This is a genomic window from Undibacterium sp. Ji50W (assembly GCF_049340445.1).
Taxonomy (GTDB): domain Bacteria; phylum Pseudomonadota; class Gammaproteobacteria; order Burkholderiales; family Burkholderiaceae_D; genus Undibacterium.
Window position 1 is genome coordinate 172,311 of record NZ_JBMPOX010000002.1, and the last position, 57,671, is coordinate 229,981.

The window sequence follows — 57,671 nt, forward strand, 5'->3', positions numbered from 1 at the left end:
ATCTGAATTCACCCAAACAACTGGGCGAAATTTTCTTTGGCAAACTGGGCTTGCCCGTCGTCAAAAAAACCCCGTCCGGCGCACCCTCAACCGATGAAGAAGTCCTGCAAAAATTGGCCGAGGATTATCCCCTGCCCAAAGTCTTGCTGGAATACCGTGGCCTGGCCAAACTTAAATCTACCTACACCGACAAATTGCCCAGGATGGTCAACGTCAGTACAGGCCGCGTCCACACCAATTATGCGCAGGCCGTGGCCGTGACCGGCCGCCTGGCATCGAACGACCCCAACCTGCAAAACATCCCCGTACGCACGGCAGAAGGCCGCCGCATACGCGAAGCCTTTGTGGCTGCGCCCGGCAATGTCATCATCTCTGCCGATTATTCGCAGATCGAATTGCGCATCATGGCCCACATCTCTGGCGACGCCAGTCTGTTGGCTGCATTCGCCAACGGTGAGGACATTCATCGCGCCACTGCTGCTGAAATTTTTGCCGTACCGCTGACAGAAGTGAGCAGCGAACAACGCCGCTACGCCAAGGTCATCAACTTCGGCCTCATCTATGGCATGAGCGCCTTTGGTCTGGCAGGCAATCTGGGTATAGAACGTTCCGCCGCACAAAGCTACATCGACAAGTACTTCCAGCGTTACCCCGGCGTCGCCCAGTACATGGCCGACACCCGCACCAAGGCCAAGGCCCACGGCTATGTAGAAACCGTGTTTGGCCGCCGCCTGTGGCTGGCCGAAATCAATTCCCCCAACGGCCCCCGCCGCGCTGGCGCCGAACGCGCCGCCATCAACGCCCCCATGCAAGGCACTGCTGCCGACCTCATCAAACTCGCCATGATCGCCGTACAGGGCTGGCTGGAAACTGACAAACTGCAATCAAAAATGATTATGCAGGTACACGATGAACTGGTACTTGAAGTACCACAAGCCGAGCTGGAACTGGTCAAACAAAAATTGCCTGAGCTGATGGCGAATGTGGCGACACTGGATGTGCCGCTATTGGCGGAAGTGGGTGTGGGGGGGAATTGGGAAGAGGCGCATTGATATTAGGGCAATCGTCTTTACCGATAGTTAGCGAATCTCGCTGGCTCACTGCTTAGCAACCAGCATATTGAGCAGGTGCGATTCGGTCCTGGCTATTTAATTCTTTTACGTAAACTATGGCCAACCAAAAAAATTGCAAAGCCCAAATTTGTTATGGTAATCCAGTTACCGAAGAATGGGATCTGGTAGATATATTCGACGTCGTGCCATCGATTACGCCTGATGTTGCGGGTATGACGATTGAGGAAATTTATAAATGGCAAAGGGGAGAATGGCGTAAATTCAATCTTCCAAACGGAGAGGTAATTGAGGTGCAACTAGTCCACAATATGGAAGAGTGTACTTTCATTTTGAATGTAAGACAGGGTTCAGAATCATTGATGCAGATAATTTGCGATACTTTGACGAGCGTTATTTTTCACACGCTGAGTCGGGCAGTCATTCAAATTGGCTATGGCGCTCACCAAGACTAAGCCGGGTAGGTTGGGCTACGCTTCACCAGCCCAACACTTAGCCTGTGATCGACAAGACAAACCATGCAAAACCGAGAAAATAAATGCGTAATTTTACAGCAGTAGGAGCCGTTCAAGCGCCCAGTGTTGGGCTGATGAAGCGTAGCCCAACCTACAAAACTGGATAATCGTAACCGTCGTTCCCTGCATCAGGGTTTTACAGCACATCAAACCGCACCAGCGTATGATCCATGTCAAACAGTTCTTCATCGATGATGGACGCAATACTTTCCCAGTCGCCGCCAGCGAGACCAGCGCCTATTAGTGGATAGCCTATGCGCAAACCGGGAAATTCATCGCGTATCTTGGCAAAGACATTGCGTATAGCAACATAGTCGGCTTTCAAGCCCTTTCCGCGCCAGTCAAATTGTGTATAGGCATTGATAATGACGAACTCCTTGTTGCTGCGTTGTATGCATGCCTTGCTGTATGTGCCCAGCTTGGTGAGATCGGCGGGAAGGGTGGTCTTGTCAACGGCAAAAGCCTCGGGAAATTGTGTTTTGATGGTCTTGGCAATACCTGCGCCCATGTTGCAAAAACAGTTGCAGCCATGGACGATGACATCAAATTCGCCCTGCATGGCAAGATCCAGTAAATCACCTTTGAGTTCTTTCATATGGGCCTATCTAAGGTTGTAACTTTTCTGCTACCAAAGCGCTGATACAATTCCCGCGCCATACGCAATATCTCATCACGCATAGCCAGACGCTCTAGCCACGTTGCGGGTATGCCATCTACACCGTAATAGGCACCTGCGATCTGGCCAGTGATAGCTGCCGTTGTATCTGCATCGTCCCCCAGATTGGTAGCGGTGAGGATGGCATCTTTAAAATTGTCGGTATGTATGAAACACCACAGCGAAGCTTCGAGCGATTCGACGGAATAGCCGCTACCGCGTATTTCTGCACTGCTTTTTTTTAAGAAATCACCTTGGCTGATCGAAATGATTTTTGCTTCGGTTGGCTTGAATGAAAGGGCAGAAAATAAATTAGCTTTGGTACAGCCAGCAAATAGCCGACACAGTATTGCCGCCAGTAGCTGGCAGCTTTGTATCGCTTCTGGTGCTGCATGGGTAGTGCGTGAACTTTCGCCTGCGTAATGGATGGCCGCTTGCTCATCGGGATAAGCAAACATTACGACCGGGGCAAGTCGCATCAGTGAACCATTGCCGGCAGTGTCGGGGTGTTCTGCGCCACAAAAGGGTTCGCCGCTGCTTGCATAACGAGACAAAGCTGCGCGTACAGTATTACCGATGTCAAAGCAGATGCCAGTGGAACTCAGGTAACCCCATTTCCACCAGTTCAGATAACGTCCCATCTGGTCTTTTGCATCAAACCCATCTTTCGTCAGCAGGCTTTCTGCCAGGCAGAGTGCCATGGAAGTATCGTCCGTCCATTCACCTGGCAGTAAACCAAAGGGGCCACGACCGACCATATCAGTCACAGGCGTGAAGCTGCCTCTGGCAGAAAATTCTACCGTGGTACCAACTGCATCGCCGCATGCCAGGCCAGCCAGTGCACCCAGATAGCGTTGTTCTAGAGTGATGTTCATAGAAATTTTTCCGGTATAGGACCAATATGCCCTTCATCGGAATATTGTAATTGGCATAGAATAACGCACTTAGTTATAATTATCAACTATCTTAGTTTAATTTTAAAACTAAGTATTGGTCTTATCTGTGTAAATTAAAAATTGTTCAAAGTTTTCAAGGTAAGCTCTTGAAATATGGCATTCTATACATTTATACATCTCGCCAATTTTCCACTCTATTTATGTACCCTAAACAATTTTTTATCGAACAATTTTCCGAAGTCGACTCTGATGCGTTGCTGGTTAAACTTTCCAGCGATGACCTGGTGGATAATGCGAAAGAGGGGATCAGAGATATATTGGCTGCACGTGGCATGTCCGTGACCGACATTGGACGGCTAAGCAAAGAAGCGCATAAGGCGCAATACAGGGTCACAAAGGGAACCATAGAATGCGATTATTGTGGCAAATCTGCACGGCACAAACCGGTGCTGGATGAAGGTCAGCGGTTTTGTTCCAAAACGTGTTTGCACCATGCGCGGGTCAGTGAGGCGGCAGTTGATATTACCGAATCGATGATATTGCTGGAGGCAGGAAAAATTCGTTCTGGTGCTTGCCCGGTTTGCGACAAGATGAACACGCCTGTTGAGATTCGCTATGCCTACACAGCGACGTCATTCATTGTCGTCAGTTATCAGGAGACCAAGACTCGTCTGTGCTGTGTTCAATGTGGTCGCAGGGAAAACCTTGAGTCCATGCTGGTCTGTTTTATTGTTGGCTGGTGGGGCATCCCATGGGGTCCTATTTTTACGATTGCAGCTTTGTTTGGCAACCTGAAGGCAATGTTCGAAATGACGGCAATAGAAGAGCCTTCGGAAGAGTTACTCAAAGCAGCCAAGTATCAACTGGCGATTAATGCCCTGGAAAAGAATGTACAAGCCAATCGGCTTGGTGGTGAGTTGGCACAAAGTTGATGACGTAATGCTTCGGGCGAGTCAGGCTTTTTGCACAGCACGGATGATTTTAAATAGACAACAAAGGATTGCACCATCAATCCCAAAATATTTCTCTATAATCCCTATTCTGCCCAAATTTCAAAAATAGGACGTCTGGCATGCTCAACTGGCTTAAGCAATTCTTTACTTCGGTGGAAAAGCCTGAAGCACAAGTCCTGCAGGTACCGTCACATCCGGTCTATGTCGCGCCGCCAGTTATGCAAAACAGTGCCGGGTTGAAGATGCAGGGGGACGATCATCTTACCAGGGGCGATATGACGTCGGCCGCAACTTGCTATCGCAAGGCGATAGGGATGGATCCGGATTTTGCCAAGGCGCATAGCAATCTCGGTTTTGTACTGATGCAGCAAGGTAAGGCGGATGAGGCAGAAAGAAGTTTGAAGCAGGCGCTGGCGCTGGATCCAAAAAATGCAGATACCTGTTTCATGCTGGGTACTCTGGCCATCCTGTCGCGTAGCGATCTGGAGTCTGGCTGCCAGTATCTCCAGAAGGCCGTTGAGCTGATGCCAGACTTTGATGTCGCGTATCTTGACTGGCGTCGTTACATGAGTTTGCAAGGCAAGCTGGAACAGGTAAAGCAGTTCCTGATTGCTGGTATTGTCAGCGATCCCAGTCGTTGTGATTTCCAGAATTACCTGGGTAATATTTACCAGGATGAACAGCAATTTGAACTGGCGATGGCGTGTTTTCAGCAAGCACTGACGATACGCCCGGATGATGTTGATGTGCTTGAAAACCTGGGCTTTGTCTTGTTCAAACAAAACCAGGTGTCGCAGGCAAACACTGCGTACGACAGGGCGCTTGCTTTGCGGCAGCAGGCAATTGTTGCCGCATCAGATGATCTGGACTTGCATTACGAGTTGGCGACCTTGTTACTGGTGTTGAACAGACATCAGGAAGCAATTTCCAGTTTCAACCAAATTTTGAGTTTGAATCCTGGCTATGTTGAGGCCCGCCTGGGACGTGGATTGACCTCTCTTCTCATCGGTGAATTTGAATCTGGCTGGAAAGATACCAAGGACCTGGCCAGCTACGCAGCAATCGGCTATCCGGAATTCAAGCAGCCATTGTGGCTCAATGATTGTGACATTAGCGGCAAATCCATCTTGCTGTTTGCCGACCAGGGCTTGGGCGACACCATACAGTTTGTGCGCTATTTAGAGCAAATCAAAAACCTGGGTGCAAGGGTCTATGTGCAGGCGCATAGTTCACTTAAGTCTTTACTCAGTACACTGGCCCATGTGGATGGTGTTTTTGGTGAAGAAGACATCTTGCCTTTGTTTGACTATTGCTGCCCCTTGTCGAATGTGGCCCTGGCATTTGACACTAGTCTGGAAACCATACCTGCCAGCGTGCCTTATCTCCAGGCTGCAAAAGACAGAGTAACCTATTGGGAAACGCAGTTGCGTGGTTCTCAGGTGCCGCGCATAGGTGTGGTCTGGTCGGGCAATCCCTTGTTCCGCAATGACAAGAACCGGTCTGTGCATCTGCAAAGATTGTCTGCCTTACTGATGGATGGAAGCCGGCATTTCTTTTTATTGCAAAAAGAAGTGAGGGCACTGGATGCACCGTTCATGGCCGGTCTGAAGAATGTGACTGACCTGGGGCCGCAGTTAAACGACTTTGCCGAAACAGCCGCAGTCATTACCAATCTTGATCTGGTCATTACCGTTGATACTTCGGTTGCCCACCTGGCGGGTGCTTTGGGAAAACCGGTTTGGATACTGCTGCCTTTCGCCCCGGATTTCCGCTGGCTGCTGGACAGAAATGACAGCCCCTGGTATCCGACGGCGCGCCTGTTCAGGCAGCCGACAATAGCCAATTGGGATAGCGTGATTGACGCTATCAAGCATGAACTGGATGTGGAATTTCCCAAACAACAATCGTCAACATGAATCCTGGTTGGTGGCATGATCCGTGGCAATCGGATCATGTCAGCCCACCGCCCACCGGACTGGTTCGATTGCTATGGTCGAAAAGCAGTCTAAGCCGGAAATTCCTGATCCAGTGCACGTTTCACGTCTTCAATCACGCTGTCCCAATCACCTATTGCAGGCTGCCTGAACAGGCGAGCCGTCGGATACCAGGGACTGTCATTCCTGTCCAGCAGCCAGCGAAAATCAGGGGAAAAGGGTAGCATGATCCATACGGGCTTGCCCAGGGCACCCGCCAGATGAGCGACTGAGGTATCGACCGTAATCACCAGATCCAGATTGGCAATGACCGCAGCTGTTTCAGAAAAATCCACCAGTTGTGGTCCAAGATCAGTGACGTTGTTCAAATTGGATGAAAACGGCGCATCTATGGAGCGTATTTCTTTTTGCAGTAAAAAGAAATGATGATCTCCCGTGATCAGTAATTCAGACAGGCGTTGAAGATGGATGGAGCGGTGTTTATCGTTTCTTAATAACGGATTGCCGGACCAGACTAGGCCGATTTTTGCGGTGGCAACGCCAGCTAGCTGATCTCTCCAATAGACGGTGCGATCGGCAGATGCCTCTAAATAAGGTACTGTTGCCGGGATTGATGCAAGTGCAGTGTTGAAAGCCAAAGGGATATTCGACAGTGAACATTGGTAGTCGAATGAGGGTAGGATTTCCTCGTCACCAAATACACGGGTGACGCCAGGCAGGGTCATCAGCAAGGATTTCAGCGAGGCTTGCGCCCGAAGATAAACCGTGGCACCCAACGCACTCACCTGTTCTGCATACCGGGCAAAATGAATCGTATCGCCCAGTCCCTGGTCTGCGTGCAGTAAAATGGTTTTCCCATGAATATCGGCATCGTTGAGCCAGGCAGGTTCTGGCATTTCAGCCGGTGGCAATGCTGCATACTTCACGCTATCTTTGATATCTTTCCAGCCGGGTTCAAGTTGACCGGTGATCAGCAAGGCCATTCCACGCCCCAAGCGTGCTTCGCCATACTCAGGGTTAAGTGCCAACACATGCTCATAGCTATCAATTGCTTCTTTAAAGCGATTTTGAGTAGTCAGAAAATTAGCCAATTTGAAATGGGTATCGGCATTGTCCGACGCGGTGATGCTTGCCTTTTTCAAGCAAGAAAACGCTTGTTCATAGGCGGCAAGCGCCTGGCTTGGTTGCCCTTGTTTGTATAAGGAAAACCCCAGGTTCGCTAACGCATCTGCATCATCCGGGTGTAAGGATAATGCTGTTTGGAAGCAGTTGCCAGCTAATGCAAACTGTTGTTCGTCCTGATAAATATTACCCAGATGCCTATGATAGTCAGGGCGTGACGGGTATTTTTCTATGCCACTTATCAGAAACTGCTTTACTTGTTCCAACTTGCCCTGGAATTTCATGTACCGGCACCAATCCAGATAGGCAATCTCAAGATCTGCGGACAACTCCACTGCTTTTTGAAGATACTCGCAAGCTTGTTTCAAATTGCCATGTGCCAGTGCGGCCAGATTACCCAGCATGAAATAAGTATCGGCATTCGTACTGTCAATAGCCAGTGCGCGCTTCAGACTTTTTTCTGCTTCTGTCGTTGCGCCCTGTTGCATAAAAACGAAACCCAGATTGCTATGTGCCTTGGCGTAATTCGGGTCAATCACAATCGCCTGGTGATAGCAGTCGGCCGCAGTTGCCAGATTACCCTGAGCAAGATAAACATCGCCCTGTTCTTTGAGTGTAATGCTATTTCCCGGAGACGGTACTGGTGTTGCCTGAGGTGGCAAAGGTTTGCCCTGAAGTGGTGATTTGTCTGGAACCAGATTTGTGGTTTTCTCAGCTAAGGAAAAGATTCGTTTCAACCAGTTAAGCATCCTTGGTAACCTTCAGAGATAGGGATATGAGTGTGGATTATAGCAATTAAAGGATAGGCAATCGCTGAGTAGTCATTGAGATACAGGCGAGTCATTTAGCAACTTTCCTGTGGAATGCCTGGTTAATCAATTGTAGTGAATCCGCTACCAGACAAATTAATGCTTAAAGACCCAGGCAACATCTTTGTAATTCATCTGATTGGTACTTATTTCATTCAGTGCAATGCTATAATGGTAATTAATTCCATGAATGAAATATTCTCTCTCGTTTGGCTTATTTTTTCAGGAGCACAGTGTCCTATCAAGCTTGAACAAAACTGCTTTTACCAAACTGCTTTTACCAAACTTCAATTTGCAAGCGACCCGGCTTCGCTTGGCTAACAGATATAAACTCAACTCAGTGATCCACGATGAAACTTCAACGTTTTTTTACGCCTTTACTTTGCCTGACGACAGCAACCATGTTATCCGCTTGTGGCGGTGGCGGTAGTTCGACACCTGCCAATTCTGCCAATCCTGGCAATGGCGGTACAACAGGGGTGCCTGCTACCAGCAGCGTCGCCTTGTTTGTTGGCAGTATGGGTGGCCCTGGCAATATTGATGGCACTGGGGTGAATGCACGGTTTTATTCCCTCAGTGGTATCGCCCTTGATGCGACGGGCACGCTGTATGTCAGTGATGTTAATCGCTTGCGAAAAATTAGCCAGGCAGGTGTGGTCACCACTTTTGCTGGAGGAGAAGCCGGCAACGTAGACGGTGTCGGCAGTACGGTCCGGTTCAATGGCTTGCAAAATCCAGTGGTCGATGCGGCTGGCAATATGTATGCACTCGATGCATCCAACTACACCATACGTAAACTGAGCCCCGCCGGCGTGTCATCGACGCTGGCTGGCAAGCCGGGTGTTGCCGCCCGTACGGATGGTCTGGGCGCAGCCGCCGGTTTTACCTCACTCAATGGTTTGACTATTGATACTGCAGGCAATCTGTATGTGGCAGATGATCAGACCATACGCAAGATCACAGCTGCTGGTCAGGTGACCACCATCGCTGGCCAGTTCAGTGTCACTGGTGCGGATGATGGTCCTGGCATCAGCGCGCGCTTTAACCGTCCCATGGGTTTGGCGGCAGACAACGCTGGCAATGTCTATGTGGCAGATAGAAACAACTATGCAATTCGTAAAATTACTCCTGCAGGTGTGGTCAGCACGATTGCCGGCCGGGCAGGCAGTTTCGGCAGCACTGATGATGCGGGTTCGGCCGCACGTTTCAATTGCCCACAAGGTCTTGCGGTAGATGCCGCTGCAAATATTTACGTAGCTGACCCTTGCAATGCCACCATACGCAAAGTAACACCGTTTGGTGTGGTCAGCACCGTCGCAGGTAGTGCGGGGCAGCAAGGCATTGTGGATGGCGCTGGTAGTTCTGCGCGATTTTCCTGGCCACTGGCAATCGCCAGTGATGGCGCAGGAAATCTGTATGTAGCAGATTCTAACAATAGCAATGTGCGTAAAATTACTTCTGGCGGTGTGGTCACCACATTGGCTGGGTCTGGCGGGATAGCCGGACCCGTAGACGGCATTGGTAGCTCGGCCAATTTCTGGGTGCCTGGCAATCTGACTGCTGATAGTAGCGGTAATCTGTATGTTGCTGATCGTGTGCCGGGTGCTGCTACCTTACGCAAGGTGAACCCGGCAATGGCGGTTACTACCGTCTTCGACGTCAAAGCAGGTTTTGGTACGATAGGGGGGCTGACCACAGATACGACTGGCAATGTTTATGTCGCCGACAACCTGGGCACTGTCAGCAAAATCACACCGGCAGGCAGTATTTCGCAATTGGCAGGTATGCCGTATCAATTTGGCTTGGTCAATGATACGGGCACCAATGCCAGATTCAACTCACCGAACGGTATTGTGACTGCCAGCAATGGCGATATACTGATTGCCGACATAGCCAATCAAGTCATACGTAAAATGACAGCCAATGGAGTGGTCAGCACATTTGCAGCAGTGCCATTGAGCCCGGCATTTTATCCCATGGATTCCATTCCACCCCGTCAGTTTCCACGGCTATCCAACGGCATGGCAATCGATGCCAGTGGTAACGTGTATGTGGCGGATGGCGGCAATCACGTCATTTTCAAAATTTCAAGTGCAGGAGTAAGCAGTATTTTCGCCGGTGCAACTGGTCAGAAGGGAAGTGCAGACGGCAGCGGTGCCGCCGCACGTTTCAATGGTCCGCAAGGCATCACGATAGACACCAAAGGTAATCTGTATGTTGCTGATACAGATAATCACACTGTACGCAAGATTACACCGGCGGGCCTGGTGAGTACATTGATGGGTGTCGCTGGTCAAGAGGGTTTTGTGGCTGGTACATTGCCAGGTTTCTTGTCAAAACCGCAGGCTGTCGTGTTTAGTGGTGATGCGCTGTATGTCACCACTTACCATGGCGTGGTAGTGGCACGGAATTTCTAGAATTGACTCAATGCAGGTGTCACTGTTTCGCTATCGGTGGCACCCGTCGATTGGGTCAGCGCGCCCTAAATAAGTATCACACCCCTGTAATTGCTTGATGTCAGCAAAACCCACTTCAGCCTCACTTCCGTTTACACTGCTGTTCTCTCATCGATTTTCGCGGTACTTCTATGTTCAAACCTGTTTTCACTGCTGTTCTTATTGCAAGCCACCTGTTGTTGTCTGCAAATACACTTGCGCAAGTCAAGACAGATGCAGGAATAGAAGCTTTCAGACAGGGCAATTATGTGCAGGCGCAGAGCGAATGGACAGCTTTGGCCGAAGCCGGTGATGCCAACGCCCAGTTCAATCTGGGTATCTTGCTGCTGTCTGACAAGGCCGGTTTGAAGGATGAGAAAGCGGCCATGGAATGGTTTGCCAAAGCTGCGGCTTCGGGTCTGGCCAAAGCCCAGTTCAATCTTGCCGAGGGTTATAGGCGTGCTGTCGGCCTGGAAAAAGACATGGCCCAGGCCGTAGTCTGGTACACCAAGGCGGCAGAATCGAAATTTGCAACAGCTCAATATACGCTGGGCATACTGTACGAAACCGGCGATGGTGTACCCAAAGATTATGCATTGGCCATCAAATGGCTGCAACTGGCGACGGACCAGCAATATGCCGAAGCGAATTTCGCCCTGGCACGCATATATGCGCTGGGCGAGGGAACCGAAGTGAACATGCGTCTGGCAGGTATCTATGCCGGTTATGCTGCACAGCAGGGCTATGCGCCGGCGCAGACATATCTGGCCACGCTGTATCTGTCTGGCCAGGGCGTATCCAGGGATAGTAATCAGGCAGTATCCTGGCTGATGAAGGCGGCGCAGCAGGGCCATGCCCGTGCCTATGCCTGGCTGGGCAACATCTGCCGAGATGGCGATGGCATGCCTGTCGATTTGACACGTGCCTATGCGTATTACACCCTTGCCGAAAAACTGGATGTGGACAAGGAATTGCAGGGCAGCGCCAGCCGCTTCAAGTTCGGGCTGGCCTTACGCATGAAACCGGAAGACCTGCAAAAAGCGACACAAATCGCCAATGACTGGGTCATTGGTACCCAGCCACCGCTATACGTTCCTGTCGATATCATCAAGAACCCCTCGCCTCAAGCAGCGAAACCGCCGGTTCGGTAATACCCTTCCCACTGCAGAATGTTATATTGACGTTCTGCCAGATGGATCACGGTCGCTTGCCCACACAGCTTCCTGTCCATGCTGTCACCCATCTTATTACCGGTGTTATTACTCACGTTATTGCCGACGTTATTACCTATGTTGCGCGAAAAAAATTGGTCTTCTTATACCGCTTCTTTTACCGCGACAGGTGGTCGCACACTAGTGGGCAGTAACAGTAGAAAACAGAGTGCCTTCCGCTTGCGCGACGACCATGGCTGCGTTGCAAATGCTCGCGATAGTTCACTATCGCTGTGCTTTGCGCCTTGCCCTGATCGCCGGGCAAGCGTCTTTCACTTCTGTTTCAACTGTTACAGTCCAATTGCACCAGCCTGGTATCGCTTGAGTGTACTCATCTGCAGCCTGCTAATGCTGCTGGTGGCAAACCTCAGCCATGCGCAGGTGCCAGACAGTGCACCAGCCAGCGTGATCAATGATGGTCCGTACGCGTTTTACCAAAAGGAACAGGCCGGGCTGGATGTATCCTGGGTGTGCAATGATCAGGTACAAAAGCAGGTCTTTGCCAAGGCAGACAATGTGACACTGCCGGCACCTTGCGGTTATCCGCATGCATTGACGATACGTGCCGTGACTTCCGGTTTTCCGCTGGCCGTGAAATTCAAGGCTGACAAAGTAGCCGCCTTCAGTGATATCCATGGCCAGTTTGATCTCATGCGCAAGCTCTTGCAGGCCAATGGCGTCATTAACCAGGATTGGCGATGGACCTTTGGCAAAGGCCACCTGGTGATTGCCGGAGACGTGTTTGATCGTGGCCCGAACACCACCGAAGCCCTGTGGTTATTGTATGAACTGGAAGCGCAGGCGCAGGCAGCAGGCGGTGCGGTTCACCTGTTGCTGGGTAACCATGAAGCCATATCGTTTGCCGGTGATCTGCGTTATCTGAACAAAAAATACACCAACGTAGCGCGCCAGCTCAATCTCAGTTACCTGCAGATGTTTGACAACAACAGCGTGCTGGGGCGCTGGTTGCGCAGCAAGCCGGTGATCATACAGATCAACGACATGCTGTTCATGCATGGCGGTCTGCATCCCGATTACCAGAACCTGAACATGAGTATTGCACAAGTCAACGAACAGTTTCGCAACTCACTGGGTACAAGCAAGGTACAACTGAAGGATAAGGGGGATGATGTATTGTCCTTCCTGTATGGCAGCCTGGGGCCACTCTGGTATCGCGGGTATTTCAATGCACCCAAACTCAGCAATACCGACCTTGATCAGCTTTTGCAGCAGATGCAATTACGTCGCATCGTGGTCGGTCATACCACCATGGATGGGGTGTACGCCCATTATCAGGGAAAGATCATTTCCATCGATTCCGGCATCAAGGGCGGCGTCAAAGGGGAAATATTTTTCTGGGAAAAAGGGCGACTCAGCAAGGCCGGGCTGGATGGCGTGCGTGTTGCCATACCGGATGCGCCAGAGAAGGTTCGTACCGAATAAATAATGCGCCGATGTTACGCCTATGTCGCGCTTACGACAACTGCCTGCTGACCTGGCGTGGCCATGAGAAATGGAACACAGCACCGCGTGGATGATTGCCATCCAGGCGTATGCTGCCACCGAGTGATTCTATAGTTTTCTTGATGATGGCCAGACCCATCCCACTGCCTTCTACCTCATCACGTGGGCGCAGGGTCTGGAACATGGTAAACACCCGTTCCCGGTGTTCTTCGGCGATGCCGGGGCCATCGTCTGCCACGGCGAATTCAAAAAAATGCTCAGTGTGGCTGGCACGGATGTGGATTTTTCCCGATGCCTGGTCATGGTGCTTGAGCGCATTACTGATCAGGTTGCGAAACACCAGTTCCAGTGGTACCTTGTGTGTTGGACAGATAGGGAAATTGCCATCCAGCTCCAGGTTGAATGGCCGTTCGGCACAGCATAGCTCGAAGACATCCCGCACCAATGCTGCGAAATCCACATGCTCTATGGTGCCGCCCAGTTGCCCGGCACGAAAGTACAGCAGCAGGTCATCCAGCAGCCTTTCCATGCGTTTTATGCGAATGCGCATCAGCCGCAGGTGTTCATCCGTATCGGCATCTATTTTACCGACCAGGTCTTCGCTGAGCCAGGTGGCCAACTGATCGACGCCACGCAGGGGCGACTTCAGGTCATGCGAAGCGACGTAGGCGAAATTATTCAATTCCTGGTTACGTCTTGATAGTTCATCGGTAAAGCGTTTTCGTTCAGAAATATCGACAATCGCCGACAGCACCTTGATGCCTTCTGCCGTATGTATCGGGTTCAGACCAATTTCCACCTGGAATTCGCTGCCATCCTTGCGCAGACCAAACAGATCACGGCCACCGCCCATCGCACGCGTGCTGGGTGTTGCAAAATAGCTGCTACGCAAACCTGGATGCTGTGGGCGAAAACGTTCAGGTATCAGTATTTCCATGGGCTTGCCCAGCAATTCTTCCCTGGCATAACCAAACAGTTGCTCGGTCTGGGCATTCACCATTTCCATGTAGCCGCGGCTGTCTATCATCACCATGGCATTCGGCGCTGCTTCCACTACCAGACGGAAACGTTCTTCCTGGCGCTTGCGTTCAGAAATATCCACAATCGCCGACAACACCTTGATGCCATCTGTCGTTTCTATCGGGTTCAGCCCAATTTCAACCGGGAATTCACTGCCATCCTTGCGCAGGCCATACAGGTCGCGTCCACTGCCCATGGCGCGTGTGGTGGGAACCGCAAAATAATCCTGGCGCAAGCCAGGATGATGTTTTCGAAAACGTTCGGGTATCAACAGCTCCATGGTTTTGCCCAGCAACTCTGTCCTGTTGTAACCAAAAATGATTTCGGTCTGGGTATTCACCATTTCTATACAGCCGCGCCCATCTATCATCACCATCGCATTCGGTGCGGCATCAACCACCTGGCGGAAATGCCTTTCACTTTGCGTCAGCCGGGTTGCAATACGATAGCCTTCGCTAAAATCGCGCACGATCATGGACAAACCCCTGAGGATATCCTGATGATCGCAGACGGGTGAAATGGTTAGTAGGGTGGGCAGTTCATTGCCTCCTAGGCAGCGGCGTATGGTTTCAAACTGGCCGATTGGCGTGCCCTGTTGTAAAAGTTTGACCAGTGTCGCCAGGTCGGGTAACTGTCCTTCCGGGAAAAGCAAGGCAAATGGCTGATCCAGCACGTCGGCAAGGGGGTAGCCAAAGATACGGCTGGCGGCCCGGTTCCAACTGATGATCTTGCCTTCCAGATTGCTGGCAATAATGGCGTCGTCAGAACTGTTCACGATGGATGCCAGCAAACTGCTGGTATCTGCTGTCACATCATCGTGCCTGTCCGGGGGCGTAGCATCATTGCTGTTCGTCGGCACCATGGCGATATGTCCCGCTTAAAAAGTTGATTTCAAATTGCTCTGCCGATATAGGGCGAGAATAGTAATAACCTTGTAAAAGTTCACAGCCACGGTCGGTACAGAACCTGGCCTGTTCGGCGGTTTCCACACCTTCAGCCACCAGGGTCAGTTCCAGCGTCTTGGCGAAGGCAATCATCGCAGCCAGCAGACGTTCCTGCGAAGCACCGCGTCCTATGCCAGCCACAAAGCTCTGGTCTATTTTAAGGATGTGGATGGGGAAGAGTTTCAGATGGCCGAAGGACGAATAGCCGGTACCAAAATCATCCAGTGACAGTTTCAGTTTGCGCGCTGCCAGTTTCAGCAAGATGCTGGCCACATGCTCCGGGTCGCGTATCAGGGCATTTTCTGTGATTTCCAGTTCCAGGCATCGCGGGTCCAGGCCACTGGTGGCCAGTGCTTCATCCACCGTGGACAGCAGGTTATCCCCCTGCAACTGTATGGCAGAGACATTCACCGCGACCGACAGATGTTGTACATTCAGGTGCGGCGTGCTGCGCCACTGCTGTAACTGCGCACACGCCGTGCGCATGACCCACTGGTCGATTTCAAACATCAAGCCCAGTTCTTCTGCCATGGGCAGAAAAGTGCCGGGGGCCAATACCCCTTCCTGAGGATGGTGCCAGCGCAGCAATGCTTCCATGCCACCCAGCCTGCCATCCAGAGCATGGACTTTTGCCTGGTAATAGACTTTCAACTGATCATTCTTGAGTGCATGTCGCAAGTCACGTTCCAGATACATGCGATGGCGCACTGCCTGATGCAATTGGTCAGAATAAAAATGACTCTGGTTGCGGCCTTCCTGCTTGGCGCGATACATGGCAATATCGGCGCATTTCATCAGTTCGGTAGCGTCGTTGGCGCAGGAACCAAAGACGGCGATACCTATGCTCATCGTCACATCCCATTCCAGACCTTCCAGCAGTATGGGTTTTTTGAAGGCTTCGACAATGCGGGTGGCCAGTAAGATGGCATGATCCACTCTGTCCATATCCTGCACCAGCACCACGAATTCATCGCCCCCCAGCCTTGCCAGCAAGTCACTGCCGCGGGTAGTGGTACCCAGCCGGCGTGCCACCTTGATCAGTAACTGATCACCAACGGCATGCCCATACGTGTCATTCACATTTTTGAAACGATCAAGATCAAGCAGCAGCACCGCCAGCTTGCCGTGCAGGTTTTCCCGCTTGGCGCGGCAGACGGCAAATTCCAGTGCGCGTTCAAAATCATAGCGGTTCGCCAGGCCGGTCAGCGCATCGTGTTCGGCCAGATCACGCAACTGGTCATAACTGCGATTGAGTTCAGTTTCCAGCTTGTGACGGTGGCGTGCCTGGTGTACGGCGCGCAGCAGGCGGCGGGCGTTGACTTCTTCTTTCAGCAAAAAATCTTGTGCCCCTGCCTCTATCGCCTGCTCTGCCAGGGTAACGTCTTCCTGATGGGTCAGCATGATAATCGCAGCATGGTGTATCTTGTCCAGGCGCAGGCTTTTCAATACTTCAATACCGTCGCGGTCAGGCAGGCGGTAATCGAGCAGGATGACGTCAAATGCGGTTGCCTTGGCTTTCAACAAGCCGTCCAGTGCATTGCTGGCTTCGACAATATTCACGCTGACCGGCACCTGCTTCATTGCCCGTATGACAGAGCGGCGATCCAGTTCATCATCATCGATAATCAGGATGTCCAATGTGGATGTTTGTACAGGTAGATTCAGCATAAAAACTCGCGCTGGCAGGTAAGCGTGGCATGTGCAGGCAGGTACGCACCTCTGCCCAAGTTGATTTTTCTTGCATACTGGATCTGCATAAAATCTCCCTCAGGCAATCGGCAGTTCGACCAGACGCCAGTACCTGTCCAGCATCTCGATGACATTCATGAAACCGTCGCCTACATGCTGTTTGACGATGTAACCGGCAACGTGTTGGGAATATGCCAAAACTTTGTCCTGATCATCTTGCGAAGTGGTCAGCACAAACACCACGGCAGACGACAAGCTCTTGTCCAGCCGCAGTTCTGCCAGCATTTCCTGGCCGTTCATGCGTGGCATATTAATGTCGAGCAAAATCAGGTAGGGGCGGGCGATGCCATTTGGCTGGCGCAGGATTTGCAGCGCTTCTATTCCATCATGCGCACGGAGGATGGGGTTGACGATTTTCAGTTTTTTTAGTGCGCGTTCTATGCCCAGCACGTCGACATCGTCGTCATCAACGATGAGTATCGTGACTGGTTTGGTTTGCGGGATGCTGTCTATCATTGGGCACCTTTCACCGACATGCGCTGCTAAATAATACTTTGCGGCAATATTATTGCAATGTAATTTCTATAATGCGACATAAAAACAGCTCGCTGCAAAAGCTTGAAATGAGCGAATTAACATTCATATTATTCAAATATCAAAAATAGTGCAATATTGTTATTATGCATTGCAGTTTTTCGATAGCCTATGGCAAGGCTGGCCCGGCACAAGCTATGAAGGATGGAGGGGGATGGATGCTGAAAGACGATTAAAGGGGGCTAATTAATGCAGTTCAAGGATGTCAGCCACAGCTTCCTGCAATTGAGTGACCAGTTCGGGGTCCATATACTTGTAGTCATCCGGAATATCCAGCACATGGATGACTTTGCCGTTCAGCACTTGCGGGTGCTCGGCAAGCAGGCGTGACTTGTGTTTTTCTTCCATGACGAAAATGACATCAGCCCATAGGATGTCATTCATGGAAACCCTGTGCCTGGCATTGGGACTGGTGCCGCCCGAGCGGGCTTCTACCATGGGATGGCGGCGCCAGACCTGCTCTGCAGTCGGACTGCGCCACTGATTTCGACTGCAGACGAATAGAATATGGATGAGATTATTCATCAGTTCAGTGCTTCACGCATAGAGATCAGCTTTCAGGCAGTGATCACCGCTGCAGTCATGGGCGAGCACAAGGCCCAGCCCAGCGCTGTGTAGAGCGCCAACCCCTCTTCGGTCGCTACCAGTACGCCAGTTTCAGCCTGCCTGGCGAACGCATGGTTATTTAATATCTGCATCAGCAATTTGCCCAGGCCTTTACGTCGGTGCGAGGGCTCCGTCACGATCTGGTCAAAAACCGCATGGCGCGCAGTCAGCGCCATTCTGCCGGTGGCTGCAATCTGTCCATCCCGGCCAAGGGCCTTGATGCTGACCGCCTGTTCGCCGCCGCCCAGCTGTATGGTATAGCTGGGCGGTATATCGACATCAATGTGGGCAGTGATGGCTTTGCACATCAGGTATTCGGCTGGTTTGAGCGTCCAGCGCGGCGGTAGCAAAGCGCTAATTTCGCTTACCGGTGCACAAACCTTGATCCAGGTATCAGGCGCACTCAGTTCATGTGCCAACAATTGTATGGCAGACAGGGCATGACCCTGCAAGACATAGCGTTCCAGATGACCGGGCAGGCCGACATGGATCTTGTAGCCGTGTCCCGCCAATGCAAATGCGGCCTCGGTACCACGAGAAATCGTCCAGCCATGGACCCAGGCACTGAGCAGGTCATTCTTTTGCTTTTCACTGAACTGGTCTGTAGTGGTCATGGCGACTCATTGATGTGGGACGGTGGCACAGGTGACAACCACTTCGGGATGACAGAAGATGGAATTAAAAGGCGGGTATTTTTTTTAAGGTAGCACGTTCTACGGCACCGTAGCGCTCCTTGTCACTCTTGTTCCGGAATTTTGTCTCATATTCAAGGACATCATCATGGAAGGAAAAATCTTCCCTGATGTCGTAGTCGACGTCCGACCATCTGGCGACCCAATACCCTTTGTTGCCCTTGATCCTGATTTCCTTGAGCACGGCTTTTTCCTTGACGATTTTACCATCCAGCATGGTCGCTTCCATCAGCATGCTTGAATCGGTATTGAAGCTCATATCGATGCTCTTGATGCCGATGTTCGCCAGTGACAGCACATTTCCATTGGCCATGGTCACGGCATATTTTTCGTAACGGTATTTGCCGGCAATCAGCGCAATATCATTGGCGAAGCTGCTGGTGGTCAGCGCGGAAAAAAGTAAGGCAATCACATATTTCATGGTCTGGTATCCGTTTGCATAAAAGTCATAGGGAATGTTGGCCTGTAAATGATAGCACTACCCCGTTGCCTTAACAGTAACCGGGTAGGGAAGCGTCAATTCCTGCTGTGCGACATCTATTTACCGGCTTCCTGCGCCAGCTTGCGCATGGTTTCCAGCGTGGCACCAGGAGTGATCAAATTGCCGTCATAACGCAATTCTATCAATGCAGGCAAATTGTACTGGCGGCTATGTGTGAGTGCACGTTCCAGTGCCGGTGCGAATTCTGCCGTGGTGTTGACCACTTCCCCACTGGCACCAAAGGCCCGTGCCAGCGCTGCAAAATCAGGATTGTGCAATTCGGTGCCTGATACGCGGGCAGGGAATTCCTTTTCCTGATGCATGCGTATGGTGCCATACATGCCATTGTTAAAGACGATGATGATGACACCAGCTTTGTATTGGACGGCGGTGGCCAGTTCCTGACCGTTCATCAGGTATTCACCATCGCCGGCGAAAGTGACAACGGTACGCTGCGGATCGATGATTTTTGCGGCAACACCTGCTGGTACGCTATAGCCCATGGCACCGGAAGTCGGTGCCAGTTGCGTACGGAAACCACCATACCGGAAATACCGGTGGGCCCAGGTGGCATAGTTGCCGGCCCCATTGGTGATGATGGTATCTGCCGGTGCCAGTTGCATCAGGTCCTGCACGATCTGCCACAGGTTCAGGGGGGCGTTTTCTGTGGCGAAAATGGCTGGTTCGGTTTGCCATGCCTGCAAATCTGCCCTGGCTTCACCAACGCTTGCATGCCACTTGCTGGCAGCATCCAGGCTGGCCATTTCTGCCAGGGCTTCGGCAATTTCTTTCATGCCGCTGTTGATCATCAGATCAGCCTGATAGACACGGCCCAGTTCCAGTGCATCGCTGTGGATATGGATCAGCTTTTGTTTGGGCAGCGGTGCTTCCAGCACGGTATAACCGCCGGTTGTCATTTCACCCAGACGTGGGCCGATGGCCAGGATCAGGTCGGCGTCCTTGATTCTTTGCGCCAATTTGGGGTTGATACCTATGCCTACGTCGCCGATGTAATGCGGGTGCGCATTGTCCATCAGGTCCTGAAAGCGGAAGGTACAGGCTACCGGCAGGTGATTGCTGACCGCAAATTCACTGATGTGCTGGCAGGATGCAGCATCCCAGCCGGTACCGCCCAGCAAGACCAGCGGCCGTTGCGATACCGTCAGCATATTGCGCAGTTGCGCCAGTTGTTGCGGCGAGGCCGATGCCTGTACCGGTGTGTAACGACGGGTGTCTGCCACGGTGGCGACCTGTGCCAGCATGTCTTCTGGCAGGGCCAGCACAACCGGGCCGGGGCGGCCGCTGGTCGCTACCTGAAAGGCGCGGGCAAGGTATTCCGGCACGCGGTCTGCCCGGTCAATTTGTGCTACCCATTTCGCCATCTGGCCAAACATGCGGCGATAGTCAATTTCCTGAAAGGCTTCACGTTCGACAAAATCATTGCCAACCTGGCCTATGAACAAAATCATCGGCGTCGAATCCTGATAGGCAGTATGCACACCTATCGATGCATTGGTAGCACCTGGTCCGCGTGTGACGAAGCAGATGCCGGGTTTGCCTGTCATTTTGCCGTAGGCATCTGCCATGAAGGCCGCACCGCCTTCCTGCCGGTTGATGATGAAACGTATCGGGCTGTCATGCAGCGCATCCAGCACTGGCAGGTAACTTTCGCCAGGTACGCCGAATACGGTATCGACACCGTGAATTTGCAGTGCATCCACAATCAATTGACCGCCCGAACGAGATTTCAGCATGATAGAAAATGGTAAAAGAAAAAACACTACGCTACCAGAAAGCCTGCTTAATTTGCATTGTAATTCCGGCTTTTAGACTGAATTATCACCGAGTAGGATACAATGAGGCGTGAAGCAGGCCAGACAATCGCTGGTTGCCATGATTTATCATGGTGACGGGAGGAAGGTCCGGACTCCATAGAGCAGGGTGACGGCTAACGGCCGTACGTTGAAAGCCAGGGTGCAAGCCAGGGTATAAGACGAGGAATAGGGCCACAGAGACGAGCGTATTAAGTTACGGTGAAACGCGGTAACCTCCACCCGGAGCAATTTCAAATAGGCACGCGTTGATGTGGCTCGCGGAGCGTGCGGGTAGAAAGCTTGAGCGGCGGAGCAATCCGTCGCCTAGAGGAATGATTGTCATAGCAGAAGGCAGCAATGTCTGATGCCGTAACAGAATCCGGCCTACCGGCCTGCTTTATTTTTTGTTTGTCGCAGCACAGTGTTTCTTCAGGCTGTCGCTATATCGGTTCCAGGTCCATTTTCAATCGATTATTCTTCGTTATTTCCCCGTTATTTCCCCGTTCCCCCCGCTTTTTCCGTTTTACTTCAAACCCTATGGGCGGTTCGGTACATAAGCGTTGTCTGATGACTCGCAGCTTAGTATCCGACTGTTGACTGTCTCCACCAAACATCATTTCTTGCAAGCAAGTCATTGTTCTTAAAATACCGGTGGTACACTGAGTGCACAGAACAAACCAACGCATTTCAAACTAAACTATTGCATACGCATGGAGACTGGCGGCATTCGAAAAGAGCGTGACGCGCCCATACTGGCTATTGCGCTTTGCATCTGCCTGATCGCTGCTGCGATCATCGGGCAGAGCTGGTGGTCAATGGCGCAAGACAAGTCGCTAACCATCAGCGCTGCCCAGGAACATAATTTCCTGGCAGTCCGTATTCTCGAAGAGCATGCCAGTGAAGTCCTGAACGATGCCCGCCAGGTCGCCAACGTGGTCAGCGACGAAGTGATGACCGAAACCAGGCTGCTCCCGGATGATGAAGCCCTGATACGCAGGATGTTGCAGAGGCAGCGCCAGGAATCCGAGTTTATCAGCAGCATTTCCCTGATCAATCTGGGAGGCAAACGCTGGGTCTCCAGTGAGAAGGGCGAGCCACCAGCGGAAGCGCAGCATAGCCTTGGCCATCTCACCTACCTTCTCGACCATCCTGCCGATACCAAGGCCGTACTTGGCAAACCCTTCCGGCTGGCAAAAAACGGGCATTGGGTACTACCCATCGCAAAAAGTTTTTTTGACTTGAAGGGGCAGCGGCTAGGCCTGATACAGATCGATGTCGATCTGGCTTATTTTCAGGATTTTTATGAACGTATCGCCCAGGGGAGCGGGGCCAGGATTGCCTTGCTTGATGAAGCCGGTCATACCTTGACCGGAACGGCCGATGTGACCAAATCCTACAATGCAGGGGAAGGCTTTCCGGCATCAGTCGTCGAGCAGATACGACAGAATAAATCGAGCGAAGGAATGCTCAGGGACGATAGTCCTGAAGGACTTGATTTGCTGACCAGCTATCGCAAGATCAGCGAATTCCCGCTTACCCTGCTGTATTCCAGAGAGATGAAGACTATCCTGGCCGATTGGGACGCCAGGGTCACACAAAAGATCATCGTGACCTCGGTGACAGCGGGGTTCATCTTTGGCCTGGCATTGCTGCTGCTGTGGCAGATCAGGCATTTGCGCGACTCCAGAAGTCGGCTGCTGGCCAGCGAAAGCCGTTATCGCCACCTGTTTCAGGGGGCGCAGGATGCCATTTTACTGATAGGGCGCGACTATATCTACGTAGATTGCAATCCGGCGGCGGTCAGCATGTTTGGACTGAGCAGCATGAGCGACTTGGTCGGGCAAAAGGTAGGCCGTTTTTCAACCACTGCCCAGCAGGTCAGTGGTCTGGATAGCCGTGACCGGGATATTCTGATCGTGACCCTGATTGACCGTGCCTTCAAGGGGGAGTCACCGCGCTTCGAATGGTCAACCATACGCAATGAACAAATTCAATACAATGAAGTTTCCCTGACCCGGGTTGAGGTCAATGGTGAGGCACTGATATTTTGCGTGGTCAGGGATATCAATGCGCGCAAATACACCGAGTTGCTGATAGAGGGGCAAAATCAGTTGCTGCAACTGATGGGGGGTGATGAAGACTTACCCTTCATACTGGAAGCCATCAGTCAGTTCGTTGAAAAGCTCTGCCCGCACTGGCGTTGCGGCATACAGTTGCTGTCAGAAGACAGGCGCAGCTTTGCTCAGGCAACTGGCAGCCGTTTTCCTGGTGTCCTGCTGAAGCAGATTCCGGGTATGACCGTTACCCATGGCAGCGGGATCTGGTCCGAGGTGGTGCTGACCACAAAACTTACCTATCTGCCTGATTTTTTGCATGCCCCTACCATGCAGTTTGTCAATGATGTAGAAACCCTGTCTGAGTTCGGTTCTTGTGCTGCGTCACCGATTTTTGGTAAGAATGGCCAGTTATTGGGAAGTTTTACCCTGTTTTCTTATAGTAAGCAGGCCTTGTGTGAAAAAGATCTGGGCCTGATACGCATCACCGTTGATATTGCCGGTATTGCCATCGAAGGACGGCGCTCGGAAAAGAAAATCCTGCAATTGGCCCATTATGATGAATTGACCGGCCTGCCCAACCGCTTCCTGTACAACCAGCATCTGTCACGTTCACTGGCCATTGCCGAACGTAACCGCAGTCAACTGGCGGTGCTGTTCCTGGACCTGGATCGCTTTAAAAATATCAACGACACCTTTGGGCATGACGAAGGTGACCAGGTCTTGCGCACGGTTGCCAGCAGTTTCCGTTTGTGCCTGCGTGAATCGGACATCATTGCCAGGATAGGTGGCGATGAATTTATCCTGCTGATAGACCAGTTCAACGAAACCAGAGACTTGGGGGATGTTGCCGACAAGTTGCTGTTTGAGGCCGCCCAGCCGTTTGAAATCAATGGTCAGGAATGTCAGTTAAGTGCCAGTATCGGCATCGCCACTTTCCCGGCAGATGGCAAGGACGCCCAGACCCTGTTGAAAAATGCCGACATCGCCATGTACCGGGCAAAAAACAAAGGCAAAGACAATTACCAGTTCTATGCCTCGGAAATGAATACCCATACCGTGGAAAGACTGGCATTTGAAGCAAGATTGCGCAAGGCGCTGGAAAGACGCGAATTCGTGGTTTACTACCAGCCCAAGCTCGATGTCGTCAGTGGCCGCATAGTCGGGGCAGAAGCGCTGGTGCGCTGGAATCATCCTGAACGGGGATTGTTGTCACCGGTAGACTTTATTGCCCTGGCAGAGGAGGCTGGACTGGTGGCCCGTCTGGGCATGCTGGTACTGGACATTGCCTGCCGCGATATTCTGAGTTTCAGGACCGTGGACAAGGATTTTGGGCGGGTTGCCGTCAATTTATCCGGTGCCCAGTTCAATGATGCCCATATGCTAGATGAAGTCAAAAGTGTCGTCGATTTTTGGCGCGTACCATCGAATTCCATCGAATTCGAGATTACCGAAAGCATGGTCATGCACAACCGCGAACAGGCAATAGCGCTGATGGATGGCCTCAAGGATGCCGGCTTTACCCTGTCGATTGATGATTTTGGTACCGGCTATTCTTCGCTGGCCTACCTGAAGCGCTTCCCGGTTGACAGTGTCAAGGTGGACCGGTCCTTCATCAAGGATATCCCGGACGATCCGAATGACACGGCGATTGTCATGGCTATCGTCGCCATGGCGCATACACTGGGTATCAAGGTCATTGCCGAGGGAGTGGATTCAGCCACGCAACTTGCCACTTTGCGCGAATGCAAGTGCGATGAATATCAGGGCTTCTACTTCAGCAAAGCGGTGACCGACAAGGAATTCCTGCAGCTATTGCAGCGTCAGGCCAGGCTGGGCATGCCAGGCAACTAGCCTAGGCATGCCCATCCTGGCTGGCGACCATTTCGTGCGTGCCTGGGCAGCGTCGCTGGCCTGTCGGCAAGAAAATATCCATCCCGCATTAACCTCGATACCAGCATCCCTGCGTATGTGATCATTTTCGCAAAATACCGGCTCTTGCTGGCAGGATCGTGTACTTTGTATGATAATGCCGGGCGTTTTGGTTTTTGGTCCCGTTTCGGCAGTAGAAAGTTTCACGTCAGATAAGTTTCCTTTCTTTGCAGCATTTTCACTTGCCTCATACCCGTTTCATTATGGTATCAGCAGGCAAACACATGGTTATATGTGAGATGCTACCTTCACTATATTTCGTAAGTCTCTAATTTATCAGGATAAATTAGAAACGCACTACCTCAAGTAGTTGCGCTAAGTCATTGACTTCATTAGAGAATTTCCAAATTTACCTCTGAAATGTGCTTGACCACGCTCAAGTCATCCTCTAAAGTGGGCAATAGTGTGAAAAAGTGTAATTTTGTGGAATAAATATCCGAAATTCGCTTACATTCCAGACTTCATTTCCAAATTGAGTTTTTAAGATTAATCGGTACGACAGGTTTTCAGGGTAAAGGTAGACAGCGTGTTTCAGGGGGCGTCCTCACTCAATCTCGATGCAAAAGGCAGAATGTCCATTCCTGCCCGGCATCGTGACGCGCTCAATGTGCAATGCGAAGGCCGTATCACCCTGACCCGCCACCCGGATGGATGTCTGCTGCTGTTTCCGCGTCCTACCTGGGAATCCCACCGTGAGCAAATCGCTGCCTGGCCTATACAGGCGCGTGACTGGAAACGTATTTTTCTTGGTAACGCCTTTGATGTGGAAATGGATGGTGCCGGCCGGATTCTGGTCGCGCCTGAATTGCGCAATGCTGTTGGCATGCAGCGCGATGTCATGCTGTTGGGCATGGGCAGTCATTTCGAGATATGGGATGCCGGCAAGCTCGCAGAAAACGAAGCGAAGGCCATTGCTGGCGGCGCTCCTGATGTATTAAACAATTTTTCTTTCTGATCGCGGGCAATGAGTATTCAGCAGGCGGCAGATTTTACGCACCAGACCGTGTTGTTGCATGAGGCTGTAGACGCCCTCGGCATCACGGATCAACGTGCCAGTGGAATATATGTAGACGGCACCTTTGGCCGTGGCGGGCATAGTCGCCTGATCCTGTCGCAACTGGCCGCCAATGGCCGCCTGATTGCCTTTGACAAGGATACCCAGGCGATTGCCAGCGCGGCAGAAATTCGGGATACGCGTTTCCATATAGTGCATGACAGTTTTGCCACCATAGGCCAGGCCTTGCCGGACTGTGGTGTTGGCAAGGTCGACGGCATTTTGATGGATTTGGGCATTTCATCTCCCCAGGTGGATGACGCTACCAGGGGTTTCAGCTTCCGGTCAGACGGTCCGCTGGACATGCGCATGGATACCACGCGGGGCATCTCGGCAGCCGAATGGCTGGCGACTGCTGAAGAACAGCATATTACGGAGGTTATAAAAGATTATGGGGAAGAACGGTTTGCTTTTCAGATTGCAAAGGCGATTGTTGCTCGCCGGCAAGCAGAGCCCATTCGTGGGACACGACAGCTCGCAGAAATCGTCGCACACGCCGTCAAAACTCGCGAGAAGGGTAAAGACCCGGCAACTCGCACCTTTCAGGCTATACGGATTTTCATCAATCAGGAACTTGAAGATCTCGAAATAGGCCTGGCGGCAGCGTATGCGGCATTGGCACCGTATGGACGGATGTCGGTGATCAGTTTTCATTCACTGGAAGACAGGATAGTGAAGCAGTTCTTCGCATCCAAAGTGAAAATGGAACAGCCTGACCGCCGTTTGCCGATCCGTCATGTAGATTTGCCGCAGCCACAAATGCGCCTGTTGAACCGCATCAAGCCGTCCGAGGCGGAAGTGAATGCCAATCCGCGTGCCAGGTCAGCCATCCTGCGGGTTGCCGAGCGTTTGCCGGAGGCTGCATGAGTACCCGCCTCAACATTATGTTGGCGATAGCACTGATTGCCTGTGCGCTGTCGCTGATCAATTCACAATATCAGGCGCGTCGCCTGTTTATCGAATTGGAAAGAGAACAAAGTCTTACCAAGCAATATGAATTGCAATGGACGCAACTGAAACTTGATCAGTCCACCTATGGCAAGCATTCCCGCATCGAGGCGACTGCGGTACGTGAGCTGGATATGGTGGCAGTAACGCCAGACCGCACGCAATACCTGAAAGCGGTGGAGGAAAAATGAGTCGCACTGCCAACGTCCCACGTACCGCTGCTGCACGCGGTGTAGCCTTCTCATCCAGCCCGGTGCTGGATGTCAAGCTGCCGACCTGGCGTTCCCGTTTCATCCTGTTTCTGTTGTTTGCCGCCTTTATTGCCTTGATGCTCAAAGCCCTGTATCTGCAGGGTTTTACCAACGACTTCCTGAAACAGCAGGGCGCTAACCGCTATGCCCGTACGCTGGAATTGCCAGCCACCCGTGGCAAGATTACTGACCGTAATGGCCAGGTGCTGGCTTCGTCGGTACCGGTCAAGGCCATCTGGGCCATTCCGGACGATGTGCTGGAAGCGCCAAAAGAAAAGATACAGCAGCTTGCCCAGTTGCTGGATATGACAGAAGCTGAACTGCGCAAGAAGCTCGATTCTGACCGTCAGTTCGTGTACCTGAAACGTCAGGTGGAAACAGAAATATCCGACAAGGTAGTGGCCCTGGGCATACCCGGCATAGAAACCCGCAAGGAATACAAGCGTTTCTATCCGGAAGGCGAAGTCATGGCCCATGTGGTCGGCTTTACCAATGTGGAAGACATCGGACAGGAAGGCATAGAACTGGCCTCCGAAAAAAATCTGGCTGGCAAAACCGGTAGCCGTCGTGTCATCAAAGACCGGCTGGGGCATATCGTTGAAGACATACAGGCAATCCGCGAACCGCATGACGGCAAGGACCTGACCCTGTCGATAGACAGTAAGATCCAGTACATCGCCTTTACCCATCTGAAAGAAGCGGTAGAAAAACACAAGGCAAAAGCCGGTGGTGCCGTGGTGCTGGATGTGCAAACAGGTGAAGTGCTGGCACTGGTCAATCTGCCGACCTATAACCCGAATGATAGGTCGGTACTGACTGGTGCCCAATTGCGCAACCGCGTGATGACCGATACTTTTGAACCCGGTTCCACCATGAAGCCGATAACAGTTTCATTGGCACTGGAAACCGGCAGAGTTACTCCTGACACAGTGTTCCAGACAGCCCCTGGTGTGATGTTCATAGGCCCGACACCGATACATGATGCGCACAAGCAGGGGTCGCTGACAGTGGCACAAGTCATACAAAAATCTTCGAATATTGGCACCGTGAAGATGGCCTTGCAAATGCCACCTCAGGAAATGTGGGAAATGTTTACCAAGGTTGGTTTTGGTCAGCAACCCAAATTTGGTTTCCCGGGGGCAGTCGCTGGTCGTCTGCGCAGCTACAAAAACTGGCGCCCGATTGAGCAAGCCACCATGAGCTATGGCCACGGTATTTCGGTATCGCTGATACAGATGGCCAGGGCCTATATGATTTTTGCCAGGGATGGCGACATGATACCGCTGACCTTCCAGAAATCTGCTGAGACCCCGACCGGGTCTCGTGTCATTTCCGAAAAGACGGCAAGACAATTGCGCGCGATGATGGAATCCGTCACCGAACCAGGTGGCACTGCTACCCAGGCACGTATTGCTGGCTACCGCGTCGCCGGCAAGACCGGCACTGCCCACAAGCTGGAAGGTGGGCGTTATGTGAATAAATACATCGGTGACTTTGTCGGCTTTGCGCCGGTATCCAATCCGCGCGTGATTGTAGCCGTCATGATCGATGAACCGAGTGTTGGTGGTTATTACGGCGGCACGGTCGCCGCCCCGGTTTTTGCGGCAATCACAGCCAATATTTTGCGGTCGATGAACGTGCCGCCAGATTCATCAGTCGTCAATATTATTCCTGACAACAGCGTACAGGAAAGCATGTGATGGCTAACAAAAATATAACCATGAATGAATTGCTGGACTGGCTGAAACAAATTGCGCCTGAGGCGCAATTGAGCTCAGACTCGCGCAACATAAACAAAGGCGATATATTTTTTGCCCTGCGTACCCACATCAATGACGGGCGGCAGCATATCGCCCATGCGGTGGCTAATGGCGCCGCAGCCGTCGTGCATGAAGCCGATAATTTCACCTGGGATGCAAGCATTGCTGTCCCCCACCTTGCTGTAGAAAACCTGCTGACATTGGCCGGACCGGTGGCGCATGCCTGGTATGGCCAGGCTGACAGTGACTGGTTCAATGTTGCCGTCACCGGCACCAACGGAAAAACCTCGTGCTCACAATGGATAGCCCGCGCATTGTCTCTGAATGGCATGCCATCCGCTGTTATTGGCACCTTGGGCACGGGTATCTACAATAATGGCACGGCAGGGCAATTGGTAGAGACCGGTTATACCACGCCGGACGCCATCGGCCTGCAACAGAAAATTGCTGAACTCAAGCAGGACGGCGCACAGGCGCTGGCCATTGAAGCATCTTCCATCGGCCTGCATCAGGGGCGGCTGAACGGCTTGCATTTTGATGTCGCGGTGTTGACGAACCTGACGCGCGATCATCTTGATTACCATGGTGACATGGCGGCGTATGCTGAATCAAAAGCAAGTCTTTTTGACTGGCCAGGCTTGGGCATGGCAGTGCTTAATCTGGATGATGCTTTTGGTTTGCAACTGGTGCAGCGTGTACAAGCTGGCCATACCGCTACCCCTGCTGCCCCAGCTACGCGTATCATAGGTTATAGCCTGGAAAAGAATACTGTTCCCGGCATCGAGGTGCTGACAGCCAGTAACCTGAAAACCAATTATGCCGGTACCAGCTTTCATCTCGAATCACCTTATGGGTCTGGCCTGGTCAAGACCCAACTCATAGGCAAATTCAATGTCAGCAATATCCTGGCAGTGATGGCAGTATTGCTGGGCAAAGGCGTGGCCTGGAACAAGGCCGTGTCCATCATAGAAAAACTGAATCCGGTACCTGGCCGCATGCAATTGCTGGGCACGGCGGGGCATGTCATGGTGGTCATCGATTATGCCCATACGCCTGATGCACTGGAAAAAACCCTGGAAGCATTGCAAAATGTCGCCCAGGAAAGAGACGGCAAATTGTGGTGCGTCTTTGGCTGCGGTGGTGACCGTGATCCCGGCAAGCGTCCACAGATGGGCAAGATAGCCGAAAGCGCCAGCCAGGTGGTAGTGACCAGTGATAATCCGCGCAGCGAAGATCCGTCTGCGATTATCCAGGACATCCTCAAAGGCATGAGCGGCACCCCGCAAGTCATCGAAGACCGGGCAAATGCCATCCTGTATGCGATTAAGCATGCAGATAATCACGATGTCGTTTTGCTGGCCGGTAAAGGGCATGAAACCTATCAGGACATCAATGGCAAGAAATGGCCATTTTCTGATGAAGAACATGCGGCTCTGGCCCTGGCGACAGTTGCCACCAGCGGCAATATGAAGAGGGGGAGCTGATGCAATTTTCCCTGCATGATCTGTTGCCGGCGATAAAAGGTGCAAGCCTGCAAGGCGATGCCACCAAGATCACCAATGTCATCATTACTGGCCTGGCCACAGATAGCCGCAAGATACGCGCTGGCGATGTATTCGTTGCCTTGCGTGGCGAAAATTTTGATGCGCATGATTTCTTGCCCCAGGTCGCAGCGGCTGGTGCGGCAGCAGTCATTGCCGAAGCCCTGCCTGCGGGATTTACCTTGCCTGCGCTGGTGGTGCCTGATACCAAACTGGCGCTGGCCGAAGTGGCCCGTTTCTGGCGCCAGCAATTTACCCTGCCTGTCATCGGTGTGACCGGCAGCAATGGCAAGACCACCGTCAAGGAAATGATTGCCTCTATCCTGGCCGCAGCCTTTGGGCCGGATTGCAGACTGGCGACCAGCGGTAATTTGAACAATGAAATCGGTGTGCCGCTGACAGTCATGCAATTGCATGCCAGTCATCAGGCCGCCGTGATAGAAATGGGCATGAACCACCCAGGTGAGATTGCCTTGCTGGCCTTTGCCGCCATGCCTACCGTGGCACTGGTCAACAATGCCCAGCGTGAACATCAGGAATTCATGCAGACGGTAGAAGCCGTAGCCAGAGAAAACGGTGTCGCCATCCAGTCTTTGCCCGATGCAGGTGTGGCCGTATTTCCTGCCGGTGATGAATACAGCGACTTGTGGCAATCCTTTGCGTCTGAACGTGGTCAGCGTAAAACCCTGAGTTTTGGTTTGACTACCGATGCCGATGTGCAGGCTACGTATACGCCCAGCGTATTCGGCAGCGATCTGCAAATGCTGGTGGCAGGGCAAGCGCTGTCAGTCAGGCTGAATGCCGCCGGCAAACACAATGTGTTGAATGCACTGGCAGCGGCAGCATGCTGCCATGCGATAGGTGTCAGCAATGCCGCCATCGCCGCCGGGCTGGAAAGTTTTGCGCCGGTGAATGGTCGCCTGCAACGCAAGCAGGCTGCGTGCGGCGCGACGGTCATCGATGATAGTTATAACGCCAACCCGGATTCGGTCCGCGCTGCGATTGATGTGCTGGCACAGATTGTCGGCCCGACCATACTGGTACTTGGTGACATGGGTGAAGTCGGCGAGAACGGCGCGCAATTCCATCAAGAAATTGGTGACTATGCCCGCCAGCGTGGCATACCGCGCTTGCTGTTATTGGGCGAATTGGTGGCACATACTGCCAGCGCCTATGGTACCGACGCCCAGCATTTTGCCAGCATGGAAGCCTTATGCAAGGCGCTGGATGAACAACTGGCGGCAGATGCCACCGTGCTGGTGAAGGGCTCGCGTTTCATGAAAATGGAAAGAGCCGTTGCGCATCTGCTGACAGCGAACGAAAACAAATACGAAACAAATACATTACAACAAAAAACAATGGGGAATCACTAGCATGTTGCTCTGGTTGGCTGAACTTTTCAAGCAGGATATAGGCTGGCTGCGCGTCTTCGGGTTTATTACCTTTCGCGCCGTATTTGCCACGATGACGGCCATCTCGATAGGTATTTTTGCCGGTCCTGCAGTCATACGCATGCTGACCCGCATGAAGGTCGGTCAGGCTGTACGCAGCTATGGCATGGAAACACATCTGGTCAAATCTGGCACCCCGACCATGGGTGGGGTACTGGTCCTGATTTCCATCGGTATTTCCACCCTGCTGTGGGGGGATTTGAGTAACCGCTTTATCTGGGTTGTGATGATCGTTACGCTGGGTTATGGGGCAGTCGGCTGGGTCGATGACTATCGCAAGGTGGTCTATAAAGACCCGGAAGGCATGCGCTCGCGTGACAAATTTTTCTGGCAATCCCTGATTGGCCTGGTTGCTGCTTTTTACCTGGCGTTTTCGGTATCGGCTCCCAGCAATTCAAAGGTGATGGAATTGTTTATTGCCTGGATACAGTCCGGTTTCAATATGGACTTGCCGCCGAAAGCAGATTTGATCGTGCCTTTCTTTAAATCTGTCAGTTATCCACTCGGTGTCTGGGGTTTCATTGCGCTGACGTATTGCGTAATTGTCGGCACCAGCAATGCCGTCAACTTTACTGACGGTCTGGATGGCCTGGCCATCATGCCGACCATCATGGTGGGTTCAGCCCTGGGGCTGTTTGCGTATCTGACCGGGAATGTCGGCTACGCCAAATACTTGCTGATACCCCATATTCCGGGTGCTGGCGAATTGTTGATTTTCTGTGGTGCGATGGCGGGGGCTGGCTTGGCTTTCCTTTGGTTCAATGCCCATCCGGCCCAGGTATTCATGGGTGACGTTGGGGCACTGGCACTCGGCGGTGCACTGGGTACGGTGGCTGTCATCGTCAGGCAGGAAATTGTCTTGTTCATCATGGGCGGCATTTTTGTTGCCGAGACACTGTCAGTCATGTTGCAGGTATCGTATTTTAAATACACCAAGAAGAAATATGGTGAAGGCCGTCGCCTGTTTTTGATGGCACCGCTGCATCACCATTTTGAAAAGAAGGGCTGGAAGGAAACCCAGGTGGTCGTACGTTTCTGGATCATCACCATGCTGCTGGTATTGCTGGGCTTGTCTTCACTGAAATTACGTTGAGTTGTAGTGTCGTGTGCTAATTCTGCGCACAGAGTGTCAGCAGTTTGTTGTTTGTTTTGATTGATAGAAATAGTGGTTATGGATTTTTCGGGAAAACATGTCTTGGTTCTGGGCCTGGGTGAAACCGGGCTGGCAATGGCGCAATGGCTGCTGCGCGCCGGCGCGCGCCTGCGTGTGGCCGATACCCGCGAAGCCCCGGACAGGTTGGCCCAGTTACAAAAACTTCAGGCACTTTCTGAGCAGATAGAATTTATAGGCGCCGCCTTCAGCACGGCGATGCTGGACGATATTGATGTCGTGGCCGTCAGTCCTGGTTTGTCGCCATTGCGCGAACTGCAAGACTTGCTGCCTGCTGCGAATGAAAAATCCATCCCGGTCTGGGGTGAAATCGAATTGTTTGCCCAGGCCCTGCTGGCATTGAAGGCTGAGCGAGACTATCAACCCAAAGTCATCGCCATCACCGGTACCAACGGCAAAACCACCGTGACCAGCCTGGTCGGCTTGCTGGTCGAACGTGCTGGCCTGACCGTCAAAGTGGCTGGCAATATCAGTCCAGCGGTACTTGACGTATTAAGAGTATGCCTGGAACAGGATGCCTTGCCCCAGGTCTGGGTACTGGAACTGTCAAGCTTCCAGTTGCATACGACGCATAGCCTGCAAGCCGATGTCGCTACCGTATTGAATATCACCCAGGATCACCTGGACTGGCATGGCAGCCTGCAGGCTTACTGCGCCGACAAGGCACGCATTTTTGGCGAACAGACTTTGCAGGTATTGAACCGTGATGATGCGCTCGTCATGTCCATGGCCAAATCACATGCGAATGCGGTCAGCTTTGGTGTGGATGCACCCAGGCACCTGGCGGATATGGGGATGCTGAACGAACACGGCATGGGGTGGCTGGCTGTCGCCAGTGCCGCTGAAGATGCGCCAGTGGTGACGAATAGCCGTCGCAAGAAAAAAGAAGTGGAAGAAATTCCCATCATGGTCACCCGCCTGATGCCGACAGATGCCTTGCAAATCCGTGGTCAGCATAATGCCGCAAATGCCCTGGCGGCGCTGGCCCTGTGCCGTGGCATAGGCTTGTCGTTCGCGCCCTTGCTGCACGCTTTGCGTGATTATAAAGGCGAACCGCATCGTGTCGAGCAGGTTGCCCATGTTGCCGGTGTTGATTACATTGATGATAGCAAAGGCACGAATGTCGGTGCCACCGTGGCCGCCCTGAAAGGTTTGGGACAACAATCCGATGCCTTGCACAAGCGCATCATCCTGATTGCTGGTGGCGAAGGCAAGGGACAGGATTTCTCTCCTCTGGCAGACCCGGTGGAACGGTATACCAAGGCGGTTATCCTGATCGGCAAGGCCAAAGAAGAATTGCAGCAGGCGCTGGCGGTTACCAACGTTGTCTTGCATGCTGTCGCCAGCCTGGAAATGGCAGTCCAGGCAGCCGCTGAAATCGCCGCAGATGGCGATATTGTTTTACTGTCGCCTGCTTGCGCCAGCCTCGACATGTTCCGCAATTATGCGCACCGCGCTCAGGTATTTGTAGATGCAGTGCGTGAAATTGCACTGGCACGGGGAGAGGTGTGCTGATGAAACAGCTCCTATTGCCCCTGCAAAAATGGTCGTCAAAGTGGTCACCCTTCGGCAGTCCCCCGGTGACTACCAACCTGGCCAGCCGCTCCAAGATGATGGACTATGACCAGCCCCTGGTCTGGGTCACCGTCATCCTCATGCTGTTTGGCATGGTGATGGTGTATTCGGCTTCGATCGCATTGCCTGATTCACCCAAGTATGCAAATTATAAAAACGCGCACTTCCTGATCCGCCAGGCGCTTTTTGTAGTCATCGCCTTGATTGCCAGTGCAGTGGTTTTCCGCATTCCCATGGCGATCTGGCAAAAATATGCGCCTTACCTGTTTGTCGGTACGCTGGTGTTGCTGGTTGCGGTGCTGATACCTGGACTGGGCAAGGGCGTGAATGGTGCCAAGCGCTGGCTGTCGTTCAAGGTGTTGAATCTGCAGCCATCCGAATTGATGAAGCTGTTCATGGTCTTGTATGCCGCCGACTATACCGTGCGCAAGCAGGAATACATGCACAAACTGACCAAGGGTTTTGTTCCCATGCTGGCGGCGGTGGCTGTGGTGGGCTTGCTCCTGCTGCTGGAGCCTGATCTGGGTGCTTTCGGCGTCATCGTTTGTATCGCCATGGGCATCTTGTTTTTGGGCGGTATCAATGGCGTCTGGTTTGGTGGTATTGCAGCAACCCTGGTGGGTATTTTCACTTCGGTGATTTTGCTGTCACCCTGGCGGCGTGAGCGTATTTTTGCCTACCTTAGTCCGTTTGAAGAAGATCATGCACTGGGCAAGGCGTATCAGCTCACGCATTCCCTGATTGCATTTGGCCGTGGTGAATTATTCGGCGTCGGTTTGGGGGCCAGTGTGCAAAAGCTGCATTATCTGCCGGAAGCACATACTGATTTTCTGCTGGCTGTCATCGGAGAAGAACTGGGATTCGTTGGTGTCATGGCGGTGGTGCTATTGTTTTACTGGCTGCTCAAGCACGCTTTTGAAATCGGCCGTCAGGCCATTGCCCTGGACCAGACTTTTGCCGGGCTGACCGCCAAGGGCATAGGTATATGGATAGGTGTGCAGGCTTTTATCAATATGGGTGTCAACCTGGGTTTGTTGCCAACCAAGGGCTTGACCTTGCCCTTGATGAGTTATGGTGGATCAGGTGTCATGATTAATTGTGTGGGGCTGGCGATACTGTTGCGCGTGGATTATGAAAACCGCGTCCTGATGCGAGGGGGCCGCGCATGAGCCAGTTAATCCAAAAAATGCCAAAGAAATTGCTGATCATGGCAGCTGGCACCGGCGGACATATTTTCCCTGGCCTGGCGATTGCCGACATCATGCGCGAACGTGGCTGGCAAGTCAGTTGGCTGGGCACGCAAATCGGCATGGAAGGCCAGATTGTGCCCAAACACAATATCGCCATGGACAATATTGACTTTTCGGGCCTGCGCGGCAAGGGCTGGCAACATACTGTCAACGGTGCTTTCAAACTGCTCAAGAGTTTCTTTAGCTGCTTCAGTATCATAGGTCGCCGCCAGCCTGACGTGGTATTGGGTATGGGTGGTTATGTCACGGTACCTGGCGGCATGATGGCGGCCTTGCGCGGCAAACCTGTGGTTCTGATGAATGCCGATGCTGCCTTGTTGTTGTCCAACAAGGCTTTGCGACCTTTCGCCAGCAAGCTATTGTTTGGTCTGCCATCTGCAACCGTGCATGCCGACCAGAAAACTGAAGTGATCGGCAACCCCATACGCAAAGAAATTTGCGAATTACCAGCACCGGCGCTGCGCTATGCAGAGCGCAGCGGTTCCTTGCGCATATTGGTGGTTGGTGGCAGCCTGGGTGCCAAAGTATTGAATGATGCCATGCCCCAGGCAGTGGCCTTGTTGCCAGAAGCGCAGCGTCCGCGTATTACGCATCAGTCAGGCAAACAGCATATAGACGCACTGCGCCAGAGTTATGCGCAGGCGGGTGTGCAAGCCGAAGTGCTGGATTTTATCGATGACATGCCACGCCGTTATGCGGAAGCAGATCTGGTGATATGCCGTGCCGGTGCGATTACCGTATCTGAATTAACTGCGGCCGGTGTGGCCAGCATACTCGTGCCTTTCATGGCGTCGAGTACCTCACACCAAAAAGAAAACGCTATCTGGATGGCAGGGCAGCATGCCGCCATCCATTTGCCACAAAGCGAATTAAACCCAGCCTTGCTGGCAGAAAAATTAAAAGTACTGGACCGAGCGCAATGCCTGACGATGGCTGAAACGGCCTATGCCCTGGGGCAGCGCGAAGCCAGTGCAAACATCGCCCACATTCTGGAAGCATTAGCATGAAACACAAAGTCAAACACATCCATTTTGTCGGCATAGGCGGCTCAGGTATGAGCGGTATCGCTGAAGTCTTGCTGAATCTTGGCTATACCATTTCCGGTTCTGACCTGGGTAGCAATGCTGCATCAAAACGCCTGGCGCAATTGGGCGCAAAAGTGATGCTGGGGCATACCGCAGAAAATATAGATGGTGCGGATGCCGTGGTTACCTCGACAGCGGTCAAGGGCGACAACCCTGAAGTCATCGCCGCCCGTGCCAAACATATCCCCATCGTGCCACGCGCGATGATGCTGGCCGAGCTCATGCGTTTGAAAAGTGGTATCGCCATCGCCGGTACCCATGGCAAAACCACCACCACCAGCCTGGTTGCCAGCGTATTGGCACAGGGCGGGCTTGATCCCACTTTCGTGATTGGCGGCTTGCTTAATAGTGCCGGTGCCAATGCCAAACTGGGCAGTGGTGATTTCATCGTTGCAGAAGCAGATGAATCCGATGCCTCTTTCCTGAACCTGCTGCCGGTGATTGAAGTCATCACCAATATCGATGCCGACCATATGGAAACCTATGGTCATGACTTTGCCCGTCTGAAGCAGGCTTTCATCGAATTTACCCAACGCCTGCCATTTTATGGCGTGGCTGTTTTGTGTCTGGATGACGCAAATGTGCGTGAAATCATGCCTTTCGTGTCGAAACCCATTGTCACCTACGGTTTTCATGAAGATGCCGATGTACGCGCCGTGGATGCCACCGCATCGGGTGGCAAGATGCATTTCACAGTGGTGCAAGATGGCTATGAGAATATGCAGGTCAGCCTGAACCAGCCCGGCATGCACAACGTACAGAATGCCTGCGCCGCGATAGCGATTGCGCGTGAAGTTGGTGTCAGCGATGAAGCGACACAAAAAGCCCTGAGTGACTTCAACGGTGTTGGCCGCCGCTTTACCCGTTATGGCGAAATTGCATTGGCAAATGGCGGCACGTTTGCCCTGGTAGATGATTATGGTCACCATCCGGTGGAAATGGCCGCAACGCTGGCAGCAGCGCGTGGTGCCTATCCGGGTCGCAGATTGGTGCTGGCTTTCCAGCCGCATCGCTATACCCGTACCCGCGACCTGTTTGAAGATTTTGTGCGTGTGATTTCCAGCGCCGATGCAGTGGTGTTAGCAGAAGTGTATGCAGCAGGTGAAGCACCAATACTGGCGGCTGATGGCCGTTCCCTGTCCCGTGCCCTGCGTGTCATGGGCAAGGTAGAGCCAGTATTTGTCGAAGATATGCAAGAAATGCCTGACAGTATTTTGCGGGTATTGAAGGACGGCGATGTGGTCATCGTCATGGGTGCGGGTTCCATAAACGCTGTGCCAGCAAAACTGGCACAGCCGGTATGAAAAACTAAATGATCAAAATATCATGAGCGAATTGAATTTGAAATCACTGGGAAAAGTAGGCGTGCTGTTTGGTGGCCGTTCGGCTGAGCGCGAAATTTCCATCATGTCCGGTACCGGTGTATTGCAGGCGCTGCGCAGTAAAGGTATCGATGCGCATCCGTTTGATACGGCTGAACGTAGCATTGCTGAACTGGCGGCAGAGAAATTTGATCGCGTATTCATCGCCCTGCATGGCCGTTACGGCGAAGATGGCAGCCTGCAAGGCGTGCTGGAACAATTGAACATCCCCTATACCGGCAGTGGCGTGATGGCATCGGCTATCGCTATGGACAAGATATTTACCAAGCGTATCTGGCAAACCCATGGTCTGGCCACACCGGCTTATGCGGTACTGACACCAGAAACAGAATTGCGCCGCGTTCCTGATGAACTGGGCCTGCCATTATTCATCAAGCCGCCACATGAAGGCTCTACCCTTGGCATTACCAAGGTCAAAGGCTATTCCGACATGCAGGAAGCCTATGCGCTGGCAGCGCAGTTTGATGAAGTGGTGCTGGCAGAAGAATTTGTCGAAGGTCGCGAATTAACCGTGGCGATATTGGGCAAGGGCAAGCAGGCGTATGCGCTGCCGATTACCGAAATCGTGGCACCAGAAGGCAATTACGATTATCAGAACAAGTATTTTACTGATGGCACCAAGTACTTCTGCCCGGCACAACTGGACCAGGCACTGACGGATGAGATACGCAAGATGGCGGTGGATGCCTATCTGTCACTGGACTGTGAAGGCTGGGCGCGGGTCGACGTGTTATTGCGCAAGTCGGATAACAAGCCTTTCCTGCTGGAGATCAATACTTCGCCAGGCATGACCGGTCATTCGCTGGTGCCGATGGCAGCAAAGGCAATAGGGATGAGTTACGAAGATTTATGTGTAGAGATTTTGAAAACGGCAAGCCTGAAGATCAGATCTGAAGTAAAAAAATAAAGCGTTTGAAACTGAAAAATGTGGCATGACACCAAATTGATGAATAACACGGCAAACGCATTGTTTGCGCTGGTGTTGCTCGTCCTGGTGATATCCAGTGTGTGGTGGTTGATACAAAGGCCGTTTTTTACCCTGCGCGTGATCAAGGTGGAAGCTGCAAATGTCGCCAGTGTCACGAATGATGCCAAGACCGCCAATGATGGTGCCTTGCGACATGTGAATGCATTGACGATCAGGAACACCGCCCTGCCTAAAGTCAGGGGCAATTTTTTTACAGCCAATCTGGATTCAGTACGTACCGCTTTCGAAGCCGTGCCCTGGGTGCGCAAGGCCAGTGTGCAAAGGGAATGGCCAAACAAGCTGGTGGTAACACTGGAAGAACATATTGCCATGGGCACCTGGGGTGAAGCCGGTCAGTTGATTTCGGTGAAAGGCGATGTGTTCACCGCCAATCTGGCAGAAGCGGAAGAAGATGCCGACCTGATCGCTCTGAGCGGACCGGATGGTAGCGAGAAAGAAGTATTGGCGCAGTATCTGGATTTTAAGACCTGGTTTGCCAAAGCCAACCTGGAACCAGAGTCTGTGAATTATTCCAGTCGCTATGCCTGGAGCCTGAAGTTGAGCAATGGCATGCAGGTACAGTTAGGCCGGGTGCAGGATGGGACGACGCTCAAGAGCAGGGTAGACAAATTGATGACGATCTATCCGCAATTGATCGCCAGCTTGCAGGACAGTATTGAAAGTGTGGACATGCGTTATCCGAATGGCCTGGCGCTCAAATCGAGTCATGGCAATGTCGGATCAAAAAAGCAAACAAAAGCAAGTGGAAAGACATGACAAAAGACGCTAAAAATCTGATCGTTGGTCTCGATATCGGCACCTCAAAAATTGTGGCGGTGGTGGCAGAAGTCATGCCTGACGGTCGCCATGAAATCATAGGTCTTGGGCAACATGAATCCAAGGGCTTGAAAAAAGGGGTGGTCGTCAATATCGAAGCGACGGTGGAATCCATACAGCGGGCGCTGGAAGAAGCTGAACTGATGGCTGACTGCAAGATCCGTCATGTCTACACCGGCATTGCCGGCAGCCATATCCGCAGTTTTAATTCCAGTGGTATGGTGGCCATCAAGGACAAGGAAGTGACTGCAGCCGATGTGTCACGCGTGATCGAAACTGCCAAGGCAGTCAACATCCCGACTGACCAGCAGTTGCTGCATACGCTGCCGCAAGAATTTATTGTGGATAGCCAGGACGATGTACGCGAACCGATAGGCATGAGCGGCATCCGACTGGAAGTCAAGGTGCATATCGTTACTGGTGCCGTATCGGCCGTGCAGAACATTGTCAAGTGCGTGCGCCGTTGTGGCCTCGAAGTATCTGACCTGATCCTGCAACCGATGGCATCTGCCGAAGCGGTGCTGACCAAAGATGAAAAAGAACTCGGCGTGGTGCTGATTGATATCGGCGGTGGTACTACCGATGTGGCAGTTTTCAGTGAAGGTGCCATCCGTCATACCGCCGTCATACCGATTGCCGGTGACCAGATCACCAATGATATTGCGATGGCGCTGCGTACACCGACATCCGAAGCAGAAGAAATCAAGGTACGTTTTGGGGTCGCCAAGCAGGTATTGGCAGACCCGTCGGACACACTGGAAGTGCCTGGTCTGGGGGATCGTGGTCCACGGTCATTGTCACGTCAGGCATTGGCAGCCGTGATTGAACCGCGTGTCGAAGAATTGTTTGCGCTCGTGCATCAGGTCGTACGTGAATCCGGTTACGAAGATGTGCTGTCTTCAGGCATCGTTTTGACCGGTGGTTCTGCTGCCATGCCGGGCATGGTTGAAATGGCGGAAGATATCTTTTTGAAGCCGACCAGATTAGGTATGCCAGCGTACAGTGGGCAGTTGGCAGATGTGGTACGCAGCCCGCGCTACGCCACAGTTTTGGGGTTGTTGTTGGAAGCAAAGAAGCAGTATTTGCGTGGTCATCTGGTCACTCGGCAGGAAGGTTCTGCCAAAGCGGTCTGGCAACGCATGAAAGAGTGGTTTTTAGGGAATTTTTAACTTGTATTTTGTATCTAAATTGGTGTAGTCATTTTATAATAGTTCGATCTACAGTTATTAGTCGCTAGTCGTCACAATCGGTGATGCCTAGCGACTGATAACTGCCTACCTGGAGGAGTCATGATGGAGTTCGATATGGTTGATAACGCCACACAAGGCACCGTAATTAAGGTTGTCGGCGTGGGCGGTGCAGGCGGCAATGCAGTTCAGCATATGATTAACAAAGGCGTTTGCGGTGTTGAGTTCATCGCTGCCAATACAGATGCACAGGCGCTGTTGCTGTCCAAAGCGCATAACGTCATACAGATCGGCGAAACCGGTTTGGGTGCAGGCATGAAACCTGAAGTCGGTCGCAAGCTGGCGGAAGATTCCCGTGCGCGCATTGAAGATGCATTGCGTGGTGCGCACATGGTTTTCATCGCGGCCGGTATGGGTGGTGGTACAGGTACTGGTGCCGCACCTATCGTCGCGCAGGTTGCCAAGGAATTGGGTGCCTTGACAGTGGCGGTGGTATCCAAGCCTTTTTCTTATGAAGGTAAAAAATGCATGGACATCGCGGACGAAGGTCTGGAAGCGCTGTCTCAGCACGTGGATTCACTGATCATCATTCTCAACGAAAAACTCGAAGAGATTTATGAAGACGACAGCATGATTGAATGGCTGCAGCATGCCGATGATGTACTCAACAATGCCGTGGCCGGTATTGCAGAAATCATCAATGTGCCTGGCCATATCAACGTCGATTTCAATGACGTGAAAACCATCATGGGCGAGCAGGGCAAGGCCATGATGGGTACGGCAACCGCTTCCGGCGTTGACCGTGCACGTATTGCAGCCGAACAGGCAGTTGCTTCACCGCTGCTGGATGGTATCGATCTGTCTGGTGCACGTGGTGTGTTGGTGAATGTGACGGCCAGCCGTGGTCTCAAAGGTAAAGAGATCAAGGAAGTCATGGCGGCAGTACGCGCCTTCGCCGCACCGGATGCATCCATTGCGCAAGGTATTGCATATGACGACACCATGGGTGACGACATTCGCGTAACGGTCGTGGCAACGGGCCTGGGTCGTGGCAAGAAAAATATCCAGCTGGTACAAACACCGGTATTGCGTACAGGTACCCATAATGAACCAGTGATGGCCAGCCCTGTCATGACATCCGGCACTATTTCCGCCGGTAATGTCGGAACAGGATTTGATGGCTTGAGCAAACCGGCAGTATGGCGACGTGAATCTGCATCAGAAACAGTGCGTGCGCTGGAAAAAAATGGCATGGAAACTTATGACATTCCAGCCTTCTTGCGCAAGCAGGCGGACTGATGTTTTCAGTCTCCAGTCCAGAACAACGCCAGTTTCGAAAGAAACTGGCGTTTTTTGTTGGTAGGCACAAAAGCCAGGCCAAAAAGCCAGACCAAAAAGCTCACCACAGAGGCACAGAGACATAGAGAAAAACAAGAGAAAGAAAAAATGAATTTAAATTTCTTTGACGCTAAAGATAGAAGCGTTTTATACCGGTAAGTTTTTCTCTTTCTTTTCTCTTTCCCTTTTCTATGTCTCTGTGCCTCTGTGGTGAGGGGTCTTTAGTTAAGTCATGCAAGAAAATCCTAGCTCAGGCATACTGGCGTCCTTCAGTGTCGGTGTTGATGTAGCGCAAATTTCTCTGTTTTACAGAGAAGGCCGCATTCAGCAAGGCATTGAATATCCGAATACTTATCTAGGGAGCATAAAATGACAATCAAGATTGGCGATACCTTGCCTGAAGGCAGTCTGGCAGAATTTATTGAAGTGGAATCCGAAGGATGTTCACTGGGACCGAATACTTTTAATGTGTCAGACCTGACCAAGGGCAAGACTATCGCGATTTTTGGTTTGCCTGGTGCTTACACACCAACTTGTTCCGCCAAGCATGTGCCTGGCTATATCGCCAATGCAGCAGCCTTGCAAGCCAAGGGCGTGGATGAAATCTGGTGTATCTCCGTGAATGACGCATTCGTCATGGGCGCATGGGGCCGCGATCAAAAAGCCACTGGCATCGTACGCATGATGGCTGATGGCAATGCCGCTTTCAGTAAGGTGCTGGGCCTGGACGCTGATTTCACTAAATTCGGCATGGGCACACGTTCACAGCGTTATTCGCTGCTGGCAGTAAATGGCGTGGTCAAGCAGCTCAATATTGAAGAAGGCGGCAAGTTCGAAGTATCGAACGCAGAAACACTGCTGGCACAACTGGGCTAATTTTTATCCAGTCATCTTCAGTATGAAAAAACGGCGCTGCACCTGAGCGCCGTTTTTTTTGGCCCTACCTATTGCTTAATCCAGTGCCTTGGACATGATATGTGACTGTACGCCATAGCCTTGCGCCCTGTAAAACGACATGGCGTTTTGATTGAAGTCGAATACCTCCAGCCTTACCTCCGCCGCCTGATGTTCACGCCCCCAGGCGGTGGCGGCATCCATCAGCATGCGCCCCACGCCTTTTTGCTGATGCTGGTCTAATACCACGATGGTGCCGATGCGGCAGATGCGTCGGCAATACAAAAAAGGAATAGTCATGTTTTCATGCCAACTGACGGTAATGAAACCGATCACTTTCCCATCCTGACAGGCCAGCAGGGCGCAGGTGTGGGCAGCCTGAAAAGATGCCTGCCAGAACAGGCGATCAAGTTCACGCTGGTTGTGCTTCACAAAAATATGCGGCGCATGCGCATGGTGTTGCGCATTGATCTGATCACTGAGCACACACATGGCCTCGACGTCTTCTGCCGTGGCCTTGCGGATGGTAACTGTTGTTGTTTGTGCATGCATTGATTTTGCTTTTATCCAGTCTTAGAACCTGTTTGCGATCTTACTGCGCGGGCGCAACCGGAGTCCACGCGGGGTTCATGCGCTGCTCAAAATGCTCATGTACTACATTACATTCCGCTTTTTGCGCTGCGTTTTTGTTACCCTTACCCCGCTGACGCACGCTCGCTACAGATCGTAAACACGTTCTTACGTGGGAAATCATACTAACCGATATAATAGCGTGATGTTAAAACAACGAACAATCAAACATCAAGTCAAGACCATAGGCGTCGGTTTGCATTCTGGCACCAAGGTGGAACTGGTCATGCGCCCGGCACCGGTGGATACCGGCATTATCTTTACACGTACGGACCTGGTGCCACCGGTTGTGTTGCCGGCACAGGCGCTGATGGTGGGCGATACCCGCATGGCATCGACGTTGTCGAATGAAAACGGCAAGGTATCTACGGTTGAGCATTTGTTGTCTGCCTGCGCCGGACTGGGTATCGATAATTTATACATCGATGTCAGTGCCGAAGAAATCCCTATCATGGATGGTTCGGCTTCCTCCTTTGTGTATCTCTTGCAGCAGGCCGGCATGCAGGAACAGGCCGCAGCCAAAAAATTCATACGGGTGCTGAAAGCGGTAGAAATCCGTGAAGGTAGTGGCAAATCGGAAAAATGGGCCAGGCTGGAAGCTTTTGATGGTTTCAAGCTGCATTTTTTCATCGAATTCAATCACCCGGCTGTCGACGGAACCGTGCAGACAGCCGAAGTGGATTTTGCCCGTGCCTCCTTCGTACAGGATGTGGCACGTGCACGTACCTTTGGCTTCATGCAGGATGTGGAAATGCTGCGCGGCATCGGTCTGGCGCGTGGTGGCTCGATGGAAAACGCCATCGTCATGGATGAATACCGCATCCTGAATTCAGATGGCTTGCGCTTTGATGATGAATTTGTGCGCCACAAGATACTCGATGCAATCGGCGATCTGTACCTGATCGGCCATCCCTTCCTGGCTAGTTATACCGCACACAAATCCGGTCACGGCCTGAACAACCAGTTGCTGCGCGCCCTGTTGGCGGACCCTGCAGCGTATGAAATTGTCAGCTTTGATGATGCCGGTATGGCACCACCAACCTATGCGACACAAGTGGAACGTGAATGGGCTGTGGTCTGACCAAAATGCGATTGGTCTGTCTTGGTTTGTCAAAAAAAGCCTTTGATCCAGCGTTTACCAGCTTATTGTGTCAACTTATTTTGTAACATTAATTAATAAAATTATTGCTTTTTTGACTTCTCAAATTTAACAGATTTAACCCTGCCCACCAGTCCGGTGGCGTTGCAGTAAACGCCCCAGCGCCGCTCGTAAATCAGCGTTTTGCGAGGTCTTTTCCAATGTCTGTTCCAACTGACCAAATGCCTGCAAAGCCTTGCCGGAAAAAGCTATTTGCTTTACGGCAACGGGTTTTTCAACAACCCGCTTTACTTGTACTTTGATACGGATTGCGTTAATCTGCCATCCCCGTTCTTGCAAATTTACTTGCAATTTCGGACATTGTTGTTTCAATTTAGTCGCCAGTGCGGCATTGGGAGCAGATAGAGTCAGTTGTCCTTCAGACACCTGCATGACCTCACAAGTCTCGAAGATCGGTGGCAATATTGCCCCGCAATCTTTTTGCAGCGCCAGATTGCGCTGCACCGTGGGCAGTAGCGAGGCAATTCTATCGTTACTGCGCAAAAAGTCGGCGGCACCGCTGGCACCTGGCACTTTGCGGCCACGTTTGATGTTAATTGGGTAAGAGGGACGTGATGATGTTGACATGCGCTATACCTTACCACAAAGACGTCATGCTAATTGTCGCAAAGGCGGTTGCAAAGGCGGTCGCAAAGTCAGTTCCAAAGGCGGCCACCAGGCTGGTCGCCAATAAAACAGTTTTAAGAGGAGCATATTGATGCAAATCATTTTGATGCACTCCCGTTTTACCCAGGCCAAATCCGTGACACTGTCGTCACGCCATGTCATTTTCGGCCTGTTCAGTTTCCTTCTGATTACAACCTTGTGTGCAGCCATGATGGCGGCACTGACCCTGCGGCTGGCCAGCGCAGATTTGCCGGTGTTGCGTGACCTGGTACCGGTCGCCACCACACAAGTGAGTGACAAAGACAAGTATATGAAAGAAAACCTGGCTGCCATGGCTACCAAACTGGGCGAGATGCAGGCCCAGTTGATACGCCTGGACGCCCTGGGTGAAAGGGTGCAGGGCCTGGCTGGCGTCAAGCCGGAAGAATTCAATTTCAAGGAACTGCCCGGACGCGGTGGCCCTGAAGTGACTTCACAGCCAGCCAAAGAATTGAACATGGAAGAGTTCCAGGCGGCGCTGGATACCATGTCGCGTGATGTCGAACACCGGTCCGACTACATGAACGTGGTCGAGACAAAATTGATGGGTTTCAAAGTGCAATCCAAGCTCTTGCCCACCATTCAGCCTGTCAACGTTGCCTATAATGCATCCGGTTTTGGCTGGCGGCTTGATCCGTTTTCTGGCCGCAGTGCTTTTCATGAAGGCATCGATTTTTCTAGTCCGACCGGTACACCTATCGTAGCTGCCGCAGGTGGCGTAGTGGTGGCGGCGGAATACCATCCGCAATTTGGAAATATGGTGGAAATTGATCACGGTGGCGAGATCATGACGCGTTATGCCCATTCATCCAAGGTGTACGTCAAACTGGGTGATATTGTGAAGCGTGGCCAGCATATTGCCGATATCGGCTCTACCGGCCGGTCTACCGGTGCACACTTGCATTTTGAGGTGCATGTCAAAGGCGTACCACAAAATCCCCATAAATTCCTGTCTGCAGGGGCAAATCAGGCGAATCTGGCGGCCTTGAATCAAAAATAAGCTTGAGTTTGCGGGATTTGTCTCCAACTCCAGACTTATGTCTGGCATTCATATATGCTGCCTTGTCAGTTTATCAGGCGGTGTTTGTAGCTATTTGGATGCCGCATGGTAAAATCACAGGTTAGCCTATTGTTGCTGTCGAATTAATCATTTTGCGGCCGCTTTTTTCAGAATTTAACTTTCCGTCCATAGCATGTCATTACTGACCAAGATATTCGGCAGCCGCAATCAGCGGCTTTTGAAGCAATACCAAAAGACTGTGCGTGAGATCAACGCACTGGAGCCCCAGTTCGAAGCCTTGTCAGACGAGGCTTTGAAGGCCAAGACTGGCGAGTTCAAGACGCGTGTTGCCAACGGGGAGACGCTGGACAGTATCCTGGTTGAAGCCTTTGCCGTCTGCCGCGAGGCCAGCAAACGCGTGTTGAAAATGCGCCACTTTGATGTGCAAATGATAGGTGGCATGGTGCTGCATTACGGCAAAATTGCCGAAATGGGCACTGGCGAGGGTAAAACCCTGATGGCGACTTTGCCTATCTACCTGAATGCCCTGTCCGGCAAGGGCGTGCATGTGGTTACCGTCAATGATTACCTGGCGCAGCGCGATGCCGAATGGATGGGCATACTGTACAACTGGCTGGGCCTGAGCACAGGTATCAATCTGTCACAGCTCGATCATGACGCCAAGCAGCTCGCCTATGCGTCTGATATTACCTACGGCACGAATAATGAATACGGTTTTGATTACCTGCGCGACAACATGGTGTATGAAGCCAAGGATCGTGTACAGCGCAGCCTGAATTTCGCCGTCGTCGATGAAGTCGATTCCATCCTCATCGATGAAGCGCGTACGCCGCTGATCATTTCGGGTCAGGCAGAAAACCATACCGAGCTGTATTACAAAATCAATGAAGTACCGAAACTGCTGACTTTGCAGATCGGTGAAGAAACACCGGATGGCAAGGGCAAGATAGAAGTCCCCGGTGACTACACCAAGGATGAAAAAGCCCACCAGGTATTGCTGACCGAAGCGGGTCATGACAAGGCCGAACGCATCCTGACGCAAATGGGCCTGCTGCCGGAAGGCGCTTCCCTGTACGATGCCGCAAACATCACCCTGATTCACCATCTGTACGCTGCCTTGCGTGCGCATGCCCTGTATTTCAAAGACCAGCACTACGTGGTGCAGAATGACGAAATCGTCATCGTCGATGAATTTACCGGCCGCATGATGACGGGCCGTCGCTGGTCTGATGGCTTGCATCAGGCGGTCGAAGCCAAGGAAGGCGTGCGCATCCAGAATGAAAACCAGACCCTGGCTTCCATCACCTTCCAGAATTATTTCCGCATGTACGCCAAACTGTCAGGCATGACAGGTACGGCAGATACTGAAGCCTATGAATTCCAGGAAATCTATGGCCTGGAAACCGTCGTCATCCCGCCAAATCGCCCATCCCAGCGTAAGGACAGGCAAGATCAGGTGTACAAGTCGGCGCAAGAAAAATACGGTGCCATGCTGATCGACATCAAGGACTGCTATGAACGCGGTCAGCCGGTGTTGGTTGGTACTACCTCGATTGAAAATTCGGAACTGTTGTCGGGCATCCTGACCCAGGCAGATTTGCCGCACAATGTGTTGAACGCCAAGCAGCATGCACGTGAAGCGGAAATCATTGCCCAGGCCGGTCGTCCCAAAGCCATCACTATCGCTACCAACATGGCCGGTCGTGGTACCGATATCGTGCTGGGCGGTAATGTTGCCAAGCAGGTGCAACTGATCGAAGCCAATCCCGATTTGTCGGATGCAGACAAGTTTGCGCAATCGCAAAAACTGCGCGATGAATGGCAATCCCTGCATGAACACGTGGTGAATGCTGGCGGCTTGCATATTGTTGGTACCGAACGTCATGAATCCCGTCGCGTCGACAATCAGTTGCGTGGCCGTTCTGGTCGTCAGGGCGATCCGGGTTCTTCCCGTTTCTATCTGTCCCTTGATGACACACTGTTGCGCATTTTTGCCGGTGACCGCGTACGTGCCATCATGGACAGGCTGAAAATGCCGGAAGGCGAACCGATAGAAGCAGGTATCGTTTCGCGTTCTATCGAATCAGCACAGCGCAAGGTGGAAGCCCGCAACTTCGATATTCGCAAGCAATTGCTGGAATATGATGACGTCGCCAATGACCAGCGTAAAGTAATTTACCAGCAACGTAATGAATTGCTGGAAGCGCAGGACATGTCCGAACTGATTTCTTCACTGCGTCACGGCATGTTCCATGACATCGTGCGCGAATATGTACCGGCAGAATCGGTCGAAGAACAGTGGGATATTCCTTCGCTGGAAGCAGTATTGCGCAATGAATGGGCGCTTGATATCTCACTGGCGACAATGCTGGCAGAAGAAGCCAATCTGAATGATGACGACATCATGGAACGCGTACAAAAAGCGGCCAATGATGTGTACCAGGCCAAGCTGGACATCGTCGGTAAAGATTCCTTCGCCGGGTTCGAGCGCAGTGTCATGCTGCAAAGCATAGATTCGCACTGGCGTGAACATCTGGCAGCACTGGATCATCTGCGTCAGGGTATACATCTGCGTGGTTACGCCCAGAAAAATCCGAAACAGGAATACAAGCGTGAAGCTTTTGAACTGTTTGGACAGATGCTGGACCAGATCAAGAATGAAGTAGTCAGGACCGTGGTGACCGTGCGCATACAGTCTCGTGAAGAGATAGAAGCGGCGGAAGAACAGTTGGCGCAATCACAGATTGAAAACGTGCATTACCAGCACGCCGATTTTGATGCGGATGCCTCGGCGGAAGAAATAATGGCACCAGGTGTCGTTCCCGATGATGGTCAGGCAGAAGTTGGTTATGCCTTGAAAATTGGCCGCAACGATCCTTGCCCATGCGGTAGCGGCAGGAAATTCAAGCAGTGCCATGGCCGACTTGCCTGATTGTTTGAGTAGTTTGATGGCCTGATCAGCCGCATAGAAAGACCAAAGGGACGAAGCGATTCGTCCCTTTTTTGTGGCTGTCGTATTCACAAATTTGTTGGTAGGCAGTTAAGATCGTAAACGGTTCTAAAGCAGATTACCCTGCAAATCACGCACCAGTTGCAATAACTTCGGGCGTACTTCATGCAATAGAAATTCCTTGCTCAACAGGAAAGCCGGGCCGCCGCAGTTAATTGCCACCGGAGCTTGCCCGGCACCAGGTGAGAAACCGATGGCGATAGCGTTCACATCCGTTTGCCAGTCGCCGAAAGAACTGCAGCAACCAAATTCCGTCACCTCCCGCAGGCTGCGCTGTATGCCAGCTTCCAGCTCTGGCCACAGGTCTGCCTGTGTGCTGCTGATTTCCGTCAATACAGATTCACGTTCAGGCACCGGCAGGCCGGCCAGCAGCGCACGTCCCATGGCGGTGGTCGCAACCGGAATGCGCGAGCCTACATCCAGGCTCAGGGTCAGTGCATTCTGGCTGCGGCAGTTTTCTATATAAATCATGCTGAGTCTGTCACGCATACCCAGTGACACCATGCCCCTGGAAAAATCTGCCAGCTCCTGCATCAAGGGGCGTGCCAGTTGTCGCACATCGAGTCGCGCAATCATGGCGCTGCCCAGCGCCAGGGTGGCGGATCCCAGACGATATTGTCCCTGGCTAGCGACGTAATGCAGGTAGCCCAGCTTGGTCAAGGTATAGGTCAGGCGCGATACCGTGGACTTCGGTAATTGGCAACGCTGGGCAATTTCCTGATTGCCCAAAGCCCTGTCACCGGGGCGAAAGCAGGCCAGTACATCGAGACCACGTGCCAGCGCGGTAACGAAGTGGCGGTCTTCCTTCACGGGGCTGGCTGGGGTGTCATCCATGTTTGCTGGTCTTCGCTAAAAATTAATAAGCCATCCATAAGCCAGGCTGTTTATGCAGTCGCCATAAGGCTTGACCTCGACAAGACGCGGGCCTACAGTGGAAATGGATGTAATATTTTGGAATATAATTCTGCAGTGCAGAATAGCATATTTCAAACCCATTGCTTATGGACGTGCTTAGATTTGCAATTGTCTATCCTGGTATAGCCAGGATAATCAGGATAATCAGGATAATCAGGATAATCATGGACTTGAATTTCACCTCAGCCGAACTGGAATTTCGCCGCGAAATCCAGGATTTTTTGCAACAGGCGCTGCCTGCAGATATCCGCCAAAAAGTCAGGCATGGCATGCCGCTGGAAAAGCAGGATTACCAACGCTGGCAACAAATCCTGCACGCACGTGGTTGGGGCGGCAGTTCCTGGCCGGCTGAATTTGGTGGAACCGGCTGGTCAGCAGTGCAACGCTATATTTTTGAAGAAGAATGTGCGGCGGCCGGTGCACCGCGTCTGCCGCCTTTTGGCATCAAGATGGTGGCACCTGTCCTGATGGAGTTTGGCTCACCGGCACAGCAGCAGCGCTTCCTGCCCAAAATTCTGGCGGCAGAAGAATGGTGGTGCCAGGGTTATTCAGAGCCGGGCTCAGGCTCTGACCTGGCATCCGTCAACACCACGGCAGAACGCATGCGCGACGCAGAAGGCGAATATTACCGGGTCAATGGCCAAAAGACCTGGACCACGCTAGCACAGTATGCAGACTGGATATTTTGCCTGGTGCGCACCGACCGTGAGGTCAAGCCACAACGTGGCATTTCATTCCTGCTGATCGACATGAAGTCACCGGGGGTGACGATCAGGCCCATCATCACCATGGATGGTGCGCATGAAGTCAATGAAGTCTGGTTTGATGATGTCAGGGTACCGCTGGATAATCTGGTCGGCAAGGAAAATCAGGGCTGGACCTATGCCAAATTCCTGCTGGGACATGAACGCACCAATATCGCCGGCATAGGTATGGCAAAAAGAGAATTGACCCGCCTCAAGCGTGTTGCTACCCAGGAATGGAAGAGTGGCCGGCCCTTGATAGACGACGCCCAGTTCGCTGCGCGTCTTGCACAAGTGGAAATTGATTTGATGGCGCTGGAAATAACCAATCTGCGCGTACTCTCGGCTGAAGAACAGCAACATGCACCGGGACCAGAGGCTTCCATCCTCAAGATCAAGGGTACCGAGATCCAGCAAACCATTACCGACATGCTGATGCAGGCAGTAGGTGAGCAGGCACTCGCACTCAGGGATAGATCGGATATGTCAGAAGTGGCGAGCTCACTCGCCATCAATTACCTGAATATGCGCAAGTTATCGATTTATGGTGGCTCGAATGAAATACAAAAAAATATTATTGCCCAAATGATCATGGGCCTGTGAGCCCGGAATAGACAAGCAGTGCGAATTCACATGGCGCAAACATGCTTCGCAGCGCAGCAAAATGCCCTACAATGTCGGCTTGATTTCAACGCAAGGAAACTATCATGGCCGTCAATTCCCCCATTCCTGTTGCTGCTGACCTGAAGCCGGTGGCAGGTATTCGCCTGGGCTATGCCGAAGCAGGCATACGCAAAGCCAACCGCAAAGATGTGCTGGTGATGGAATTGGCTGCGACGGCCACGGTGTCGGGTGTGTTCACCACCAACCGTTTTTGCGCGGCACCGGTGCAGGTATGCAAGGCCCATCTGGAAGGCTTGCTCATGAGCTCTGCACCTATTCGTGCGCTGGTCATCAACACAGGCAATGCGAATGCGGGTACTGGTGATGCTGGCCTTGCTGCTGCCAATGCGACTTGTGCTGCGCTGGCAGAATTGCTGGATTGCGAAGCGGCGCAGATTTTGCCATTTTCCACAGGCGTGATCCTGGAACAATTGCCCGTCGACAGACTGGTTGCAGGTTTGCCGAAAGCCATAGAAAACCTCAAGGCAGATAACTGGTTCAATGCAGCAGAAGCCATCATGACCACCGACACCCAGCCCAAAGCTGCATCGGCAACCGTCAGCATAGGTGGTAAAACTGTCAGCATGACCGGTATCAGCAAAGGGGCCGGCATGATCAAGCCAAACATGGCGACCATGCTGGGTTACCTGGCCCTGGATGCCAAAGTGGCGCAAAACGTGCTGGACCACCTGGTCAAGCAGGCGGCTGACAAATCCTTTAATTGCATCACCATCGATGGCGATACCTCGACCAATGATTCCTTCATGCTGATCGCTACAGGTGCCGGTGAAGTGGAAGTGAATGATATTGATACGCCGGAATATGCCTTGTTGGCAGAAGCCGTGACGGCACTGTCGCAAAAACTCGCCCACATGATTATTCGTGATGGTGAAGGTGCGACCAAGTTCATCACCATTGCCGTGGAAGACGGATGTGATGTCGAAGAGTGCCGCAAGATTGCCTATTCCATTGCCCATTCCCCGCTGGTAAAAACGGCATTCTTTGCTTCTGATCCAAATCTCGGACGCATCCTCGCAGCGATAGGCTATGCCGGTGTTGGCGACCTGGATGTCGGCAAACTGAATATGTACCTGGACGATGTCTGGGTTGCCAAGAATGGTGGTCGCAATCCCGATTACCGCGAAGAAGATGGTCAGCGCATCATGAAGCAAAGTGAAATCACCATACGCGTCAAACTGGCACGCGGTGATGCACAGGCAACGATATGGACTTGCGATCTGTCGCATGATTATGTGTCGATCAATGCCGATTACCGCTCCTGATCTCTTTCCCGAGTAAACAGCCATGACCCAGCTTGATCAATTTTTATCCCGTGCAGAGCATTTGCTGACCCGGCTGGAAAGCTTGCTGCCGGTCGCTTCGCCCGTGCCTGACTGGCAATTGGGCCATGCGTTTCGCTGGCGCAAGCGCGGCGGGCAAGGCTATCTGCAAGTGGTGCGTCACGTGTCAGATATTGCGCTGGACGACCTGTGTCATGTCGCGATTCAAAAAGCCCAGATAGAACAAAATACGCTCCAGTTTGTACATGGCAAACCGGCCAACAATGTCTTGCTGACAGGTGCACGCGGTACTGGCAAATCTTCTCTGATCAAGGCTTGCCTGAACCAGTTTGCCGACCAGGGCTTGCGTCTGATCGAAGTCGACAAAACTGATCTGGTGGATTTGCATGACATCGTTGACCTGATCGCCGAGCGGCCAGAACGCTTCATCGTATTTTGCGATGATTTGTCGTTTGAAGAAGGCGAGGCCGGTTACAAGGCCCTGAAAGTCGCACTCGATGGCAGTATCGCTGCGCAATCGGACAATGTACTGATTTATGCCACGTCCAACCGCCGCCATCTGCTGCCGGAAAAAATGTCCGACAATGCCAGCTATAAATATAGTGATGACGGTGACTTGCATCCAGGGGAAACGGTAGAAGAAAAAATTTCCCTGTCCGAACGTTTTGGCCTGTGGGTATCGTTTTACCCTTTCAAGCAGGATGATTACCTGGACATCGTCGCCCACTGGTTGACGACCATGGGTTGCAATGCAGAGCAAATCACCGAAGCGCGTGGCGATGCCCTGCGCTGGGCTTTGCAACGTGGTTCGCGTTCTGGTCGTGTCGCCTGGCAGTTTGCCCGCGACTATGCCGGTCGCATGGCGGAATCCTGATATGACGGCAAAACCTGTGGATGTCGCCGTCGGTATATTGATGAAAGCCAATGGTGACGTCTTGCTGGGACAACGGCCAGCAGGCAAACCTTATGAAGGTTACTGGGAATTCCCGGGCGGCAAGGTGGAGGCGGATGAATCCATACTGGCCGCGCTGAAACGTGAATTTGTGGAAGAGCTGGGCATACAGATTGTATCTGCCGAACCCTGGTGTGGTGTGGAACATATTTATCCGCATGCCCACGTCCGGCTGCATTTTTATATCAGCCGCGAATGGCAGGGCGAGCCCCAAAGCCTGGAAGGCCAGTCCTTTGCCTGGCAGGGCAGCGTTGCGGTTTCCCCTTTACTGCCCGCCACTATTCCCTTGCTGGAATGGCTGGACCTTTTGCGTAGCGAACCTGCCTGAGCGGGTGTTTCTCATGGGCCCCGTTTGCGGGCCGGTTTTTTGTGACCTTCTGTCACCCTCTGTCGTCCTCTGCTATCCCATGTCGCTTTCTTGCACCTTCCGGTAACGTCGTTTGTCAGCATCCGGCCTGATTTGCGCTTGTCTCCGTATTGCTCATGCATGGACTCCGGTATGGATGATCAGGCAGACGACCCTGACCCCAATTTCCTGATTTATTTACCCAAAGCTTTTCCAGAGGGAAATTTTCCTTGTGGCGGACTGTCTTTTTATGACAAGCAATCCGTAGTATCACTTATTGTCCTAAGCATTGGTCGCTGAGATTATCTGTGCTTTATTTTATATCTGGACTGTATCTAAAACAATACACTGTATTTAAAAATATACAGTGTCCGATTTTCAGTACGCTGTAGAGCGTGAATGCCTCCCAAAAAGAGCGCGAAAATCATAGGGTGTATCGTTTTAAATACAGTTTTTTTGCTGCTGCCGAAATAAATTTTATAAGTCCTTGAATTTCATCAATAAAATTTTGTGGCATGCCGATTGCTATAACTAATCGCATGATTCATGCATGCGATGGAGTGGTGAAAAATGAGGCAAGTTGCTGGAAGAGCAGGTGCAGTACTTCGTATTGATTTAAAGGCAATACGTTATAACTATCGTCTTTTGCAGGGTTTGTTGGGTAAGGCGAAATGTGGGGCCGCAGTCAAAGCTGACGCTTATGGCCTGGGTGCCGTACCGGTGGTGCAGGCACTGTATGCAGAAGAATGCCGTGATTTTTTTGTTGCCCATCTGGAAGAAGGCATCGCCTTGCGCCGCCATTTACCGGCTGATGCTGCGATCTACATCATGCATGGCCCACCTGTGGGCCATGACGCCGAATTGCTGGAACACAATTGCATTCCAGTCTTGAACAGCCTGCCGCAAATCCTGGCCTGGCGCGATCTGGCCAGACAGCAACAGCGTCGCTTGCCTGCCATCGTGCAAGTCGATACCGGCATGGCCAGAATGGGTATGTCCGATGCCGAAGTTAGACTCTGGCAGGACGATACTGGTCTGACCGAGGGCATCGATCTGCTGTATGTCATGAGTCACCTGGCCAGCGCTGAAGACCAGTCCAATCCGGTAAATCATCAGCAACTGCAGCGTTTCAATGACTTGCGCAGGCAAATACCTGCCTGCCACGGCTTGCCAGCCAGCGTGGCAAATTCTTCCGGTGTTTTCCTTGGTTCCGATTTTCATTTTGACTTGGCACGTCCGGGCGCGGCCCTGTACGGCGTGGCACCAGTCGCCGGACAGGCCAATCCCATGCGGGCGGTCGCGCATCTGCAGGGCAGCATCATCCAGACCCGTGACATTCCTGCCGGAACCGGTGTGGGTTATGGCGCCAGTTGGCGCAGTAGCCAGACCACTCGCATTGCGACAGTCGCTGTCGGTTACGCCGATGGCTGGATGCGCAGCCTCAGTAATCGTGGCATTGCCCATATTGCCGGCCAGGCAGTACCCATGGTCGGCAATGTCTCGATGGATACCATTACCCTGGATGTGACCACGGTGGCCGCAGAACACCTGCTGCCAGGTACGCTGGTCGACCTGATATCCGCTGACAACACGGTGGATCAGGTGGCCGCCAGGGCTGGCACCATAGGCTACGAGATATTGACCAGTTTGGGGGCTCGCTATGAACGTACTTACAGCAATTAAGTCTGCGGCAGCGCCGGCAACAAAAACCGGGATCAGAATAAATAAAAGAACACACAACAGTATCAAAATGGGAGAGGCAGCATGAAGGTAGTCATATTGGGTGCAGGTGTCATAGGAACGGCATCAGCCTATTACCTGGCCAAGGCCGGGCATGAAGTGACCGTGATAGAACGCCAGCCGGCAGCAGGGCTGGAAACCAGTTATGCGAATGCTGGCGAGGTGTCGCCTGGCTATTCTGCCCCCTGGGCTGGTCCGGGTGTCCCCCTGAAGGCCATCAAATGGCTGCTGATGCAGCACAGTCCGTTGGCGATACGTCCCAGCTTTGATCCCAACATGTGGCGCTGGGTAACGCAAATGTTGATGAACTGCACCACCAGGCGCTACGAGATCAATAAGGGCCGCATGCTGCGCATGGCCGAATACAGCCGCGATGTCTTGCAGCAATTGCGCAGCGATACCGGCATCAGCTATGACGAACGCACTCAGGGTACCTTGCAGTTGTTCCGCAACCAGCAGCAACTCGATGGATCAGAGGCAGATATCGCCATCCTCAAACGCTATGACGTTCCGTATGAAAAACTCGACAAGGCCGGTTGCCTGAAAGTTGAGCCGGCGCTGGCGAACGTGCAGGAAAAATTTGTGGGTGCCTTGCGCTTGCCGGGTGATGAAACCGGGGACTGCTTCAAGTTCACCCAAAATCTATCGAAGCTGGCACAAGAACTTGGGGCGCAATTTAAATATGGCGTCAGCATACAAAGACTGGTCAAGAGCGGCGATACCATCAGCTCTGTCATTACCTCGGAAGGGGAGATCAAGGCTGATTGTTTCGTACTGGCCCTGGGCAGTTATTCACCGATACTGTTGAAAGAACTGGACATCAGGATTCCGGTTTACCCGATCAAGGGTTATTCGATCACCGTGCCGATCACCGACGCGCATAAAGCGCCGGAATCCACCGTCATGGATGAAACCTACAAAGTGGCGATCACCCGCCTGGGCGACCGCATACGGGTAGGCGGCAC

The 57,671-nt window shown here is 52.3% G+C and carries 46 protein-coding genes and 1 other RNA gene (2 of these 47 cut by a window edge); 34 read left to right on the forward strand and 13 right to left on the reverse strand.

Going from position 1 to position 57,671, the window contains the following annotated elements; genetic code table 11:
- Positions 1-1,052, forward strand: partial view of a DNA polymerase I gene (gene polA / locus ACO0K9_RS06055; protein WP_422982835.1) — the 3' portion only. The gene continues 1,738 nt to the left of window position 1, outside the view; 1,052 of the gene's 2,790 nt are visible here — the last part of the coding sequence; the start codon falls outside the window, past its left edge; its stop codon occupies positions 1,050-1,052.
- Between the two features lie 116 nt (positions 1,053-1,168).
- Complete coding sequence (locus tag ACO0K9_RS06060; RefSeq protein ID WP_422982837.1) at positions 1,169-1,525, forward strand: hypothetical protein; 357 nt, start codon at positions 1,169-1,171, stop codon at positions 1,523-1,525.
- Between the two features lie 196 nt (positions 1,526-1,721).
- On the opposite strand, the gene ACO0K9_RS06065 is transcribed toward ACO0K9_RS06060, so the two are convergent.
- On the reverse strand, positions 1,722-2,180 hold the full coding sequence (locus ACO0K9_RS06065; RefSeq protein ID WP_422982839.1) for a macro domain-containing protein: 459 nt from the start codon (positions 2,178-2,180) through the stop codon (positions 1,722-1,724).
- A complete protein-coding gene (locus tag ACO0K9_RS06070) occupies positions 2,177-3,115 on the reverse strand; it encodes an ADP-ribosylglycohydrolase family protein (RefSeq protein ID WP_422982841.1) in 939 nt (312 codons plus the stop codon). Before ACO0K9_RS06070 ends, ACO0K9_RS06065 begins: the two co-directional genes overlap by 4 nt.
- Before the next feature lie 167 nt (positions 3,116-3,282).
- Between ACO0K9_RS06070 and ACO0K9_RS06075 the strand changes: the two genes are divergently transcribed.
- Positions 3,283-4,068 carry a hypothetical protein gene (locus ACO0K9_RS06075; RefSeq protein ID WP_422982843.1) on the forward strand — a complete coding sequence of 262 codons (786 nt, stop codon included), beginning with the start codon at positions 3,283-3,285 and terminating at the stop codon, positions 4,066-4,068.
- Between the two features lie 140 nt (positions 4,069-4,208).
- Positions 4,209-6,005: a tetratricopeptide repeat protein gene (locus ACO0K9_RS06080; protein WP_422982845.1), complete on the forward strand. Its 1,797-nt coding sequence runs from the start codon at positions 4,209-4,211 to the stop codon at positions 6,003-6,005.
- Between the two features lie 89 nt (positions 6,006-6,094).
- Here the strand turns inward: ACO0K9_RS06080 and ACO0K9_RS06085 are convergent, their stop codons facing one another.
- The gene (locus tag ACO0K9_RS06085) at positions 6,095-7,807 is read right to left on the reverse strand and encodes a tetratricopeptide repeat protein (protein WP_422982847.1); all 1,713 of its coding nucleotides are present in this window, start codon (positions 7,805-7,807) and stop codon (positions 6,095-6,097) included.
- Between the two features lie 497 nt (positions 7,808-8,304).
- Between ACO0K9_RS06085 and ACO0K9_RS06090 the strand changes: the two genes are divergently transcribed.
- The 3 genes from ACO0K9_RS06090 (at position 8,305) to ACO0K9_RS06100 (ending at position 13,043) form a co-directional block, all read left to right on the forward strand.
- Positions 8,305-10,371, forward strand: a complete 2,067-nt coding sequence (locus tag ACO0K9_RS06090) for a hypothetical protein (RefSeq protein ID WP_422982849.1) — start codon at positions 8,305-8,307, stop codon at positions 10,369-10,371.
- A 170-nt stretch (positions 10,372-10,541) separates the two neighbouring features.
- Positions 10,542-11,540, forward strand: a complete 999-nt coding sequence (locus ACO0K9_RS06095; RefSeq protein WP_422982851.1) for a tetratricopeptide repeat protein — start codon at positions 10,542-10,544, stop codon at positions 11,538-11,540.
- Positions 11,541-11,921: 381 nt separating this feature from the next.
- On the forward strand, positions 11,922-13,043 hold the full coding sequence (locus ACO0K9_RS06100) for a metallophosphoesterase (protein WP_422982853.1): 1,122 nt from the start codon (positions 11,922-11,924) through the stop codon (positions 13,041-13,043).
- 31 nt (positions 13,044-13,074) lie between these two features.
- Here the strand turns inward: ACO0K9_RS06100 and ACO0K9_RS06105 are convergent, their stop codons facing one another.
- From ACO0K9_RS06105 to ACO0K9_RS06135, 7 genes are all read right to left on the reverse strand, one after another.
- Positions 13,075-14,946 carry a PAS domain-containing sensor histidine kinase gene (locus tag ACO0K9_RS06105; protein WP_422982855.1) on the reverse strand — a complete coding sequence of 624 codons (1,872 nt, stop codon included), beginning with the start codon at positions 14,944-14,946 and terminating at the stop codon, positions 13,075-13,077.
- Positions 14,924-16,696 carry a putative bifunctional diguanylate cyclase/phosphodiesterase gene (locus ACO0K9_RS06110; RefSeq protein WP_422982857.1) on the reverse strand — a complete coding sequence of 591 codons (1,773 nt, stop codon included), beginning with the start codon at positions 16,694-16,696 and terminating at the stop codon, positions 14,924-14,926. Before ACO0K9_RS06110 ends, ACO0K9_RS06105 begins: the two co-directional genes overlap by 23 nt.
- 99 nt (positions 16,697-16,795) lie before the next feature.
- Complete coding sequence (locus tag ACO0K9_RS06115; RefSeq protein ID WP_422982859.1) at positions 16,796-17,233, reverse strand: response regulator; 438 nt, start codon at positions 17,231-17,233, stop codon at positions 16,796-16,798.
- Positions 17,234-17,497: 264 nt separating this feature from the next.
- Complete coding sequence (locus ACO0K9_RS06120; RefSeq protein ID WP_422982861.1) at positions 17,498-17,836, reverse strand: low molecular weight protein tyrosine phosphatase family protein; 339 nt, start codon at positions 17,834-17,836, stop codon at positions 17,498-17,500.
- A gap of 32 nt (positions 17,837-17,868) precedes the next feature.
- Positions 17,869-18,531, reverse strand: a complete 663-nt coding sequence (locus tag ACO0K9_RS06125; protein ID WP_422982863.1) for a GNAT family N-acetyltransferase — start codon at positions 18,529-18,531, stop codon at positions 17,869-17,871.
- 64 nt (positions 18,532-18,595) lie between these two features.
- Positions 18,596-19,030, reverse strand: a complete 435-nt coding sequence (locus ACO0K9_RS06130) for a hypothetical protein (RefSeq protein WP_422982865.1) — start codon at positions 19,028-19,030, stop codon at positions 18,596-18,598.
- Between the two features lie 116 nt (positions 19,031-19,146).
- Positions 19,147-20,844 (reverse strand): thiamine pyrophosphate-binding protein, encoded by a 1,698-nt coding sequence (locus tag ACO0K9_RS06135; RefSeq protein ID WP_422982866.1) that lies wholly within the window; start codon positions 20,842-20,844, stop codon positions 19,147-19,149.
- Positions 20,845-20,955: 111 nt separating this feature from the next.
- Between ACO0K9_RS06135 and rnpB the strand changes: the two genes are divergently transcribed.
- From rnpB to ACO0K9_RS06225, 18 genes are all read left to right on the forward strand, one after another.
- An RNA gene (rnpB, locus tag ACO0K9_RS06140) (RNase P RNA component class A) lies at positions 20,956-21,307 on the forward strand.
- 307 nt (positions 21,308-21,614) lie between these two features.
- A complete protein-coding gene (locus ACO0K9_RS06145; protein ID WP_422982868.1) occupies positions 21,615-24,812 on the forward strand; it encodes an EAL domain-containing protein in 3,198 nt (1,065 codons plus the stop codon).
- A 604-nt stretch (positions 24,813-25,416) separates the two neighbouring features.
- The gene (gene mraZ / locus ACO0K9_RS06150) at positions 25,417-25,845 is read left to right on the forward strand and encodes a division/cell wall cluster transcriptional repressor MraZ (RefSeq protein WP_422982870.1); all 429 of its coding nucleotides are present in this window, start codon (positions 25,417-25,419) and stop codon (positions 25,843-25,845) included.
- A gap of 9 nt (positions 25,846-25,854) precedes the next feature.
- Positions 25,855-26,811 (forward strand): 16S rRNA (cytosine(1402)-N(4))-methyltransferase RsmH, encoded by a 957-nt coding sequence (gene rsmH, locus ACO0K9_RS06155; protein WP_422982872.1) that lies wholly within the window; start codon positions 25,855-25,857, stop codon positions 26,809-26,811.
- Positions 26,808-27,083, forward strand: coding sequence for a cell division protein FtsL (ftsL, locus tag ACO0K9_RS06160; protein WP_422982874.1), 276 nt, complete (start codon positions 26,808-26,810; stop codon positions 27,081-27,083). Before rsmH ends, ftsL begins: the two co-directional genes overlap by 4 nt.
- Positions 27,080-28,843, forward strand: a complete 1,764-nt coding sequence (locus ACO0K9_RS06165) for a peptidoglycan D,D-transpeptidase FtsI family protein (RefSeq protein WP_422982876.1) — start codon at positions 27,080-27,082, stop codon at positions 28,841-28,843. The genes ftsL and ACO0K9_RS06165 overlap by 4 nt, the downstream gene beginning before the upstream one ends.
- Positions 28,843-30,387 carry a UDP-N-acetylmuramoyl-L-alanyl-D-glutamate--2,6-diaminopimelate ligase gene (locus ACO0K9_RS06170; protein ID WP_422982878.1) on the forward strand — a complete coding sequence of 515 codons (1,545 nt, stop codon included), beginning with the start codon at positions 28,843-28,845 and terminating at the stop codon, positions 30,385-30,387. The genes ACO0K9_RS06165 and ACO0K9_RS06170 overlap by 1 nt, the downstream gene beginning before the upstream one ends.
- Positions 30,387-31,817, forward strand: coding sequence for a UDP-N-acetylmuramoyl-tripeptide--D-alanyl-D-alanine ligase (locus ACO0K9_RS06175; RefSeq protein ID WP_422982880.1), 1,431 nt, complete (start codon positions 30,387-30,389; stop codon positions 31,815-31,817). Before ACO0K9_RS06170 ends, ACO0K9_RS06175 begins: the two co-directional genes overlap by 1 nt.
- Before the next feature lies 1 nt (position 31,818).
- On the forward strand, positions 31,819-32,988 hold the full coding sequence (gene mraY, locus ACO0K9_RS06180) for a phospho-N-acetylmuramoyl-pentapeptide-transferase (protein ID WP_422982882.1): 1,170 nt from the start codon (positions 31,819-31,821) through the stop codon (positions 32,986-32,988).
- Positions 32,989-33,066: 78 nt separating this feature from the next.
- Positions 33,067-34,581 (forward strand): UDP-N-acetylmuramoyl-L-alanine--D-glutamate ligase, encoded by a 1,515-nt coding sequence (gene murD, locus ACO0K9_RS06185; RefSeq protein WP_422982884.1) that lies wholly within the window; start codon positions 33,067-33,069, stop codon positions 34,579-34,581.
- 95 nt (positions 34,582-34,676) lie between these two features.
- On the forward strand, positions 34,677-35,810 hold the full coding sequence (ftsW, locus tag ACO0K9_RS06190; protein WP_422983171.1) for a putative lipid II flippase FtsW: 1,134 nt from the start codon (positions 34,677-34,679) through the stop codon (positions 35,808-35,810).
- Positions 35,807-36,898 (forward strand): undecaprenyldiphospho-muramoylpentapeptide beta-N-acetylglucosaminyltransferase, encoded by a 1,092-nt coding sequence (murG, locus tag ACO0K9_RS06195; RefSeq protein WP_422982886.1) that lies wholly within the window; start codon positions 35,807-35,809, stop codon positions 36,896-36,898. The genes ftsW and murG overlap by 4 nt, the downstream gene beginning before the upstream one ends.
- Positions 36,895-38,280, forward strand: a complete 1,386-nt coding sequence (gene murC / locus ACO0K9_RS06200) for a UDP-N-acetylmuramate--L-alanine ligase (RefSeq protein WP_422982888.1) — start codon at positions 36,895-36,897, stop codon at positions 38,278-38,280. The genes murG and murC overlap by 4 nt, the downstream gene beginning before the upstream one ends.
- Before the next feature lie 19 nt (positions 38,281-38,299).
- Positions 38,300-39,265 carry a D-alanine--D-alanine ligase gene (locus tag ACO0K9_RS06205; protein WP_422983173.1) on the forward strand — a complete coding sequence of 322 codons (966 nt, stop codon included), beginning with the start codon at positions 38,300-38,302 and terminating at the stop codon, positions 39,263-39,265.
- 18 nt (positions 39,266-39,283) lie between these two features.
- Complete coding sequence (locus ACO0K9_RS06210; RefSeq protein ID WP_422982890.1) at positions 39,284-40,102, forward strand: cell division protein FtsQ/DivIB; 819 nt, start codon at positions 39,284-39,286, stop codon at positions 40,100-40,102.
- Positions 40,099-41,331, forward strand: coding sequence for a cell division protein FtsA (gene ftsA, locus ACO0K9_RS06215; protein WP_422982892.1), 1,233 nt, complete (start codon positions 40,099-40,101; stop codon positions 41,329-41,331). The genes ACO0K9_RS06210 and ftsA overlap by 4 nt, the downstream gene beginning before the upstream one ends.
- A gap of 123 nt (positions 41,332-41,454) precedes the next feature.
- On the forward strand, positions 41,455-42,648 hold the full coding sequence (gene ftsZ / locus ACO0K9_RS06220; protein ID WP_422982894.1) for a cell division protein FtsZ: 1,194 nt from the start codon (positions 41,455-41,457) through the stop codon (positions 42,646-42,648).
- A 408-nt stretch (positions 42,649-43,056) separates the two neighbouring features.
- Positions 43,057-43,563: a peroxiredoxin gene (locus ACO0K9_RS06225; RefSeq protein ID WP_422982896.1), complete on the forward strand. Its 507-nt coding sequence runs from the start codon at positions 43,057-43,059 to the stop codon at positions 43,561-43,563.
- A gap of 75 nt (positions 43,564-43,638) precedes the next feature.
- Here the strand turns inward: ACO0K9_RS06225 and ACO0K9_RS06230 are convergent, their stop codons facing one another.
- Positions 43,639-44,133, reverse strand: a complete 495-nt coding sequence (locus ACO0K9_RS06230) for a GNAT family N-acetyltransferase (protein WP_422982898.1) — start codon at positions 44,131-44,133, stop codon at positions 43,639-43,641.
- A gap of 223 nt (positions 44,134-44,356) precedes the next feature.
- On the opposite strand from ACO0K9_RS06230, the gene lpxC reads away from it, so the two are divergent.
- Positions 44,357-45,292: a UDP-3-O-acyl-N-acetylglucosamine deacetylase gene (gene lpxC, locus ACO0K9_RS06235; protein ID WP_422982900.1), complete on the forward strand. Its 936-nt coding sequence runs from the start codon at positions 44,357-44,359 to the stop codon at positions 45,290-45,292.
- 135 nt (positions 45,293-45,427) lie between these two features.
- Here lpxC and ACO0K9_RS06240 read toward each other — a convergent pair whose 3' ends face one another.
- Positions 45,428-45,937, reverse strand: coding sequence for a DciA family protein (locus ACO0K9_RS06240; protein ID WP_422982902.1), 510 nt, complete (start codon positions 45,935-45,937; stop codon positions 45,428-45,430).
- A 130-nt stretch (positions 45,938-46,067) separates the two neighbouring features.
- Between ACO0K9_RS06240 and ACO0K9_RS06245 the strand changes: the two genes are divergently transcribed.
- The gene (locus ACO0K9_RS06245; protein ID WP_422982904.1) at positions 46,068-47,015 is read left to right on the forward strand and encodes a M23 family metallopeptidase; all 948 of its coding nucleotides are present in this window, start codon (positions 46,068-46,070) and stop codon (positions 47,013-47,015) included.
- A gap of 193 nt (positions 47,016-47,208) precedes the next feature.
- The gene (gene secA, locus ACO0K9_RS06250; protein WP_422982906.1) at positions 47,209-49,968 is read left to right on the forward strand and encodes a preprotein translocase subunit SecA; all 2,760 of its coding nucleotides are present in this window, start codon (positions 47,209-47,211) and stop codon (positions 49,966-49,968) included.
- 126 nt (positions 49,969-50,094) lie between these two features.
- Here the strand turns inward: secA and ACO0K9_RS06255 are convergent, their stop codons facing one another.
- A complete protein-coding gene (locus ACO0K9_RS06255) occupies positions 50,095-50,880 on the reverse strand; it encodes an IclR family transcriptional regulator (RefSeq protein ID WP_422982908.1) in 786 nt (261 codons plus the stop codon).
- 245 nt (positions 50,881-51,125) lie between these two features.
- Here ACO0K9_RS06255 and ACO0K9_RS06260 point away from each other — a divergent pair, with 245 nt between their 5' ends.
- From ACO0K9_RS06260 to ACO0K9_RS06285, 6 genes are all read left to right on the forward strand, one after another.
- Positions 51,126-52,307, forward strand: a complete 1,182-nt coding sequence (locus tag ACO0K9_RS06260) for an acyl-CoA dehydrogenase family protein (protein ID WP_422982910.1) — start codon at positions 51,126-51,128, stop codon at positions 52,305-52,307.
- Positions 52,308-52,411: 104 nt separating this feature from the next.
- The gene (gene argJ, locus ACO0K9_RS06265; RefSeq protein WP_422982912.1) at positions 52,412-53,650 is read left to right on the forward strand and encodes a bifunctional glutamate N-acetyltransferase/amino-acid acetyltransferase ArgJ; all 1,239 of its coding nucleotides are present in this window, start codon (positions 52,412-52,414) and stop codon (positions 53,648-53,650) included.
- Positions 53,651-53,672: 22 nt separating this feature from the next.
- Positions 53,673-54,542: an ATP-binding protein gene (locus ACO0K9_RS06270; protein ID WP_422982914.1), complete on the forward strand. Its 870-nt coding sequence runs from the start codon at positions 53,673-53,675 to the stop codon at positions 54,540-54,542.
- A 1-nt stretch (position 54,543) separates the two neighbouring features.
- Complete coding sequence (locus tag ACO0K9_RS06275; RefSeq protein WP_422982916.1) at positions 54,544-54,948, forward strand: NUDIX domain-containing protein; 405 nt, start codon at positions 54,544-54,546, stop codon at positions 54,946-54,948.
- Between the two features lie 588 nt (positions 54,949-55,536).
- On the forward strand, positions 55,537-56,649 hold the full coding sequence (gene alr / locus ACO0K9_RS06280) for an alanine racemase (protein ID WP_422982918.1): 1,113 nt from the start codon (positions 55,537-55,539) through the stop codon (positions 56,647-56,649).
- Between the two features lie 81 nt (positions 56,650-56,730).
- Positions 56,731-57,671, forward strand: the 5' portion of a protein-coding gene (locus ACO0K9_RS06285) for a D-amino acid dehydrogenase (protein ID WP_422982920.1). 352 nt of this gene lie beyond the right edge of the window; the window shows 941 of its 1,293 coding nt (coding positions 1-941); its start codon is at positions 56,731-56,733; the stop codon falls past the right edge of the window.

Bases quoted from the DNA above. Each gene is read 5' to 3' on its own strand.
- ACO0K9_RS06060 (WP_422982837.1), top strand. From the start codon at position 1,169: ATGGCCAACCAAAAAAATTGCAAAGCCCAAATTTGTTATGGTAATCCA.
- ACO0K9_RS06065 (WP_422982839.1), bottom strand. From the start codon at position 2,180: ATGAAAGAACTCAAAGGTGATTTACTGGATCTTGCCATGCAGGGCGAA.
- ACO0K9_RS06070 (WP_422982841.1), bottom strand. From the start codon at position 3,115: ATGAACATCACTCTAGAACAACGCTATCTGGGTGCACTGGCTGGCCTG.
- ACO0K9_RS06080 (WP_422982845.1), top strand. From the start codon at position 4,209: ATGCTCAACTGGCTTAAGCAATTCTTTACTTCGGTGGAAAAGCCTGAA.
- ACO0K9_RS06090 (WP_422982849.1), top strand. From the start codon at position 8,305: ATGAAACTTCAACGTTTTTTTACGCCTTTACTTTGCCTGACGACAGCA.
- ACO0K9_RS06095 (WP_422982851.1), top strand. From the start codon at position 10,542: ATGTTCAAACCTGTTTTCACTGCTGTTCTTATTGCAAGCCACCTGTTG.
- ACO0K9_RS06105 (WP_422982855.1), bottom strand. From the start codon at position 14,946: ATGGTGCCGACGAACAGCAATGATGCTACGCCCCCGGACAGGCACGAT.
- ACO0K9_RS06110 (WP_422982857.1), bottom strand. From the start codon at position 16,696: ATGCTGAATCTACCTGTACAAACATCCACATTGGACATCCTGATTATC.
- ACO0K9_RS06115 (WP_422982859.1), bottom strand. From the start codon at position 17,233: ATGATAGACAGCATCCCGCAAACCAAACCAGTCACGATACTCATCGTT.
- ACO0K9_RS06120 (WP_422982861.1), bottom strand. From the start codon at position 17,836: ATGAATAATCTCATCCATATTCTATTCGTCTGCAGTCGAAATCAGTGG.
- ACO0K9_RS06125 (WP_422982863.1), bottom strand. From the start codon at position 18,531: ATGACCACTACAGACCAGTTCAGTGAAAAGCAAAAGAATGACCTGCTC.
- ACO0K9_RS06130 (WP_422982865.1), bottom strand. From the start codon at position 19,030: ATGAAATATGTGATTGCCTTACTTTTTTCCGCGCTGACCACCAGCAGC.
- ACO0K9_RS06135 (WP_422982866.1), bottom strand. From the start codon at position 20,844: ATGCTGAAATCTCGTTCGGGCGGTCAATTGATTGTGGATGCACTGCAA.
- ACO0K9_RS06145 (WP_422982868.1), top strand. From the start codon at position 21,615: ATGGAGACTGGCGGCATTCGAAAAGAGCGTGACGCGCCCATACTGGCT.
- rsmH (WP_422982872.1), top strand. From the start codon at position 25,855: ATGAGTATTCAGCAGGCGGCAGATTTTACGCACCAGACCGTGTTGTTG.
- ftsL (WP_422982874.1), top strand. From the start codon at position 26,808: ATGAGTACCCGCCTCAACATTATGTTGGCGATAGCACTGATTGCCTGT.
- ACO0K9_RS06165 (WP_422982876.1), top strand. From the start codon at position 27,080: ATGAGTCGCACTGCCAACGTCCCACGTACCGCTGCTGCACGCGGTGTA.
- ACO0K9_RS06170 (WP_422982878.1), top strand. From the start codon at position 28,843: ATGGCTAACAAAAATATAACCATGAATGAATTGCTGGACTGGCTGAAA.
- ACO0K9_RS06175 (WP_422982880.1), top strand. From the start codon at position 30,387: ATGCAATTTTCCCTGCATGATCTGTTGCCGGCGATAAAAGGTGCAAGC.
- mraY (WP_422982882.1), top strand. From the start codon at position 31,819: ATGTTGCTCTGGTTGGCTGAACTTTTCAAGCAGGATATAGGCTGGCTG.
- murD (WP_422982884.1), top strand. From the start codon at position 33,067: ATGGATTTTTCGGGAAAACATGTCTTGGTTCTGGGCCTGGGTGAAACC.
- ftsW (WP_422983171.1), top strand. From the start codon at position 34,677: ATGATGGACTATGACCAGCCCCTGGTCTGGGTCACCGTCATCCTCATG.
- murG (WP_422982886.1), top strand. From the start codon at position 35,807: ATGAGCCAGTTAATCCAAAAAATGCCAAAGAAATTGCTGATCATGGCA.
- murC (WP_422982888.1), top strand. From the start codon at position 36,895: ATGAAACACAAAGTCAAACACATCCATTTTGTCGGCATAGGCGGCTCA.
- ACO0K9_RS06210 (WP_422982890.1), top strand. From the start codon at position 39,284: ATGTGGCATGACACCAAATTGATGAATAACACGGCAAACGCATTGTTT.
- ftsA (WP_422982892.1), top strand. From the start codon at position 40,099: ATGACAAAAGACGCTAAAAATCTGATCGTTGGTCTCGATATCGGCACC.
- ftsZ (WP_422982894.1), top strand. From the start codon at position 41,455: ATGGAGTTCGATATGGTTGATAACGCCACACAAGGCACCGTAATTAAG.
- ACO0K9_RS06225 (WP_422982896.1), top strand. From the start codon at position 43,057: ATGACAATCAAGATTGGCGATACCTTGCCTGAAGGCAGTCTGGCAGAA.
- ACO0K9_RS06230 (WP_422982898.1), bottom strand. From the start codon at position 44,133: ATGCATGCACAAACAACAACAGTTACCATCCGCAAGGCCACGGCAGAA.
- lpxC (WP_422982900.1), top strand. From the start codon at position 44,357: ATGTTAAAACAACGAACAATCAAACATCAAGTCAAGACCATAGGCGTC.
- ACO0K9_RS06240 (WP_422982902.1), bottom strand. From the start codon at position 45,937: ATGTCAACATCATCACGTCCCTCTTACCCAATTAACATCAAACGTGGC.
- ACO0K9_RS06245 (WP_422982904.1), top strand. From the start codon at position 46,068: ATGCAAATCATTTTGATGCACTCCCGTTTTACCCAGGCCAAATCCGTG.
- secA (WP_422982906.1), top strand. From the start codon at position 47,209: ATGTCATTACTGACCAAGATATTCGGCAGCCGCAATCAGCGGCTTTTG.
- ACO0K9_RS06255 (WP_422982908.1), bottom strand. From the start codon at position 50,880: ATGGATGACACCCCAGCCAGCCCCGTGAAGGAAGACCGCCACTTCGTT.
- ACO0K9_RS06260 (WP_422982910.1), top strand. From the start codon at position 51,126: ATGGACTTGAATTTCACCTCAGCCGAACTGGAATTTCGCCGCGAAATC.
- argJ (WP_422982912.1), top strand. From the start codon at position 52,412: ATGGCCGTCAATTCCCCCATTCCTGTTGCTGCTGACCTGAAGCCGGTG.
- ACO0K9_RS06270 (WP_422982914.1), top strand. From the start codon at position 53,673: ATGACCCAGCTTGATCAATTTTTATCCCGTGCAGAGCATTTGCTGACC.
- ACO0K9_RS06275 (WP_422982916.1), top strand. From the start codon at position 54,544: ATGACGGCAAAACCTGTGGATGTCGCCGTCGGTATATTGATGAAAGCC.
- alr (WP_422982918.1), top strand. From the start codon at position 55,537: ATGAGGCAAGTTGCTGGAAGAGCAGGTGCAGTACTTCGTATTGATTTA.